General features: G+C 37.6%; 58 protein-coding genes, 1 tRNA gene and 1 other annotated feature (1 of these 60 running past the window's edge). Of the genes, 57 read left to right on the top strand and 2 right to left on the bottom strand.

Features of this window, described 5'->3' with window-relative positions; all coding sequences use genetic code 11:
• The 5 genes from Q7O55_RS02390 to Q7O55_RS02370 all read left to right on the top strand — a co-directional run.
• On the top strand, positions 1 to 106 hold the 3' end of the coding sequence (locus tag Q7O55_RS02390) for a CoA pyrophosphatase (protein ID WP_303928015.1). 536 nt of this gene lie to the left of the window's left edge; 106 of the gene's 642 nt are visible here — the last part of the coding sequence; its start codon lies off the left edge, out of view; the stop codon is at positions 104 to 106.
• A 77-nt stretch (positions 107 to 183) separates the two neighbouring features.
• Positions 184 to 2,553, top strand: coding sequence for a phosphoenolpyruvate synthase (gene ppsA, locus Q7O55_RS02385; RefSeq protein ID WP_303928013.1), 2,370 nt, complete (start codon positions 184 to 186; stop codon positions 2,551 to 2,553).
• A gap of 110 nt (positions 2,554 to 2,663) precedes the next feature.
• Positions 2,664 to 3,293: a helix-turn-helix transcriptional regulator gene (locus tag Q7O55_RS02380; protein WP_239649290.1), complete on the top strand. Its 630-nt coding sequence runs from the start codon at positions 2,664 to 2,666 to the stop codon at positions 3,291 to 3,293.
• Positions 3,294 to 3,303: 10 nt separating this feature from the next.
• Positions 3,304 to 4,125, top strand: a complete 822-nt coding sequence (locus Q7O55_RS02375; RefSeq protein WP_303928011.1) for a pyruvate, water dikinase regulatory protein — start codon at positions 3,304 to 3,306, stop codon at positions 4,123 to 4,125.
• A complete protein-coding gene (locus Q7O55_RS02370) occupies positions 4,122 to 5,111 on the top strand; it encodes a deoxyguanosinetriphosphate triphosphohydrolase (protein WP_303928009.1) in 990 nt (329 codons plus the stop codon). The genes Q7O55_RS02375 and Q7O55_RS02370 overlap by 4 nt, the downstream gene beginning before the upstream one ends.
• An 85-nt stretch (positions 5,112 to 5,196) precedes the next feature.
• On the opposite strand, the gene rpmB is transcribed toward Q7O55_RS02370, so the two are convergent.
• Positions 5,197 to 5,385: a 50S ribosomal protein L28 gene (rpmB, locus tag Q7O55_RS02365; protein ID WP_005386334.1), complete on the bottom strand. Its 189-nt coding sequence runs from the start codon at positions 5,383 to 5,385 to the stop codon at positions 5,197 to 5,199.
• Between the two features lie 223 nt (positions 5,386 to 5,608).
• Here rpmB and recG point away from each other — a divergent pair, with 223 nt between their 5' ends.
• The 32 genes from recG (at position 5,609) to Q7O55_RS02205 (ending at position 35,414) form a co-directional block, all read left to right on the top strand.
• A complete protein-coding gene (gene recG, locus Q7O55_RS02360) occupies positions 5,609 to 7,651 on the top strand; it encodes an ATP-dependent DNA helicase RecG (RefSeq protein ID WP_303928008.1) in 2,043 nt (680 codons plus the stop codon).
• Between the two features lie 133 nt (positions 7,652 to 7,784).
• Positions 7,785 to 7,970 carry a 4-oxalocrotonate tautomerase gene (locus Q7O55_RS02355; protein WP_004696087.1) on the top strand — a complete coding sequence of 62 codons (186 nt, stop codon included), beginning with the start codon at positions 7,785 to 7,787 and terminating at the stop codon, positions 7,968 to 7,970.
• A 76-nt stretch (positions 7,971 to 8,046) separates the two neighbouring features.
• On the top strand, positions 8,047 to 9,501 hold the full coding sequence (gene guaB, locus Q7O55_RS02350; RefSeq protein WP_303928006.1) for an IMP dehydrogenase: 1,455 nt from the start codon (positions 8,047 to 8,049) through the stop codon (positions 9,499 to 9,501).
• Between the two features lie 15 nt (positions 9,502 to 9,516).
• The gene (locus tag Q7O55_RS02345) at positions 9,517 to 10,239 is read left to right on the top strand and encodes a WecB/TagA/CpsF family glycosyltransferase (RefSeq protein WP_303928005.1); all 723 of its coding nucleotides are present in this window, start codon (positions 9,517 to 9,519) and stop codon (positions 10,237 to 10,239) included.
• 14 nt (positions 10,240 to 10,253) lie between these two features.
• On the top strand, positions 10,254 to 10,895 hold the full coding sequence (locus tag Q7O55_RS02340; RefSeq protein WP_302498075.1) for a phosphatidylserine decarboxylase family protein: 642 nt from the start codon (positions 10,254 to 10,256) through the stop codon (positions 10,893 to 10,895).
• Positions 10,888 to 11,559 (top strand): CDP-diacylglycerol--serine O-phosphatidyltransferase, encoded by a 672-nt coding sequence (pssA, locus tag Q7O55_RS02335; protein ID WP_303928001.1) that lies wholly within the window; start codon positions 10,888 to 10,890, stop codon positions 11,557 to 11,559. The genes Q7O55_RS02340 and pssA overlap by 8 nt, the downstream gene beginning before the upstream one ends.
• A 19-nt stretch (positions 11,560 to 11,578) precedes the next feature.
• A complete protein-coding gene (locus Q7O55_RS02330; RefSeq protein ID WP_303927999.1) occupies positions 11,579 to 12,841 on the top strand; it encodes a glycosyltransferase family 2 protein in 1,263 nt (420 codons plus the stop codon).
• A 17-nt stretch (positions 12,842 to 12,858) separates the two neighbouring features.
• Positions 12,859 to 13,620: a 5'/3'-nucleotidase SurE gene (gene surE, locus Q7O55_RS02325; RefSeq protein WP_287529075.1), complete on the top strand. Its 762-nt coding sequence runs from the start codon at positions 12,859 to 12,861 to the stop codon at positions 13,618 to 13,620.
• 54 nt (positions 13,621 to 13,674) lie between these two features.
• Positions 13,675 to 13,758 (top strand) — tRNA-Leu (locus Q7O55_RS02320).
• A gap of 94 nt (positions 13,759 to 13,852) precedes the next feature.
• Positions 13,853 to 14,644, top strand: a complete 792-nt coding sequence (locus Q7O55_RS02315) for a hypothetical protein (RefSeq protein ID WP_303927996.1) — start codon at positions 13,853 to 13,855, stop codon at positions 14,642 to 14,644.
• Positions 14,645 to 14,746: 102 nt separating this feature from the next.
• Positions 14,747 to 15,118 carry a holo-ACP synthase gene (gene acpS / locus Q7O55_RS02310; RefSeq protein WP_295815222.1) on the top strand — a complete coding sequence of 124 codons (372 nt, stop codon included), beginning with the start codon at positions 14,747 to 14,749 and terminating at the stop codon, positions 15,116 to 15,118.
• A 1-nt stretch (position 15,119) separates the two neighbouring features.
• The gene (locus Q7O55_RS02305) at positions 15,120 to 16,697 is read left to right on the top strand and encodes an NAD(P)H-hydrate dehydratase (protein ID WP_303927994.1); all 1,578 of its coding nucleotides are present in this window, start codon (positions 15,120 to 15,122) and stop codon (positions 16,695 to 16,697) included.
• On the top strand, positions 16,694 to 17,638 hold the full coding sequence (locus tag Q7O55_RS02300) for a ComEC/Rec2 family competence protein (protein ID WP_303927992.1): 945 nt from the start codon (positions 16,694 to 16,696) through the stop codon (positions 17,636 to 17,638). Before Q7O55_RS02305 ends, Q7O55_RS02300 begins: the two co-directional genes overlap by 4 nt.
• A 244-nt stretch (positions 17,639 to 17,882) precedes the next feature.
• Positions 17,883 to 18,980 carry an N-acetylmuramoyl-L-alanine amidase gene (locus Q7O55_RS02295; RefSeq protein WP_303927991.1) on the top strand — a complete coding sequence of 366 codons (1,098 nt, stop codon included), beginning with the start codon at positions 17,883 to 17,885 and terminating at the stop codon, positions 18,978 to 18,980.
• A 3-nt stretch (positions 18,981 to 18,983) separates the two neighbouring features.
• Positions 18,984 to 19,544: a GerMN domain-containing protein gene (locus Q7O55_RS02290; protein ID WP_303927989.1), complete on the top strand. Its 561-nt coding sequence runs from the start codon at positions 18,984 to 18,986 to the stop codon at positions 19,542 to 19,544.
• A gap of 112 nt (positions 19,545 to 19,656) precedes the next feature.
• Positions 19,657 to 20,637 carry a thiamine-phosphate kinase gene (thiL, locus tag Q7O55_RS02285; RefSeq protein ID WP_303927988.1) on the top strand — a complete coding sequence of 327 codons (981 nt, stop codon included), beginning with the start codon at positions 19,657 to 19,659 and terminating at the stop codon, positions 20,635 to 20,637.
• Positions 20,627 to 21,121 (top strand): tRNA (adenosine(37)-N6)-threonylcarbamoyltransferase complex ATPase subunit type 1 TsaE, encoded by a 495-nt coding sequence (tsaE, locus tag Q7O55_RS02280; protein ID WP_303927987.1) that lies wholly within the window; start codon positions 20,627 to 20,629, stop codon positions 21,119 to 21,121. The genes thiL and tsaE overlap by 11 nt, the downstream gene beginning before the upstream one ends.
• On the top strand, positions 21,105 to 21,863 hold the full coding sequence (gene tsaB / locus Q7O55_RS02275; protein WP_303927985.1) for a tRNA (adenosine(37)-N6)-threonylcarbamoyltransferase complex dimerization subunit type 1 TsaB: 759 nt from the start codon (positions 21,105 to 21,107) through the stop codon (positions 21,861 to 21,863). Before tsaE ends, tsaB begins: the two co-directional genes overlap by 17 nt.
• Positions 21,863 to 22,312 carry a ribosomal protein S18-alanine N-acetyltransferase gene (gene rimI / locus Q7O55_RS02270; protein ID WP_303927984.1) on the top strand — a complete coding sequence of 150 codons (450 nt, stop codon included), beginning with the start codon at positions 21,863 to 21,865 and terminating at the stop codon, positions 22,310 to 22,312. The genes tsaB and rimI overlap by 1 nt, the downstream gene beginning before the upstream one ends.
• Positions 22,309 to 23,340 (top strand): tRNA (adenosine(37)-N6)-threonylcarbamoyltransferase complex transferase subunit TsaD, encoded by a 1,032-nt coding sequence (gene tsaD / locus Q7O55_RS02265; RefSeq protein WP_303927983.1) that lies wholly within the window; start codon positions 22,309 to 22,311, stop codon positions 23,338 to 23,340. The genes rimI and tsaD overlap by 4 nt, the downstream gene beginning before the upstream one ends.
• A gap of 2 nt (positions 23,341 to 23,342) precedes the next feature.
• Positions 23,343 to 24,734: a sensor histidine kinase gene (locus Q7O55_RS02260; protein ID WP_303927981.1), complete on the top strand. Its 1,392-nt coding sequence runs from the start codon at positions 23,343 to 23,345 to the stop codon at positions 24,732 to 24,734.
• Positions 24,735 to 25,313 (top strand): ANTAR domain-containing response regulator, encoded by a 579-nt coding sequence (locus tag Q7O55_RS02255; protein ID WP_012864453.1) that lies wholly within the window; start codon positions 24,735 to 24,737, stop codon positions 25,311 to 25,313. It abuts the gene before it with no gap.
• Positions 25,314 to 25,444: 131 nt separating this feature from the next.
• Positions 25,445 to 25,726: a co-chaperone GroES gene (gene groES / locus Q7O55_RS02250; protein WP_004696047.1), complete on the top strand. Its 282-nt coding sequence runs from the start codon at positions 25,445 to 25,447 to the stop codon at positions 25,724 to 25,726.
• 112 nt (positions 25,727 to 25,838) lie between these two features.
• Entirely contained in the window at positions 25,839 to 27,464 is a 1,626-nt protein-coding gene (gene groL / locus Q7O55_RS02245; protein ID WP_303927978.1) for a chaperonin GroEL, read from the top strand.
• Between the two features lie 334 nt (positions 27,465 to 27,798).
• Positions 27,799 to 28,215 (top strand): DoxX family protein, encoded by a 417-nt coding sequence (locus tag Q7O55_RS02240; protein ID WP_303927976.1) that lies wholly within the window; start codon positions 27,799 to 27,801, stop codon positions 28,213 to 28,215.
• 63 nt (positions 28,216 to 28,278) lie between these two features.
• Complete coding sequence (locus Q7O55_RS02235) at positions 28,279 to 29,535, top strand: diaminopimelate decarboxylase (RefSeq protein WP_303927974.1); 1,257 nt, start codon at positions 28,279 to 28,281, stop codon at positions 29,533 to 29,535.
• A gap of 294 nt (positions 29,536 to 29,829) precedes the next feature.
• Positions 29,830 to 30,573 carry a Fe-S cluster assembly ATPase SufC gene (gene sufC / locus Q7O55_RS02230; protein WP_004696035.1) on the top strand — a complete coding sequence of 248 codons (744 nt, stop codon included), beginning with the start codon at positions 29,830 to 29,832 and terminating at the stop codon, positions 30,571 to 30,573.
• Between the two features lie 8 nt (positions 30,574 to 30,581).
• A complete protein-coding gene (sufB, locus tag Q7O55_RS02225) occupies positions 30,582 to 31,991 on the top strand; it encodes a Fe-S cluster assembly protein SufB (RefSeq protein WP_004696034.1) in 1,410 nt (469 codons plus the stop codon).
• Between the two features lie 9 nt (positions 31,992 to 32,000).
• Positions 32,001 to 33,047, top strand: coding sequence for a SufD family Fe-S cluster assembly protein (locus Q7O55_RS02220; protein WP_303927971.1), 1,047 nt, complete (start codon positions 32,001 to 32,003; stop codon positions 33,045 to 33,047).
• Between the two features lie 12 nt (positions 33,048 to 33,059).
• Positions 33,060 to 34,289: a SufS family cysteine desulfurase gene (locus Q7O55_RS02215; RefSeq protein ID WP_303927969.1), complete on the top strand. Its 1,230-nt coding sequence runs from the start codon at positions 33,060 to 33,062 to the stop codon at positions 34,287 to 34,289.
• A 14-nt stretch (positions 34,290 to 34,303) separates the two neighbouring features.
• Complete coding sequence (gene sufU, locus Q7O55_RS02210) at positions 34,304 to 34,729, top strand: Fe-S cluster assembly sulfur transfer protein SufU (RefSeq protein ID WP_004696027.1); 426 nt, start codon at positions 34,304 to 34,306, stop codon at positions 34,727 to 34,729.
• A gap of 1 nt (position 34,730) precedes the next feature.
• Positions 34,731 to 35,414, top strand: a complete 684-nt coding sequence (locus tag Q7O55_RS02205; RefSeq protein ID WP_303927968.1) for an HAD hydrolase-like protein — start codon at positions 34,731 to 34,733, stop codon at positions 35,412 to 35,414.
• Positions 35,415 to 35,489: 75 nt separating this feature from the next.
• Here Q7O55_RS02205 and Q7O55_RS02200 read toward each other — a convergent pair whose 3' ends face one another.
• The gene (locus tag Q7O55_RS02200) at positions 35,490 to 36,002 is read right to left on the bottom strand and encodes an S-adenosylmethionine decarboxylase family protein (RefSeq protein ID WP_303927967.1); all 513 of its coding nucleotides are present in this window, start codon (positions 36,000 to 36,002) and stop codon (positions 35,490 to 35,492) included.
• A 213-nt stretch (positions 36,003 to 36,215) separates the two neighbouring features.
• On the opposite strand from Q7O55_RS02200, the gene Q7O55_RS02195 reads away from it, so the two are divergent.
• The 20 genes from Q7O55_RS02195 to bioF all read left to right on the top strand — a co-directional run bounded on the left by Q7O55_RS02195 (position 36,216) and on the right by bioF (position 57,541).
• The gene (locus Q7O55_RS02195; RefSeq protein WP_303927966.1) at positions 36,216 to 36,695 is read left to right on the top strand and encodes a CtsR family transcriptional regulator; all 480 of its coding nucleotides are present in this window, start codon (positions 36,216 to 36,218) and stop codon (positions 36,693 to 36,695) included.
• 6 nt (positions 36,696 to 36,701) lie between these two features.
• Positions 36,702 to 37,241 (top strand): UvrB/UvrC motif-containing protein, encoded by a 540-nt coding sequence (locus tag Q7O55_RS02190; protein WP_303927965.1) that lies wholly within the window; start codon positions 36,702 to 36,704, stop codon positions 37,239 to 37,241.
• Positions 37,242 to 37,250: 9 nt separating this feature from the next.
• On the top strand, positions 37,251 to 38,312 hold the full coding sequence (locus tag Q7O55_RS02185; RefSeq protein WP_303927963.1) for a protein arginine kinase: 1,062 nt from the start codon (positions 37,251 to 37,253) through the stop codon (positions 38,310 to 38,312).
• Positions 38,313 to 38,546: 234 nt separating this feature from the next.
• Entirely contained in the window at positions 38,547 to 40,994 is a 2,448-nt protein-coding gene (locus tag Q7O55_RS02180; protein WP_303927962.1) for an ATP-dependent Clp protease ATP-binding subunit, read from the top strand.
• Positions 40,995 to 41,157: 163 nt separating this feature from the next.
• A complete protein-coding gene (gene radA, locus Q7O55_RS02175; protein WP_303927961.1) occupies positions 41,158 to 42,531 on the top strand; it encodes a DNA repair protein RadA in 1,374 nt (457 codons plus the stop codon).
• 15 nt (positions 42,532 to 42,546) lie between these two features.
• Positions 42,547 to 43,698, top strand: coding sequence for a PIN/TRAM domain-containing protein (locus tag Q7O55_RS02170; protein WP_303927960.1), 1,152 nt, complete (start codon positions 42,547 to 42,549; stop codon positions 43,696 to 43,698).
• Complete coding sequence (gene ispD, locus Q7O55_RS02165; RefSeq protein ID WP_303927959.1) at positions 43,682 to 44,857, top strand: 2-C-methyl-D-erythritol 4-phosphate cytidylyltransferase; 1,176 nt, start codon at positions 43,682 to 43,684, stop codon at positions 44,855 to 44,857. Before Q7O55_RS02170 ends, ispD begins: the two co-directional genes overlap by 17 nt.
• Before the next feature lie 2 nt (positions 44,858 to 44,859).
• Entirely contained in the window at positions 44,860 to 46,329 is a 1,470-nt protein-coding gene (gene gltX / locus Q7O55_RS02160; RefSeq protein WP_303927958.1) for a glutamate--tRNA ligase, read from the top strand.
• 118 nt (positions 46,330 to 46,447) lie between these two features.
• Entirely contained in the window at positions 46,448 to 47,419 is a 972-nt protein-coding gene (locus Q7O55_RS02155) for a bile acid:sodium symporter family protein (RefSeq protein ID WP_303927956.1), read from the top strand.
• Between the two features lie 245 nt (positions 47,420 to 47,664).
• Positions 47,665 to 47,871: a binding site (T-box leader), on the top strand.
• Between the two features lie 49 nt (positions 47,872 to 47,920).
• Positions 47,921 to 49,369, top strand: a complete 1,449-nt coding sequence (cysS, locus tag Q7O55_RS02150; protein WP_303927955.1) for a cysteine--tRNA ligase — start codon at positions 47,921 to 47,923, stop codon at positions 49,367 to 49,369.
• Entirely contained in the window at positions 49,359 to 49,835 is a 477-nt protein-coding gene (locus Q7O55_RS02145) for a Mini-ribonuclease 3 (protein ID WP_042466765.1), read from the top strand. Before cysS ends, Q7O55_RS02145 begins: the two co-directional genes overlap by 11 nt.
• Position 49,836: 1 nt before the next feature.
• The gene (rlmB, locus tag Q7O55_RS02140) at positions 49,837 to 50,568 is read left to right on the top strand and encodes a 23S rRNA (guanosine(2251)-2'-O)-methyltransferase RlmB (RefSeq protein WP_303927954.1); all 732 of its coding nucleotides are present in this window, start codon (positions 49,837 to 49,839) and stop codon (positions 50,566 to 50,568) included.
• A 2-nt stretch (positions 50,569 to 50,570) separates the two neighbouring features.
• A complete protein-coding gene (locus Q7O55_RS02135; RefSeq protein WP_303927953.1) occupies positions 50,571 to 51,104 on the top strand; it encodes an NYN domain-containing protein in 534 nt (177 codons plus the stop codon).
• Between the two features lie 73 nt (positions 51,105 to 51,177).
• On the top strand, positions 51,178 to 51,852 hold the full coding sequence (gene sigH, locus Q7O55_RS02130; RefSeq protein ID WP_303927951.1) for an RNA polymerase sporulation sigma factor SigH: 675 nt from the start codon (positions 51,178 to 51,180) through the stop codon (positions 51,850 to 51,852).
• A gap of 5 nt (positions 51,853 to 51,857) precedes the next feature.
• Complete coding sequence (secG, locus tag Q7O55_RS02125) at positions 51,858 to 52,094, top strand: preprotein translocase subunit SecG (RefSeq protein WP_298712683.1); 237 nt, start codon at positions 51,858 to 51,860, stop codon at positions 52,092 to 52,094.
• Between the two features lie 55 nt (positions 52,095 to 52,149).
• Positions 52,150 to 54,513: a ribonuclease R gene (gene rnr, locus Q7O55_RS02120; protein ID WP_303927947.1), complete on the top strand. Its 2,364-nt coding sequence runs from the start codon at positions 52,150 to 52,152 to the stop codon at positions 54,511 to 54,513.
• 8 nt (positions 54,514 to 54,521) lie between these two features.
• Positions 54,522 to 54,992 (top strand): SsrA-binding protein SmpB, encoded by a 471-nt coding sequence (smpB, locus tag Q7O55_RS02115; protein WP_303927946.1) that lies wholly within the window; start codon positions 54,522 to 54,524, stop codon positions 54,990 to 54,992.
• A gap of 156 nt (positions 54,993 to 55,148) precedes the next feature.
• Complete coding sequence (locus Q7O55_RS02110) at positions 55,149 to 55,649, top strand: hypothetical protein (protein WP_303927945.1); 501 nt, start codon at positions 55,149 to 55,151, stop codon at positions 55,647 to 55,649.
• A gap of 1 nt (position 55,650) precedes the next feature.
• Positions 55,651 to 56,379 (top strand): 6-carboxyhexanoate--CoA ligase, encoded by a 729-nt coding sequence (locus Q7O55_RS02105; protein ID WP_303927943.1) that lies wholly within the window; start codon positions 55,651 to 55,653, stop codon positions 56,377 to 56,379.
• Positions 56,380 to 56,383: 4 nt separating this feature from the next.
• Positions 56,384 to 57,541 carry an 8-amino-7-oxononanoate synthase gene (gene bioF, locus Q7O55_RS02100; protein WP_369691700.1) on the top strand — a complete coding sequence of 386 codons (1,158 nt, stop codon included), beginning with the start codon at positions 56,384 to 56,386 and terminating at the stop codon, positions 57,539 to 57,541.
• Positions 57,542 to 57,671: the final 130 nt, after the last annotated feature.

The raw sequence follows: 57,671 nt of genomic DNA, 5'->3' as shown, positions 1-57,671 counted from the left end.
TCCCTATAAACAATACACCATATGGGGACTTACGGGGCGAGTACTAAAGAACTTTTTAGATATATATAGGGATGTTTATTTGCATATTAATGCTCATATAAATTGACAGATTTTAAATTAAGGTATACTATTTATGTGTAAAAGGTTTAATGTGTTGCACTAATTAATCTAGGAGGTTCTCACATGAATCGCGAAACAGCATACGTACTTTGGTTTGATGAATTACAACGTGAAGATGTTAATTTAGTAGGTGGTAAGTCTTCTTCTTTAGGAGAATTGACATCCTCCACTAATGTACCTGTACCTTATGGCTTTGCAACAACTGCTCACGGTTATCGTGAGTTTATGAAAGCTACAGGTTTAGAAGATAAAATCCGCGCTAAACTTGATGCGTTAGATGATGTAGAAAATTCTGCATTATTGCGCGAAGTATGTGCTAAGATTCGCCACATGATTTGCGAAGAAGAAATGCCTAAAGATTTGGCAGATGCTATCCGTCATGCTTATGAAGAACTTGGTAAAAAAGTAAACGAAAAGGATCCTTTCGTAGCTGTTCGTTCTAGTGCAACAGCCGAAGATTTACCAGATGCAAGCTTTGCAGGCCAACAAGATACGTATTTAAATGTTCGCGGTGCTGATGTTATCATCGAAAAAGTAAAAGAATGTTACGCATCTACTTTCACAGACCGTGCAACATACTACCGTGTAAAACAAGGCTTCGATCATATGACAGTAGCATTGAGTGCTGCAGTTCAAATGATGGTATTTTCTAAAGCAGCTGGTGTAATGTTTACTGTTGATCTTGTAACGGGCAATGATAACAATATTCTTATTGAAGGCTCTTGGGGTCTTGGTGAATATGTTGTACAAGGTACGGTTACACCAGATAATTTCCGTGTGGATAAAGAAAAGATGGAAATTACGGACCGTATGATTAACGATAAACATGTCCGCCTTGTTCGTAAAGCCGATGGTGACTGCGTTGAAGAAGTGGTTCCAGCCGACGAAGCAAAAAAACAAGTTATTACAGATTCTCAAGTTTTGGAGCTTGCTGAATATGCAAAAGCAATTGAAAAACATTATGGCTGCTACATGGATATGGAATGGGGCGTAGATGAACGCAATGACAAGATTTGGATTTTGCAAGCTCGTCCAGAAACAGTTTGGTCTCGCAAAGAAAAATCAGAAACATCCAAAAAAACTAGCACATTAGATGCAGGTAATCGCGATATTATTGTAAAAGGTTTGCCGGCTTCCCCTGGTAATGCAGTTGGTAAAGCTCATGTTATCATCAATCCTGAGGATATCGATGAGTTCAAAGAAGGGGAAATTCTTGTAACTGCGATGACTGCGCCTGACTGGGTGCCAGCCATGAAAAAAGCAAAAGCTATCGTTACTGATGCTGGCGGTATGACTTGTCATGCGTCCATCGTTAGCCGTGAGCTTGGCATTCCTTGTATCGTAGGTACTAAGAGTCGCAGTCATGAAGCGACTACATCTATTAAAGATGGTCAAATGATTACCGTTGATGCTACAAATGGTATCGTATACGATGGTGTATTAGAAGATATCGTTAAAAAGCCTGAAGCTCAAGCTTCTACAGGTGTAGCAGCTGAATATGTACCTGTAACAGGCACTAAAATTTACATGAACCTAGGCGATCCTGACTTGGCTCAAAAATATGGCGTATTACCATGTGATGGCATCGGTCTCATGCGTGAAGAGTTTATTTGGACTACCTTCATCCATGAACATCCATTACACCTTATCGAAACAGGTCGCAGTGACTTTGCTGTAAATACATTGGCAGAAGGTATGCGTAAAGTCTGTCAAGCGTTAGCGCCTCGCCAAGTAGTAGTTCGTTTGAGCGACTTCAAATCTAGTGAATACCGTGACCTTAAAGGTGGTGATAAATATGAACCACATGAGTCCAGTGCATTACTTGGCTGGCGTGGTGCTTCCCGTTACTATGACCCTAAATATACACCTGCTTTCAAATTAGAATTAGAAGCAATCAAAAAAGTACGCAATGAATTTGGTTTCAAAAACTTGCAAGTTATGATTCCATTCTGCCGTACTGTGGAAGAAGCTGAATTGGTGACTAATTTAATGGCGCAAGAAGGTCTTGCACGTAGCAAAGACTTTAAAGTATGGCTCATGGCGGAGATTCCATCTAACATTATCTTGGCTGATCAATTTAATAAATACGTAGATGGTTATTCTATCGGTTCTAACGACTTGACTATGCTTGTACTTGGTTGTGACCGCGATAACGAAACAGTTCAACATATCTATGATGAACGTAATCTAGCAGTTCGCAGAGCAATTCGTCACCTCATTGAGGTGGCCCATAAAGATGGTAAAACTGTATCCATCTGTGGTCAAGCGCCAAGCGTATATCCTGAACTTTGCGAATTCCTTGTGAAGAGCGGTATCGACTCCATTTCTGTTAACCCAGATGCAGTAGTTAATACTAAGAAAATGGTGGCTCAATTTGAACAACGAATTATGCTTGATGCTATGACTGGTCGTGGTCGTCAAGAATCTGACTAACTAACTTGGTAACAATATAGTTATAGTGAAAGAGGAGGCCTGTGGGTCTCCTCTTTTTCTGAATGGTAACTTACGATATAATACAAACAGAGATGAAAGGGGGTTACCGTGTGAAACTGTCGAAACGACAAGAACAAATTGCTCAAATCGTTCGCGAAGAAGGTCCTGTAACAGGTAGTGCCATTGCTGAACATTTAGAGGTCACAAGATCTGCGCTGCGCTCAGATTTATCTGTATTGACCATGTTAGGTGTGTTAGATGCACGTCCAAACGTAGGCTATTACTATGTAGGACTTTCAAAGGAAACACAGACGGCTGAGCGATTAAAGTCATTTCTGGTAAGTGATGTATTATCTCAAGCAGTCGTGGTTAATGGGGATACGAGTTTGTATGATACAATTGTCACATTATTTACAGAGGATGTAGGTACCATATTAGTTTGTGATGGCTCATACCTAATGGGTGTGGTATCTCGAAAAGATTTATTACGCGCCTCTATGGGACAAACAGATTCGCATACCATGCCTATATCCATGATTATGACCCCTGTAAGCAAGGTTATAGCGGTGGAGCCTACCGATACTTTGGTAGAGGCTGCACAGAAAATGATAGATTATGAAGTAGATTGTTTACCTGTCGTCGTTCGTGAGGATGTAGGTAACAAGAAACGCTTAAAGGTTGTGGGCCGTGTATCAAAAACGACGGTAGCAAAAGTATTTTTAGAATGTAGCATACACTGAGGTTGATAGAATGGCAGAAAAAATTATTTATGCAATATCGGATTCCCTGGGGGAAACTGCTGAGGCTGTAGCGAGAGCTACGGCGAGTCAATATGATAAGGAGCAAATTGAAATTGTCCGTGTTCCCTATATTGATAGTGAAAACCAAATTGATGAGGTTATAGACGACGCAAAACGTGGGAATCATGTTATTTGCCATACCATTGTGTCTGCGTCTTTACGTAAGTATTTGCATGAGAAGGTGGCTGAATATAATATTCCGGCTGTGGATATCATGGGGCCTGTTCTCGATGCAGTTGGTACTATTGCAACTACTAAACCGCGCATGACGGCAGGTATGGTTCATAAGCTCGACCAAGAGTATTTTAAAAAGGTTGAAGCTATTGAGTTTGCCGTGAAATATGATGATGGTAAAAATCCATCTGGTTTTGAAAAGGCCGATATAGTTATTATTGGTGTATCTAGAACTAGTAAGACACCATTGTCCATGTTCTTGGCATACAAAAAGATTAAAGCCGCAAATTTGCCACTAGTGCCAGAGGTACCGTTGCCAGAGGAATTATTCAAAATTCCGGCAAAAAAAATCGTGGGCCTTATTATAGATCCATACAAATTAAATAATATTCGAAGTGAACGTTTACGCGCTATCGGTCTTGAAGACGAAGCAAATTATGCATCTATTGAGCGTATTCAATCTGAATTGGATTATGCAAAGGCTATCATGCGTCGTTTGCACTGCCAAATGTTAGATGTTTCTAATAAATCCATTGAAGAAACAGCTTCCCTTGTCATGCAATTGATTGATAAAAATCGCGCGTTGGAGGGTAAATGAATATACGTGAACAAATAGAGGAGAGGGAGGCTTTGCTTCTGTCTCCCTATGCAGCTAAAAGCCGCGATGCAATCCGTGATATAGAAGAAGAGCCTGATCCACTTAGAACTGCGTTCCAACGCGATCGGGACCGCATTATTCACAGTAAATGTTTTAGACGATTAAAGCATAAGACACAGGTATATATTGCGCCAGGTGACCATTATCGGACACGCATGACCCATACCCTTGAGGTAGGTCAAATTGGTCGTACTGTGGCTCGTGCTTTACGTTTGAATGAGGATCTTGTGGAAGCTATTGCCATGGGCCATGATGTGGGGCATACACCATTTGGTCATGTAGGCGAATATGCATTGCGAGATATGGTGGGGCACTTCAATCATAATGAGCAAAGTTTGCGCATGGTTGAGGTGTTAGAAAGACATGGTAATCACCAAGGGCTCAATTTAACCACGGCTGTTCGAGATGGCATCGTAGGTCACACAGGGGCTACAATTCCTGTGACCTTAGAAGGTCAGATTATTCGTATTGTAGACCGCATTGCGTATTTGTGTCATGATTTTGATGATGCCCAACGGGCAGGTATGTTGACGGCAGAGGAGTTACCTTTTGAAGTACGCGAGCATTTTGGTATGACTCCATCTAGTATGATTACTGCAATGGTTGAGGATATGGTACGCGAATCCTTGGATAAGCCAGCTATATCCATGTCTGCTGATGTGGAAATGACGATGAATCTATTCCGTCAATTTATGTTTAAACATGTTTATTTGGCACCAGCTTTAATTCCGGATCGCAAAAAGGCATCCCATGTTGTAAAAAATTTATTCACTCACTTCATGGAGTACCCAGATGATATGGAAGGTTGTGAAACTGGAAAAGAGTTTTATTCTACGTTTGATGTAGTAGATTATGTGGCAGGCTTAACAGATCAATATGCTATTAAGCTATTTAAACAATACTATATTCCAAATATTACATTATAAATAACAAAAAAAGCAGTTAGTTCAATTTGAACTAACTGCTTTTTTTGGGGCTCTAGAACCCCAAAGAGTACATGTACTTTTTATTTTACGCGCGTGTAATTTTATTAGAACGAAGGCAACGAGTGCATACGTTTACTTTTTTAGTAGCACCGTCTACAACCGCCCGTACTCTTTGAATGTTCGGTTTCCAAGTTTTTCTTGTGCGAATGTGAGAATGACTCACGTTCATACCGCTAGATGTGGATTTACCACATACTTCGCAAAGGTTTGCCATAGTTTCCACCTCCAAGCTTAATCTATAACATAACAAAAGTATATTATCATAAAGAATAGCTTAAAGCAAGTATTTTTGTCGTACATATTGCTCTTTTTATGAAATATACTACAATATAAGGTATACTATATATCATATTCTAAGATATGAAAGGGCTTTTGCACAAGGATATACAGAAATTGGATATATCTCATGTGTTTATCGTATATTTAAAGGAGTTTTTATGGATGAACGATTGACGACTATAAAGGGAATTGGTCCTGGTCGCGAGAAACAATTGCATAAGTTGGGAATTACCAATGTTACATCCTTATTGACTTACTTCCCTAGAACCTATGAAGATCGCCGTACGATGTATAGAATTGGTGATTTAAAATCAGGTATGACAGGCGGTGTGGTAGGTACTGTTATTGCCGTACAAGAAAAGCGACCTCGTCCTCGATTGTCTATTTTAGAGGTCGTCATTGCAGATGGCACAGGCCCATTGAAGATTGTTTTGTTTAATCAAGGGTATAGAAAGAACTTTTACAAAAAGGGGCAGCGTCTATATGTGTATGGTAAAGCTGAGTTTCAATATGGTTCAATGCAAATGAATACACCACAAATGGAAAATTTAGGAGAAGGTGGTGAACCAGATCGAGGTATCGTTCCTATTTACGCGCTTGCTGATGGAATATCTCAATTTGTGATACGATCATCTGTACGCAATTGGTTTGCAGCTAATCATGAGTTACCAGAGATTTTACCTGTGGAGGTTCGTGAAAGTCATTATTATATGAGTCGATATGATGCTTTTAAGATGATGCATTTCCCAGACTCCTCAGAGCACTACGAAGAGGCTCGTCATCAATTGGCCTATGAAGAGTTGTTCGTCATGCAAGCTGGCTTAGCTTTGTTGCGAAATAAAGAGCAATGCCACAGAGGTCCTAAAATGGGACCAAACGGGGAACTAATGGCTCAGTGTGTAGAGAATTTACCGTTCTCCTTAACAGGTGATCAACAACGAGCATTAGAAGATATTTGTATCGATATGGAAGACGAACGACCTATGCAAAGGTTGTTGCAAGGTGATGTAGGCTCTGGTAAAACCGTTGTGGCGACCTTGAGTTTGTTAAAAGCCATCGAAAATGGGTACCAGGGGGCAATTATGGCGCCTACGGAGATTTTAGCGACTCAACATTACGAAGGGATACGAACTGTATGTGCTAATTTAGGTATTACTATAGAACTATTAACTGGATCTTCCACGAAAAAGGAAAAAGAACGCATCTATGAAGGCTTAGCTGATGGAACAATTCATATGATTATTGGCACTCATGCTCTTATCCAAGAGGGGGTTAATTTCCATAATCTAGGCCTTGTTATCATCGATGAGCAACATCGTTTCGGTGTAGAACAACGGGCAAGATTGCAACAGAAGGGAACATATCCTCATGTACTTATCATGACGGCTACACCAATCCCTCGTACTATGACATTATCCGTATATGGTGATTTGGCAGTATCCTTAATAAAAGAAATGCCACCAGGGCGAAAACCTGTTAAAACATATGCTGTAGATAGTTCTTATAAAGATAGATTACGCACTTTCTTCGGCAAGGAAATGGCAGAGGGGCGTCAGGTCTACGTGGTGTGCCCCCTTGTAGAAGAATCCGAAAAATTAGACTTACAAGCCGCCGAGGAATTGTATCTAGAATTAAAAGAATACTTTTATAAGGCCTATGAAGTGGGTCTCGTTCACGGTCGTATGAAGCCGAGTGAAAAAGATGAAGTGATGAATGCCTTTCATAAGGGTAAAATTTCATTACTTGTTTCTACAACAGTTATCGAAGTTGGTGTTAATGTGCCAAATGCGACCATTATGTGCGTTGAAGGGGCAGAGCGATTTGGTCTGTCTCAGCTACATCAGTTGCGGGGCCGTGTAGGTCGTGGCGCTCATCAGTCCTATTGTATTCTTGTTAGTGATTCTAAAAATGATGTAAGTCAAGAGCGTTTAAAGCTGATGGAACAAATCCAGGATGGATTTGAGCTTGCAGAGCAAGATTTATTGCTTCGCGGTTCAGGTCAATTGTTTGGATTAGCTCAATCAGGACTACCTGATTTGCGTGTTGCTAATATCATCAAAGATATTGAGATTCTAGTAGAGGCTCGTAAAGATGTGCTGGAATTTGTAAGTCGGTTCGGAATAGAAAGATTACAAATTGTCATGAAAGTAGAATTAGAAAAAAGATTTGGTGAAAAATTTCTAAGAATATTGTATAATTAAGAGGTAGGATTAATAAGTATATAAGCATCGATAATATTAGATTTTATCTGGCTTTTTTCCTTGTCTATATGTTTTTCATACCGTATAATAGAACAAACAATTTATTTTATTTTTTTCATCTATGGAGGTTAATATGCCAATTATTCATGTAGAGCTTGTAGAAGGGCGCACAAAAGAACAAAAGAAACAATTAGGTGAAGCAATCACAAAAGCTGCGGTTGATATCGTAAATGTTCCTGCTGATGCAGTAAAAGTTATCTTCGTAGATATGAAAAAAGATGATTATATGGAAGGCGGCATTTTGCGGTCTGAACGCTAAGGCTACGACTGACCGCCTAGTCCATAGGGACTAGGCGGGTCGTAGTTTTGTTTTATTATACGGAAAGGAAAGAAATATGAGAGACGATAAATTCGGTATGCGTGGACTAACTTTTGATGATGTATTATTAATACCAGCAGCTTCTGATATACTGCCTAATCAAGTAGAGTTAAAAACTCAATTAACTCGTGACATTATATTAAATATTCCTATGATTAGTTCTGGGATGGATACGGTTACCGAATCACGGATGGCGATTGCTATGGCTCGTGAAGGAGGTCTTGGCGTTATCCACAAAAATATGTCTATTGAAGAGCAAGCTCATGAAGTTGACAAGGTAAAACGCTCTGAACATGGTGTTATCGTTGATCCTATTTTCTTAAGTCCTCAAAATTTACTATCTGATGCAGCAGAAATTATGGAAAAATATAAAATTTCTGGTGTACCTATCACAGAACATGGTAAACTAGTAGGGATCATTACAAATCGCGATATGCGTTTTGAAACTGATTTAAGCCGACAAATCGGGGAATGCATGACAAAAGATTCCCTTGTTACTGCACCGGAAGGTACATCTCTTGAAGCGGCTAAAGCTATCTTAAGTGAACATCGTATTGAAAAATTACCTCTTGTAGATGGCGATGGTAACTTAAAAGGCTTAATTACGATTAAAGATATTGAAAAAGCGACCAAGTATCCAAATGCAGCAAAGGATGGTAGTGGCCGATTATTAGTTGGTGCCGCAGTAGGTGTTTCTCAAGATTTGTATGATAGACTTGATGCTCTTGTATCTGCTAAAGCTGACGTAATTATTGTTGATACTGCCCATGGGCATTCTGCAGGTGTTCTTCGTACGTTGAAGGATATTAAACAAGCGTATCCTCACATTCCTGTAATTGCAGGTAATGTGGCAACTGCAGCAGGCACTGAGGCTCTTATCGAAGCTGGTGCCGATGCGGTTAAGGTTGGTATTGGACCTGGTTCTATTTGTACAACTCGTGTCATTGCTGGTATTGGGGTACCTCAAATTACGGCAGTCTATGAGTCTGCCCAAGTAGGTCGTCGCTATGGAGTTCCTATCATCGCTGATGGGGGGATCAAATATTCTGGTGATATTGCTAAAGCTATTGCGGCTGGTGCTAATGTAGTTATGATGGGCAATATTTTAGCCGGCACTGATGAAAGCCCTGGAGAAACAGTAATCTATCAAGGCCGTTCTTATAAAGTATACCGTGGCATGGGTAGTTTAGGGGCTATGAAACTTGGTAGTAAAGATCGATATTTCCAAACAGAAGCTAAGAAATTAGTTCCTGAAGGTATAGAAGGTCGAGTGCCATATAAAGGTATGTTGGCCGATACAATTTTCCAAATGGTTGGTGGTTTGCGTGCAAGTATGGGGTATTGCGGATGTCATAACATCCAAGAAATGATTGAAAACACTCAATTCATTCAAATTACAGCGGCTGGTTTGAAAGAAAGTCATCCGCATGATGTAAGCATTACCGTTGAAGCACCAAATTATAGTGGTTGATAATGGAGTATTACATTGAATAAACGTATTTCTGTTTTATCTGTGCCTATCGATTGTGTCACAATGGATGAGGCAGTCCAACGTATTTTACAATTAACTGAACAGCCGGGGCTACATTTAGTAGCAACGGCTAATGCAGAAATGGTTATGTTGGCTAATGAAAATCCTACATTGCACTACATATTGAATAATGCTAGTCTCGTCGTTCCCGATGGGGCTGGCATTTTATGGGCTGCAGAGCGTCAAGGAGAACATGTGCCTGAACGCGTAACAGGTGTAGACGTAACTAAGGAATTGTTCAAAGTTGCGGCGACTCATCAAATTCCTGTATACTGCTTGGGGGCGGCACCTGGTGTTGCTCAACGAGCGATTGATAATGTATCTGCTCAGGTAGGTGCGTTAAATATAGCAGGAATTCATGACGGATTCTTTGATAGTGCAGAGGAACAAGAAATCATTAAAGCTATAGCTGAATCTAAAGCAAAATTGGTATTTGTTGCTTTAGGTGTACCAAAGCAAGAACAATGGATTGCAGAAAAGTTGAGTCACCTTGATGGCGTTGTAGCTATCGGTATTGGTGGTTCTTTTGATGTCTTGGCAGGTAATATTCCTCGGGCCCCAGAATGGATGCAACGAAATCGACTTGAATGGTTGTATCGATTATATTTAGAACCTCAACGGATTGGCCGTATGTTGGCTATTCCAAAGTTTATGTGGACCGTTATTAGAAATAAATAGAGGAGTGTTGAATTGTGCCTACAGGACCAATAATTAAGGAAGGGTTTCCTCTGATAGGAGCTATGCTCATTATCACTGTGGTGTTAGGATATTTAGGACATTATGTAATTGCGATTATTTCATTTATTCTGGCATTATTTTTCGTCAATTTCTTTAGAAATCCTAAACGTGTAATCCCTCAAGATCCAGATTTGATTTTATCTCCGGCGGACGGTAAAATCATGGATATTTCTGATGTATACGAAGATATTTACTTACACAAAGAATGTAAAAAAGTAACTATTTTCTTATCTGTTTTTGATGTGCATGCTAATCGTGCACCTATTGCTGGTAAAATTACATATCGTCACTATACGATGGGTAGTTTCCTACCCGCTTTCAAAGATGATGTAGGTTTTGAAAATGAACGTCATACTATTTGTATTGAAAATGATCGTACTTCCGTATTAGTAACGCAAATTGCGGGTCTTTTAGCAAGACGTATCGTATCTTGGACAGACCTAGATAGTGTACTTGAACGCGGTCAGTTGTACGGAATGATTAAGTTCGGTTCCTGTACTGAGCTCTATATGGATAAGGATGTAGAGCTGTTCGTGGAAAAAGGTCAACATATTACAGGCGGTGACACTATTATCGGGAGGTTACGACATGAATAAATCTATTATCCCAAATTTATTTACTAGTGCAAATTTAGCATTTGGTGTTCTTGGTATTACGTTGTCTGCTACCAATAATACATTTTGTGCAGCTATATGTATATTATTGTCTCTAGTAGCAGATGGATTGGATGGTCGCGTTGCAAGAGCTTTAGACGTTGCAGGACCAATGGGCCGGGAACTTGATTCGCTGTCTGATGTAGTGGGATTTGGTGTAGCGCCTGCCTATATGCTTTATATGAAAGAATTATATGGCTTAGGATGGATTGCATATGTGCCACTATTAGCTTTTGCAGTGCTTGGTGCATTTCGTTTAGCGCGATTTAATATTAAAACTGACGAAGTTCATGGCTATTTTGAAGGTTTGCCAATTCCAGCCGCTGGGTGTTTAGCAGCGACATACGTGTTGTGTGGCGTATCGGTACCTCAATTTGTATTGGTAGTTTGTATGATTGGTATAGGTCTCCTTATGGTTAGTGAAGTTAAATATCCCGATTTTAAAGGTAAAAGTGAGATTTATATCAATAAACTTTCTATTGTACTTACAGCCATATTTGTTGTAGCTTGCCTCGTGTATGATTGGCATACCTGGGCCGTTATGATTTTTGCTGGCTATGTAATGTTTGGGCTTATTAACGGGGCTTTAAATATAGTGCGTAAATAGATGTGTGGAGGAGAATAGTATGAATTACCTACTGGATCTATTACTGATTCCTATGCAGGTAATAATCGTAATTTATACGGTTTATTATTTTATACTCGCTATCGTAGGTATGTGGCGATCGCGAGTACATAAAAATTATACCCCTAAAAATTCCTTTGCCATCGTTGTATGCGCTCATAATGAGGAAGCTGTTGTTGGTGAGTTAGTTAAAAACTTACGTGGCCTAGACTATCCAGATGATCTATATGATATTTTTGTAGTTGCCGATAACTGTACAGATAAGACTGCGGAAGTAGCAAGTGCTGCTGGCGCTAATGTACATGTACGTGAAAATAAACAAGAAATAGGCAAAGGTTATGCCATGGGGTGGATGTTTGATCGGGTAGAACAAATGGATCGGAAATATGATGCATTCCTAATTTTTGATGCCGATAATTTAGTACACCCTCAATTTATGTTAGAAATGAATGATCATCTTGAAAAAGGTGAGTCTGTAATTCAAGGTTACTTGAACTCTAAAAATCCAACTGACTCTTGGGTTGCAGGTACGTTCTCCATCGCCTTTTGGATGGTTAACCATATGTGGCATTTAGCAAAATATCGTCTTGGTTTATCTACGGCCTTAGGTGGTACAGGTATGTGTATTCGTACATCTATTATTCGCGAATACGGTTGGGATTGCAATAGCTTAACCGAAGATATGGAATTTTCCATGAAGCTATTAACTCATGGTATCCGTACTTGTTGGGGGCATGATGCTATCGTATACGATGAAAAGGTTACAACTATGATGGCTTCTTGCAGACAACGTTTACGGTGGGCTCAGGGGCAATTTGACTGTGCGGGTCGATATATTCCTAAATTATTTGCTATTGGTATCAAAACAGGGAATATTATGATTTTGGATGGTATCTTCCAAGTGAGTCAACCTTATTTCTTGTTGTTAACAACTATATATTTGGTACTGTCTTACATCAATGCGTATACTCCAATCTATACAAATATTTTGTATCAAATTATGCCTATGTCTGTGTGGACAATTATAGGTGTGGGGCAATACTTATTCCCGTTAATCGTATTATTGAAAATCAAGGTACCACCAAAGATTTGGTTCTATTATTTACTATATCCATTATTCGTATATTCTTGGATTCCAGTAAATATCCTAGGTTGGTTCCGCCGTCATAATAAGGTATGGTCTCATACAGTTCATACGAGAGCCGTGGGATTAGATGATGTTAAATTAACACGTATGGGCAATATGAATAAGAATGAAAAATAGAATCTATAGGAGTGACTATGCATATTTTAATGTGTAATGACGATGGTATTTTAGCAGATGGTTTACGTCATCTTGCATCGTATTTAAGTCAATATTATAGAATTACCGTTGTAGCACCTGCTAATGAGCAAAGTGCTAAATCCCATGCATTGACGACCGAGGTTCCATTGAAACTAGATGCTTACAATGGCGAGGATGAAAATCCTCGCCTTTATGCTCTAACGGGAACGCCGTCCGATTGCATGAAGTTCGGTCTTAGTTATTTATTGACTGATGATATGCCAGATCTTGTAATTTCTGGCATTAATCACGGGTTTAATTTAGGCTCTGATGTATTGTATTCCGGCACTGTTTCGGCAGCTATGGAAAGTTGTTTCTATGGTATTCCTGGTTTAGCATTATCTGTTGAGAGATATTCTGTTGAACGGGGAAATGAAATACATCCATTTATACATGAATTGATTGAGAAAATTTATGTGGCGGGTCAGTTTAGTGGTTTGCTAAATGTGAACTTTCCATTACGTGGTGCATGTGATTGGGACCATTTTAAAATGGTGAGCCAAGGTTTACAAACCTATAGTAATATTATCGAAGCTCGCATCAATTCAAGAGGACAGGATTATTATTGGTTAGCTGGTGAGCTAGACTATGGTGCTGAAAGTGTTCCTACCGATGTAGAATTTGCCCGTAAAGGCTATATTACAGGTGTCGCACTTACATGGAAACAACAATGTGATACAGATATGAAAACGGTTCAAAATATTTTAGATGAAATATAAAAAATATGTTGACATTGCTTAGGGATGTCTGTATAATAACAAATGTTCCGATACGCCGGAGTGGCGGAATGGCAGACGCACTTGACTCAAAATCAAGCGGGTAATACCGTGTGGGTTCAAGTCCCACCTCCGGCACCAACATTAGGCGGTAAGACTTTTGTCTTACCGCCTATTTTTATATTTATGAATTTATATACCGTAATATACATTATTAATTTCATGAGGTGACAGTATGGATCAAGGTGTAATTGATTATATTACAAATATCTTTGATATTCCTAAACTTACTCAACAGGTTAGCGCTGTACAGATGCCATTGCCATTATCTCGCTTGGCAGAAATACCATTAGATGGATCTGTAAATCAGTGTCAAGGATTTTGTTATAATTCTAAAAAAGACGTTTTTGTTTTAGCTTGTATTAATTCAGATAATACGAAGCAAATTATTTATGAAATTAACCCTAAAACCTTTACTGTTGTTGCGAAATATGAGTATAGTCATAAAAGTTTATTAGGTCATATGAATACCTTAACTTATAATTCTGTCAATAATCGTTACTATACAACAAATGCTGTTGTAGATGGATATAACATTACTCCTATTGAAGCGGATAGCATGATTGTTGAAGCGCCTATTAAACTAAAAGAGAAAGTTTTTAATTTTGCATATGATAAAGTACGCGATGAATATGTATCAATTGTGCCTTTAACAAACTCTGAACGGACAATTAATTATTACGACTCTAATTTTAATCGTATTCGTTCTTATAAAATTGATGCTAATCATACAAACTTAAATAATAACGGTGCTTATGCAACTAATGGAAATACTTTATTTACAACTTTGACAACCTTTGTATACGTCGATGAAGAGGGAGTTGTTAAAAATATTAGCCCTTATGCTTCTGGAATTGAAGTAGAAGACATGGATTGTCGAAATGGTCAAATGTATATGGCGGTTAATCGTAAAGGTAAAGTTGAAATTTATAGTTTGTCTAGCTTACCATTTTCGGTAAATGTCTAGATATTACTTATGTCTAGATATTACTTATGTCTAGATATTACTTATGTTTTTATCACCTTTATGAGTGTATAATAATAGTGTTAGGGTATTTTAGGAGCTATTATGAAATTAGGGAATGATATTATAGAGATTGATCGTATCCGTCAAGCTATAGAGAAATCAAGTTCATTTAAAGAGCGTATTTATACGATTCATGAGATTGAATATTGTAAAAGTCGGAATAAAGGGTGTTACGAATCCTTTGCAGGTATATATGCTGCAAAAGAGGCTTTTATTAAAGCTTTAGGCACAGGAATGAGACATGGATCATGGCAAGATATAGAAATTTATCATAACGAATGGGGAGGGCCTTTAATTCGTTTACAAGATACTTTCAAAGATATTTACGAAACATCAGGCTATACTGATATTCATGTGTCTATTAGTCATTGCAAGGATTATGCAATGAGTACAGTCATACTTGAAGGAGCATAAGATGAATATTTTAACAACTGAAGATGCTCGATTTATAGATCAAGAGGTTCCTAAGCAATTAGGAGTTTCTTTAGAAATCCTCATGGAAAATGCTGGGCGTGGTATCGTAGATGCCTTAAGGGGAGAATACGATTTGTTTTCCCTGAATAATGGTCGTTCCATAAATAGTTTTGTTTTATTCATATGTGGTACGGGTAATAATGGGGCAGATGGCCTTGTAGCGGCTCGTCATTTGATGGAGCAAGGTGTATTAGTACAAATTGTACTAGTAGGAGATACAAACAAGTGTAGTGATCTTTTTGCAGTGCAACTAGAGCGCTGTGAAGCTATGGGTTGTATCATCAATATGTATGATGAATTCAATGATTGGTCCAATGTAGCTATCGCTGTGGAAGGTATCCTGGGAACAGGTTTAACTGGAAGATTAAGAGACTTGACCATCGATATATTGCATGATATTGATACTATGCGTAGTCAGTATAATTTTGATTTGTGGGCTATTGATGTACCTGCGGGTTTGGATGCTACTACTGGTCAAGTAGCGGAAGGCACACTGACCTATGATTATACTGTTACTTTTGGGGCAATCAAACAAGGTTTGTTATTATATCCAGGAAAGGTTATAGGAGGAACCTCAGTGGTTGCTCCATTGGGTGCTCCTTGGCAGCAGGTACTGGGTGAACGTGTTAGAACAATAACCATTGATTTTGATTTAGCCGAAAAAATTATCAACTATCGTACCCCAATGGCGCATAAAGGCGTTAATGGAAATACTTTAATTATTGGTGGTTCAAATGATATGATAGGAGCCCCTATTTTGTCTGCTGAAGCGGCAGTTCATAGTGGTGCTGGTAAGGTAACATTAGCTGTGCCCCAAATGATTAAGCAGGTTGTACAAAGCCGTGTCATACCTGAGGTGATGGTTACTTCTACAGAGGATAATAAAGAACTTTTTGATTGTCGCCAAGTTGTTGCTATGGGACCCGGGTTAGGTCGTACCCTTGAAAATTGTGATTTAGTAGATCATATTTTAGATGCTTACGAAGGAGCATTAGTACTAGATGCTGATGCTTTGTATGCATTGGGACATGTTGGTTGTATTGATAAAGATATTTTGCGAGATGGTGATATTGAGTCTGCATATGCAGTAGAAAGAGAACTTCCATATTGTGTCATGACACCTCATTTAGGTGAATTTAGTAGACTTATTGATTTACCTATTAAATGGATTGAGCGTCATTACATCACATTGGCTAGAGAATTTGCTAAGGCTCATCAAGTTGTTCTCGTACTAAAAGGGATTCCTTCAATTGTGGCATTATCTGATGGAACAGTGTATGTAAATACTATCGGTAATGCGGGCATGGGGACTGGCGGTATGGGAGATGTGCTGACCGGTGTAATTGCTGGTTTTATAAGTCAGGGTTATTCACTACAAGATAGTGCTGTTCTAGGTGTATATGTACATAGTCGTAGTGCAGATATTCTGAATGAAACAAAGAGTTGGGGTTATACTCCGAGTGATGTCAGTGCTTCTTTAGGCTGTGTTATTAGTGAATTATTGGGAGATTATAAATGACAAATATAATACAACGCTTTATAGCTTTCTTGCTAGTATTATGTATTCCTATCTTCGCCATTGCAGGATGCACAAATAATGATGTAGCAAACGCAGCAAATCAAGTAACTACTAATGCTAATGGGGCTTACTCTATCGATACTAAAACGACTGTCCCTGAAGGTAAGCTAGATGTATATATGCTAGATATTGGTCAGGGGGATGCTATATTACTTAAGGTAGGCGACGAGTATAGCATGATCGATACTGGTGACATAGAACATCGTGAAAATATTGTAGCTCAACTTAAAACTATGGGTGTAACAAAGTTAAAAAATATTATTATCACGCATCCTCATGCTGATCATATGGGTGGTTTTTATGCTATTGCAAAGGCTATGCCTATTGAACATGTATATGATGATGGTATTGCTGTTGATAATAATATGTACAAAACCTATGAAAAATGGATTGAGAAAAATAAAATTCAACGAACTACTTTGAGAAGTGGAGATGTAGTTGATTTTGGACGTGGTGCTGTCTTTGTAGTATATGCTCCTTGGGTTGAACCTTTGACTGATAAAAAAGGAGAGACAGATCTTAATAATAATTCTATTGTAGGTAAATTAATCTTCGGTAAATTTTCTATGCTCTTTACGGGTGATGCTGAATTACAAGAAGAGAAAAAACTTATAAAAGAGCAGAATTCTAGATTGTTTTCTCGTATTCTTAAGGTAGGTCATCACGGTTCTCGTACAAGTAGCTCTGAAGATTTTTTGAAATCTATTAAGCCTGAAAGTGCATTAATTTCAAATGGCATGTATAATAAGTATGGTCATCCTCACGATGTGACATTACGTCGTTTACAGGAAAATAATATTGCTATTTACCGTACAGATACGATGGGGCGTATTCATATTAGTACGGATGGGAATGAATGGCAAATTACAACTGAACGTTAGTTTTGATTACTTATACAAAAAATAATTTTATGAAACTGTTTTTTGTGTATTCTGAATAAGGTCTTTATATAGTAATATGTGTAATCGGCATACTAATCTTCATGTTTGTATGAAATAATCTATTTATAATCTAACATTAGTTTATGGATAGATTGGAACGATGAGATTTTGATAGATAAAAATATCATCGACTCATCTCTATGGTTTGGACACTATGTATGTCAGTTAGATTGGAGTGAATGTATTGCGTAAACTATTTTTTATGTGCCTTGCAGTCTTGATGGCGATACCTTTATTATTGACGCAAGCAAAGGCAGCTAATTTAGAAGATGCTCGATGGGTGACTAGAACAGATGCACCTGTACCGTATGTTCGTATTGTTATGGACTTATCGGCACCTATAAAGGCGTCTGCATCAATTAGCAAAGATGGGAAAACTACGACTGTTACTTTAAAAAATACAAAGCTAAAGACGGCTAAAGAGAACATTTCTATGGACTCGGCTATTGCTAGCTCTGCTAAACTTTCACAAGATGGCAGAGATGTTAAAGTAACAATCAAGACACCTTCATCTATTGATACTAGTGATGTAAAGGTTTTTTCCTTGAAAAAAGATACGGTTAATAAGAAACCGTATCGTATCGTTGTTGATGTTCAGAAAAAAGGTGTTGCAGCTAAGCCTGCTTACTATGGTAAAAAGCCATCTCAATCTGCGCATCCAGCAAAAAATGTACCTACAGGATCTGGTAAATACTCTACTAGTGGCGGTTTATCTGGTAAAACAATTACTATTGACCCAGGACATGGTGGTAGTGATTCTGGTGCTATTGGACCTCACGGTGTACAAGAGAAAAACATTACACTACCGATTTCTATGTATTTGAAAAAATCTTTAGAAAATCGTGGTGCTAAAGTGCTTATGACTCGTACTACTGATGTAGACGTATATGGCCCTAATGCAAGTGGTGTTGATGAATTGGGGGCTCGTGTTAACGTGGCTAACCGTAGCAATTCTGATGCGCTTGTAAGCGTTCATATCAACGCATTTAATAATCCTAGCGTTGGTGGTATTGCAACATATTACTATAGCAAAACCGGTAACGATGCTCGATTAGCACAAAAGGTACAATCTCAAATTGCTAACACACCTGGTTTCAATGGTGATCGTGGCATTCAAGAAGGTAACTTATACGTGTTGAGACATTCTAATATGCCTGCAATTCTTGTAGAGCTTGGTTTTATTTCTAACCCTAATGAGGAACGTGTGCTACAATCTCCTCAAACTCAAGAAGACTTTGCTAACCGCATTGCAAATGGTATTGCTAATTACTTTGGAGGTTAATCGATGAAATTACGTAAACAAGTTCTATCGATTCTCTGTGTAGGTATGCTGGCATTGGTAGTGGGTTGTACACATGAACAAGCTCCTACAACAGGTAAAAGTGAATCTACGCAAGAGACGAAAGTCAATAAGGATGCAGAAACAAGTAAAGTATCTCAAGAAAAGGTTAAGATGGCCTTCTTTGTTCCTACAGAGGATGGTTCTGGGGTAAAACAAACTACCGTTGAGATAGAGGCGAATAAAGTTACGCCTAAAGCAGCTCTTTTAGCGATGTTAAATGCCGATAGAGCACAAAAATATCCAGTGTTCTCTAAGGATATTGAAATTACATCTGTTACTGTAAAAGATGGCATTGCTTCTGTTGAAGTAGATGATGCATTCATAAAGGGTAATGGAGGAGATTTAACTGTTAAGTTACAAATGGCTGCCATTGTAAATACATTGACATCCTTTGATAATATTAATGGTGTTCTATTCGTCAATAATGGTAAAAAGGTTCCAACTGTAGGCTCCTTTGATACTAAAGAGCCTGTTAAGAGAATGACGAATCTAATTAAAAAATAATTCCTTTAGGAACATTTATAGCAGATAGTTGATATATCAACTATCTGCTATTTTTGTTGTCTTTTATATATGTTACAATACAATAAGTAATAATAGGAAACTAGGTGATCAGATGCAATTAAAAGATGTTGGGGAATTTAATTTCATTCGTCAAATTCAAAATAACACGATTTACAACCCTAATACCGTAGTGTACGGTATTGGTGATGATTGCGCTATTTATAAAACTGAACAAAATACAGAGCAATTGATAAGCACTGACACAATGGTAGAAGGTATTCATTTTAGCTTTCACTATATGACGCCCTATGATGTAGGGTATCGTCTTATGACGGCTAATTTGAGTGATGTTGCGGCTATGGGTGGCATTCCTAGACAAATTGTATTATCTCTTGCTGTATCAGACCATATTGATACAGCAATTCTTGATGAAATTTATAGGGGAATTAAAGATCAATGTATGCGGTATCAACTCAATATATTGGGTGGAGATACGGTACGTACGGAAGGCCCCATGGTTTGGACCGTAACAATTATCGGAGAGATTCCTAAAGGTACTGCGGTTATGCGAAGTGGTGCGAAAGTAGGAGACGTTGTTGGTCTTACAAACTATGTAGGCTATGCAGCTACAGGTTTAGGTGCGTTATCATATAATTTAGTAGGCTATGATATGACCAAAGTGGGGCATCAACGTCCTGAACCACAGATTGAATTGGGGCAAAAATTGCGACTGCTTGGTATCCATAGTATGAATGACATTAGCGATGGACTAGGTAGTGAATTGAATGAAATTGCTGCAGCTAGTAATGTATCCATTGTAATCGAAGAACAAGCAATTCCTCTACATGAGGAGACTTACGCATTAGCTAAGCATTTACAAACTAATCCAGTAGATTATGCTTTATATGGTGGTGAAGACTTTCAGTTAGTCTTTACAGCACCAAAATCATTATTTTCGGAATTAGAAAAGTTAGCAGGCATTACTTTGATTGGAGAAGTTTTATCTGGCCCTCCTCGGGTTCAAATGGTAACATCCGATAAAACGATTAAGGTCATAGAAGCGAAAGGATATAATCATTTTCATGAAGGATAAGGTTCAGGTCCAATTAGAGACTCATACAGTAAAAGATACACAACAATTTGGCCAACTATTAGGCGAATGGGTTAAACATAATGGGGATTCTCTTTGTATAGCCTTAATTGGTGACTTGGGGACAGGGAAAACACATTTGTCGCAAGGTATTGCAAAGGGCTTTGGAGTTACTGAAGAAATTACAAGTCCCACCTTTGCTATCATGAATACCTATGATGTGAATAGAACTCATTTATATCATTTTGACGTATATCGCTTGGAAGATGTTAGTGAACTGGAAAATATTGGCTTCTATGAATATACAGAAGAATGCGTATCCATTGTAGAATGGGCCGATAAATTTCCTCATGAATTGCCTGATGAAACGCTATGGATTTATTTAACGCGCATTGACGATACAAGCCGCTCCATTACATTAGCTAGTGATTACCTTACAGCGGATGATTTAGTAGAAATAGGAGGCCCATATGTGGTTAGGAATTGAGACGAGCTCACTCGTGTCGAGTGTGGCTTTAATGGATGAAAGTTGCCTAATTGGGGAATTGACCATTCAAGCTGGATTAACTCATTCTGAGCAGTTGGTACCTCATATTGATATGCTTTTACGAGCCTCTCAAGTTGAAAAAAGTGAATTAAAAGGTATTATGGTCAGTATTGGGCCTGGTTCTTTTACGGGTTTACGGATCGGTATGGGGACAGCTAAAGCTATGGCTTATGCCTTACAAATTCCTTTATATGGCGTAATGACCATGGACAGTTTAGCTCGTAATGTAGCTTATACGGACCGCACGATTTGTACTGTTATCGATGCTCAGAAAAAACATGTCTATGCAGGTATCTACAAATATGATGGTAATGAATTAGTTTGCAAAGAGGAACCTTTTGTCATTGCTGCTAGTGATTTATTAGATCGACTTCGAGCATCTGAAGAACATGTAGTATTCCTTGGGGATGGCGTTAAGCGAATAGAAAAGCTACTAGATGAAAGTGATACAAATTTAACGATTTTAGATATATCGAAACGTATTCCAAAAGCTAGTTCTCTATTACTGGCTGGCCGTAGATTGGTAGTCTCTGAGGAGAGTTCTGACCCTATGGATATGGTTCCTTATTATATTCGTCGCTCAGAAGCAGAAGTGTTATGGGAAGAACGCCATAAAAATAATCCTGAAATGTTGAATCAAAATCCTACAGTTATAGTTACTGAGGCAGCAGGAGTCGAATAATGGAGATTCGTTTGGCTACAATAGATGATGCTCAAGCTATCTATGCTATTGAACAACAGTCTTTTTCTGTTCCTTGGAGTTTAGAATCTGTTCTAGTTGAGTTAGAAGGGGTATCAAATAAATTATATATGGTAATTTGTGAGGGGAACCAAATTGTTGGATACGCAGGTGTTTGGCTCGTATACGATGAAGGTCAAATTACGAATATCGCCATTATTCCTTCCGCACGAGGTAAGGGATACGGATCAAAACTTACAAAACAATTAATAGATGAATGTCTTATGAGAGGTATGAAAGAAATTTTCTTAGAGGTGCGCATATCTAATCTTGCAGCATTGGCTATGTATAGAAATTTAGGATTTTCTGTAAAAGGAATTCGTAAAGATTATTATTCAGAGCCTACGGAAGATGCTTATATTATGTCTCTCGTTTCAGAGGAAATAGAATGAGTATATACACATTAGCCTTGGAAAGTAGCTGTGACGAAACCTCTGCTTCTGTCCTTAAGGACGGGCGCACTGTTTTGTCTAATGTTATTTCAAGCCAAGTGCCAATACATAGAAAATTTGGTGGCGTTGTACCTGAAATTGCATCACGTCATCATATAGAACAAGTGATACCCGTAATAGACCAAGCATTACGTGATGCAAATGTGACTTTACAAGATATCGATCATATTGGTGTTACGTATGGTCCCGGTCTTGTAGGGGCCTTATTAGTTGGTGTAGCTGCTGCAAAAGGGTTATCCTTTGCTACCGGGATACCCTTGGTGCCAGTGCACCATATGGAAGGTCATATTTTTGCAAACTTTTTAGCTAATCCAGAACTGGAGCCTCCATTTTTAAGTCTCGTTGTCTCTGGTGGTCATACCATGTTAGTACATGTAAAAGGATATGAAGAATTTAATATTCTTGGTCAAACACGAGACGATGCGGCAGGGGAAGCCTTTGATAAGATTGCACGGGTTATGGGATTCCCTTATCCAGGTGGACCTCATATCGATGCTCTTGCTGCAGAAGGAAATCCAGAGGCTATTGAGTTTCCAAAAGCGTTAAGTGAACTTGGTAATTTTGAATTTAGTTTTAGTGGCTTGAAATCTGCTGTTTTGAACTATTTAAATAGCAAGCAACAAAAGAATGAGCCTATCAATCAAGCTGATGTGGCCGCATCGTTTCAAAAGGCTATTGTTGATGTGTTGGTAGAAAAGACGAAAGATGCAGCACATACATTAGGTGAAAGTCGTATTACTATTGCTGGTGGTGTATCAGCCAATAAAGGATTACAAAAGGCTTTAGAAGCTATGTGTGTAGAAGAAGGTTTTACTTATTACAAACCACATAAAATATTGTCTACTGACAATGCGGCCATGATTGGATGTCGAGCTTATTATATGGCGCAGGCCGGAAAATTTGGCGATTTAACATTGAATGCAAAGCCCAGTGTTGACATTGGATACGTATCTTGGAAAGAGGATTAATCGTGGATATTGGTCAAGATATTTTAAATAGGACACCATTAGGACCATTACAAACCTCATTACTTGAGCATATTAGTAAACTCATATCCTTTGGCGAGTCTTTAACCCGTCAAAGGATACAGATTTTTACGCCCCGACTAGAGATAGAGCAAAGAGAGCGAACACAACAATGTGCAGATATGCTATGTATAGAACGCAGTGATCATGGGATTATTACACGTCAATTAAAAGGCAGTCATACGTGGCATGCTATGATGAAAGATGGCCAACCACTTATCGGGTTAGATGATAAGCAACGTCAACATATCTTTCCTATTGTGGACAATGGAGGTCGTATTATTGGGGGCATATCTTTTACAGTGTCTCCGTCTATTAAGGTAGAACAATACGAGCAAGAATACGTTCTGTCTGATACGATGCAACGTCTTATGCTGACAGCTACTGATGAACAAATATTGTCTTACGAACCAATGTCATATTTTGATGGTTTAATTATTTTTGACGACACTTATAAAATACTGTACGCTAACGATGCAGCTATGAAGTTAGTAGATGTATTAGGTTTTGATCGTCGCTTGGTAGGTTCATCAATTTTTAGCAGTACCTTAAAGATGTCCGCTATACAGCAGGTATTATCAGATAGAAATATACTTACCAATGAAGAAATCTATCAAGATATGGTAATTCGTCAGCATATGATTCCTATTGCTATGGGGCGCAATGAAACGAGGTGCTTTTTAGTTCTTCATGATTGTACTCGTGAAAGCAAACAGCAACAAGAATTATTAGTTAAAAATTCCATTATCAAAGAGGTTCATCACCGTGTAAAAAATAACTTACAAACAGTAGCAGGTTTATTGCGCATGGAGGCGAGACGCTCTAGCTTGCCAGAGGTAAAACAAGCACTCCAAGAGGGAATTAATCGCATCGAGAGCATGGCTCTAGTTCATGATATAGTATCTCATTACGATGAGGATTATATCGGTATACGATCGATTTACGATGAATTATGTCGATTGTTGCGTATGAGTATGGTGCGACAAGACCAAGAGGTTACTTTTACTTACAGTGGCGAAGACATATTAATCTCCTCTCATATGGCAAGTTATGTATCTCTTATTATTAATGAGTTGATTACGAATAGCTTAGAACATGGGGTAGACGGGGATCGTGGAAATGTTCACCTAGCAGTTACTGATGCAGGTAATACAATTAAGCTGGATTTTACAGATAACGGAAAAGGCTTGCCTAGTGATTTCTCTGTTTCGTCTAATAAAAGGTTAGGTCTAACTATTATTAATAATTTAGTTACTCATGAATTAAAAGGAAGTTTATCTATAGAAAATACTGGAACAGGTGTATTGGTGACGATATATATGAAAAAGGAGGCATAAATGCGCGTTTTAATCGTGGATGATGAATCTCTAATACGTATGGATTTACGAGATATTATTGAGTCTTGTGGTCATGAAGTCGTTGCAGAAGGTACAAATGGTGTTGAAGCTTTAGAACTTTGTAAAAAACATAAGCCAGATATTATATTGATGGATGTTAAAATGCCAGAATTAGATGGTATTGAGGCGGCACGTCAAATTGGCTTTCACCATGAAGCACCTGTAGTATTATTAACAAGTTATAGCCAGCAAGATTTAATCGATAAGGCTCGAGATTCTGGTGTATATGGCTATTTAATTAAACCAGTACGGGAGGAACAGTTAGTTCCTTCCTTAGAGATGGCTTTAGGTCGCTATAAAAGTGATGCTCAGTTGCGCGAAAAGATGGCTGAGCTAGAACAGTCATTAGAAGATCGTAAAATCATTCAAAAGGGAACTGGTATATTAATGGAACTATATTCTATATCTGAAGCGGAAGCGTATAATCGCATTCGCACCTTAAGTATGAATAAACAAATATCTATTATAGAAACATGTAATCTCATTATTAAACAGTCTAATAAGTCAAATAATATCTAAAAAGTCAAAAAATCAAAATTAGTACTTGCAATTATTTTAACTTCGGTTATAATAATACTTGTAATTAGCACTCAATGAGCTAGAGTGCTAATAAATTATGGAGATTAATTAGTAAAAAGGAGTGACGTTATATGTTAAAACCATTAGCTGACCGCGTTCTTATCCGTCTAGAAGCAAAAGAAGAAAAAACTAAAAGTGGTATCTTCCTTCCTGATACAGCAAAAGAAAAACCTCAAGAAGGTGTAGTTGTAGCTGTAGGTGCTGGTAAAGTATATGACAATGGTCAACGTGTAGCTCCAGAAGTTAAAGTTGGCGACACTGTTATGTTCGCAAAATATGCTGGTAGCGAATTAGAAATTGATGGTGCTACTCATTTGATTATTAGCGAACGCGATATTTTAGCAGTATTATAATCGCTAATTTATAGTCTACATGACTATAAAAACTGATGATACATTCTATATTGCCTAAGGGTATATATATTTCGTTACATTGGATAGTGTTACTATTTAGGAGGTAATACATATGGCAAAAGAAATCTTGTTTAATGAAGAAGCTCGTCGCGCTTTAGGTCGTGGCGTCGATCAATTAGCAAATGCTGTAAAAGTTACATTAGGTCCAAAAGGTCGTAATGTTGTGTTGGATAAAAAATTCGGTTCCCCAACAATTACAAATGATGGTGTAACTATTGCTCGCGATATCGAACTTCCAGATCCATTTGAAAACATGGGTGCTCAGTTGGTAAAAGAAGTTGCTACTAAAACTAATGATGTAGCAGGTGATGGTACTACTACTGCCACAGTATTGGCACAAGCTATGATTCAAGAAGGTATGCGCAATGTAGCAGCTGGTGCTAACCCAATGATTTTGAAAAAAGGTATTGAAACAGCAGTAAAAACTTTAGTTGAAGAAATCAAAAAACGCTCTATTAAAGTTTCTGGTAAAGCTGAAATTGCTCAAGTTGCAAGTGTATCCGCTGCTGACGAAGAAATCGGTGGTTTGATTGCTGAAGCTATGGAAAAGGTTGGTAATGACGGTGTTATTACTGTTGAAGAATCCAAAGGTTTGCAAACTGCATTAAATGTAGTAGAAGGTATGCAATTTGATCGTGGTTACATTTCCCCTTACATGGTAACTGACCCTGATCGTATGGAAGCTGTTATGGATAACCCATATATCTTGATTACTGATCGTAAAATCAGTGCTATCGCAGATATGTTGCCAACACTTGAAAAAGTAGTAAAAGTAGGCAAAGAACTTCTTATTATCGCTGAAGATGTAGAAGGGGAAGCGTTGGCTACATTAGTAGTAAACCGTTTGCGTGGTACATTCAAAGCTGTAGCTGTTAAAGCTCCTGGCTTTGGTGATCGTCGTAAAGCTATGCTTGAAGATATCGCTATCTTAACAGGCGGTACTGTTATTACTGAAGATATGGGCCGTAAGCTTGATTCTGTAGAACTTGAAGATCTTGGTACAGCTCGTCAAGTTCGCATCACTAAAGATGAAACTACAATCATTGATGGCGCAGGTGATAAAGATGTAATTGCTAAACGCATTAACCAAATCCGTGCACAAGTTGAAGAAACATCTTCTGATTTCGACCGTGAAAAATTACAAGAACGTCTAGCTAAATTGTCCGGTGGTGTTGCAGTTATCGAAGTAGGTGCTGCTACAGAAGTTGAAATGAAAGATAAGAAACTTCGCATTGAAGACGCATTGAACGCAACCCGTGCAGCTGTCGAAGAAGGTATCGTAGCTGGTGGTGGTACTACATTCATCGATATCATCCCTGCATTGAATACATTGAAAGCTACTGGTGATGTTCAAACTGGTATTAACCTTGTAAAACGTGCTGTAGAAGAACCACTTCGTCAAATCGCATACAACGCTGGTCTTGAAGGTTCTGTAGTAGTAGAAAAAGTTAAAAATACTGAATCTGGCGTGGGCTTCAATGCCTTGACTGAAGAATACATCGATATGGTTAAAGCTGGTATTGTTGATCCTGCGAAAGTTACTCGTTCTGCTCTTCAAAATGCCGCATCTATCGCATCTCTTGTATTAACTACTGAAACAATCGTAGCTGATAAGGTAGATGAAAATGCAACAGTTCCTGCAATGCCTCCAATGGGTGGCATGGGCGGTATGATGTAATCAACTGCTTAGAATTAAATATATAAGCAATATAATAATCCTAATGAATTGTGAATTACATTTTTTCATATTCATTAGGATTATTTTTTACTAATTTATTAATTTGTTGTAATGTTTTAATATTTTAAATAAGATATTATTATACTCAAGCTGATCAGATTTAAAGTGACCAAATTAGGTTGATTACATCGATAAAATTGATTTTGTATACAATGTATGATATAATTCTATAGAATTTAATAGTGAGTCTTATTGACATAGTTATTCTCTAATAGTATAATTAATGTATCGAATTTATTCGATTTAATATATTTGAATTGAAAGAAGGATTACTATGTTGAACTTTATTTTTAAAAGTAAACCTAATTATGTAAATTTTGGCTTATTAATTTATCGCCTTGCATTGGGCATTTCCATGTTTTATCATGGTTATTTAAAATGGCTTAGCGGAGCTGAAGGACTCTACAAAGTAGGAACTATGTTGGCACCTTTAGGTCTATCCGGTGGTTATGAGATGCTGGGCACTATGGCAGCACTTGCAGAAATGATTGGTGGTATTCTCATTGCAGTAGGATTATTTACACGTATTGGTGCTATTCTAGTTGTAGGTACTTTAGCAACTGCGACTATTGTGAGTTTGAATGGTAGTTTCTTTAGCTGGGATTATCCATCTCAATTGGGCTTTGGTGCACTTATGCTATTCTTTGCTGGTGCTGGTCGCTTTAGTTTAGATAAAGCTTTATTTAAATAATTAGGAAATTAGGATAAAAGACTCATCGGCTGATGAGTCTTTTATTTATGTAGAAAGGTTATCATGAACAAGAAAACAGTTCCATTCACTTTAGAACAATTAGAAAATATTATTGCTCAGTATCCAACTCCATTCCATATTTATGATGAAGAAGGAATTATTGAGAATATGAAATCTTTCATCAATGCATTTTCTTGGAATAAGGGATTCAAGCAATATTTTGCAGTTAAAGCAACTCCAAATCCTTATATCATGCGTTTATTACAAAAACTGGGGGTTGGTGCAGACTGTTCTTCCTTAGCAGAACTCATTTTATGTGAAAAGGTGGGGATTACGGGCCATGATATTATGTTCACATCTAATGATACACCATATGTGGAGTATAAAAAAGCACTTGAAATGGGTGCAATCATCAATCTTGATGATATTACACATATCGACTATTTAGAGAATAATCACGGTTCTTTACCAGATACATTTTGCGTGCGTTATAATCCGGGTTCTTTAAAAGAAGGGGGGAATACAATTATTGGCCTTCCTGAAGAAGCTAAATATGGTATGACCCGCAAACAAATATTTGAAGCGTACAAACAATTACAAGCTAAAGGTGTAAAACACTTTGGTATTCATACAATGGTTGTTTCTAACGAACTTGATATTGATGGTTTAGTTGGTACAGCAGAGCTTTGCTTCAATCTTGCTGTAGATATTAAAAAAGAACTTGGTATAACTGTTGAATTTATTGATTTAGGTGGAGGTGTAGGTGTAGCTTATAAACCAGAACAAACACCAGTAGACTTCCGCGCATTAAGCAAGGGTGTAGAAGAAGCGTATAATCGGATTTTAGTAGCTAATGGATTTATTGATGTAGCATTGGCTTATGAATGTGGGCGTATGGTAACAGGTCCATTTGGTTACCTTGTTTCTACTGCTATTCATAAAAAAGATATTTATCGTCATTACATCGGTTTAGATGCTTGTATGGCAAACCTTATGCGTCCGGCATTGTATGGCTCTTACCATCATATTACTGTAATGGGTAAAGAAAATGCTCCCAAGGATCATGTATATGATGTAACAGGCTCCTTATGTGAAAATAATGATAAATTTGCTATTCAACGAGAGCTACCAAAAATTGATATTGGAGATCGTGTCATTATTCACGATGCTGGTGCACATGGACATTCTATGGGTTTCAATTATAATGGTAAATTACGTTCTGCAGAGTTATTATTACATAAAGATGGCTCTGTTACACAAATTCGTCGTGCTGAAACATATGATGATTTATTCGGAACTCTTGATTTTTCAAACCTATAATTTAATATTGAGAATCGAATAGGATGAGAATTAATATTAATAAAAACCTATCAATATATGTAATACTTGATATTCTTTTAATTCCTGTATATTTTAGTAGGAATATCTTGCTATCATTTAGATAAGAATGTATAATGAGTGTAGATTGTTATGCACATACTTGCTAAGTTGGCGAGAATTACGGCGGTATTCACGTTAGTGCGTACCGCCTTTTTATATGTGTCAGTATATACGTTTTATATATAACGAGTGTATGTTTCTTACGGTTACATACAAATAAAAGGAGTGAACATTTTGGCTGAATTACTTCAGATAAAAGATTTAAAGGTATCTGTTGAAGAGAAACAAATCTTGAAAGGCATTGATCTAACAATTAATAAAGGTGAAATTCACGTTGTAATGGGGACAAATGGTGCTGGTAAATCTACACTTGCTAATGCAATCATGGGTAACTCTACATATACAGTAGATAGTGGTTCTATTATTTTTGATGGTAAGGATATTACGGAAGATGCAGTAAACGATCGTGCAAAAGCGGGTATTTTTATGTCCTTCCAAAATCCAATTTCTATTCCTGGTATTACTGTAGAAAATTTCATTCGTACAGCTAAATCCACAATTACTGGTGAAAATGTACGTGCATTATCTTTCAAAAAAGAATTGAAAGAAAAAATGGATGAATTGTCCTTTGATTTATCCTATGCGCAACGTTATGTAAACGAAGGTTTCTCTGGTGGTGAACGCAAGAAGAATGAAATTCTTCAAATGTCCATTTTGAATCCTAAATTAGCTATTCTTGATGAAACTGATTCTGGCCTTGACGTAGATGCGGTTCGTATCGTATCTGAAGGGGTACAACGTTTCCATAACGAAGAAAATGCTGTATTGATCATTACTCATCATAACCAAATCTTGCAAAAATTAAAACCAGACTATGTTCATGTGTTGATTAATGGCAAGATTGTTAAAACTGGTGATGCTTCTCTTGTACGTGAAATCGAAGAAAAAGGTTACGACGCATACAAAGCATTAGCATAGGAGGCATAATGGAAGAAAGAAAGAAAACCCAAGTCGCGGATATGGACCGTGGCGTTTATGATATAAAGAATGAATTTGAATATTCTTATATCTCTGACGCCGGTTTAACAGAAGATATTATCCGCGAAATTTGGTCTAATAAAAATGAACCAGAATGGATGCTCGATTTCCGTTTAAAATCTTTGGAAATCTATAATCGTATGGGCATTCCAAATTGGATTCCTGATATCTCGGGCTTGGATATGGCAAATATTCATACGTATGTTAAGCCTAAAGTAGATATGAAAGAAAACTGGGATGAAGTTCCAGAAGAAATTAAAAGTACTTTTGACCGCTTAGGTATTCCAGAAGCGGAAAAAACATCTCTAGCTGGTGTTGGTGCTCAATATGATTCTGAGGTTGTTTACCACAGTATTCAAGAAGATCTTGTTAAGCAAGGTGTTATCTATACTGATATCGAAACAGCATTACATGAGCATGAAGAAATCGTAAAAAAATACTGGATGACATTAATTCCGCCTACAGACCATAAATGGGCTGCCCTTCATGGTGCCGTTTGGTCTGGTGGTTCCTTCGTATACGTTCCTGCAGGTGTGCAAGTAGAGATTCCATTGCAATCTTACTTCCGTTTGAATGCACCAGGTGCTGGTCAGTTTGAACATACGATGATTATCGTAGAAGAAGGGGCTAAATTGCACTTTATCGAAGGTTGTTCTGCTCCTAAGTATGATGTGTCTAACCTTCATGCGGGGGCTGTTGAACTGTTCGTTAAAGATAATGCTACATTGCGTTATTCTACAATTGAAAATTGGTCTAAAAATATGTACAACCTTAACACAAAACGTTGTGTAGTGGGTAAAAATGGCACAATTGAATGGGTATCTGGTTCCTTTGGTTCCAAAGTTTCTTGTTTGTATCCAATGAGTATTCTCAATGGTGAAGGTGCACATGCTGAATTTACAGGTGTAACATTCGCTGGTGAGGGACAATTCCTCGATACAGGTTGTAAAGTGGTACATAATGCACCATATACAACAAGTAATGTAAACTCTAAATCTATTTCTAAATCCGGTGGCGCTGCAATTTATCGTGGCCTTTTGAAGATTGGCCCTAAAGCTGAACATTCCAAAGCAACCGTTTCTTGTGAATCCTTGATGCTTGATGCTGAGTCTCAATCTGATACAATCCCGGCTATTATCGTAGAAAATGATAATGTGGATTTAGGTCATGAAGCTAAAATCGGTCGTATTTCTGACGAGGCAATTTTCTATCTCATGACTCGTGGTATCAGCGAAGAAGAAGCTCGTGCGATGCTCGTTCGTGGCTTCGTAGAGCCAATATCTAAAGAATTGCCACTTGAATATGCAGTAGAAATGAATAATCTAATCAATCTTGAATTAGAAGGTTCTATCGGTTAAGGAGGAATTATGAGCGAATTACTATTTAATGAACTCCCTAGACCGACATTCAGATGGTTGCGCGTTAATCATACTGTAAGCTCTCTAGCTGGAGAAGATACAGCGGTACAATCCATCGCTGTGGAAGCGAATAAAGATATACTTTCACCATTACCTGTTGGTACAGCATTACTAGATGATAATTATGAAGGTGCTAATAAAGAAGCTGTTCAAGTATTAGTTGAAAAAGCGGGAGGCTATGCTATCAATGTGCCTCCTAAGGCGAAAGAAGTTGTAGGCATCCGCATTGATGCTAATGCTCGTGTGGCAAATCGTTTTCAATTTATCGTTGGTGAAGATGCTGAACTAGAAGTACAATTCTATGTAACTGGTTCTGGCGATGCATTGACAAATGTTAGCTATTTAAACGAGTATGATGTTAAAGAAGCTGGTAAGGTTGTGGTAAAAAAGGTAAATCTTTTGCCTGAACATGTACAACATATCGAGCATAGATACACTAAATTAGAAGATAAAGCAGATGTAGAATACATCAATATTGAAATTGGTGGTAGTGAAAACATCTTGAATTACTATCATGATTTAGTAGGCCAAGAATCTCGTATGGTTCATGACATTGCTTATCTTGGTAATAAAGAGCAAAAATTTGATATTTCTATGATTATGAGTCATGGTGGTAAAAAATCATTTAGTGATATTCATACCTTAGGTGCTCTAAGCGGTAATTCAAAAAAATCCTTCCGTGGCACTCTTGATTTCCTTCGTGGTGCGACTGCTTCTGAAGGGGCGGAAGAAGATACTTGCTTATTGTTAGATCCAACTGTAAAATCTATTTCTTTACCACTTTTATTGTGTAAAGAAGATAATGTAGTTGGTAATCATGCAGCAAGTGCAGGCCAAATTGATCATAATAAATTGTTCTATATCATGAGCCGTGGCTTTAGTGAGGTAGAAGCAAAACATATCATTGTTGAATCTATGATTCGACCTATTATTGATCGCATTGGTGATGAAACGATTGAAGAAGCGGCTTTAGTAGCTGTACGTAATAAAATATAAAGAGGCGTTTTTATGAGACCAATTGCAGAAGCATACAAAGACTTTCCTATATTACATAAAGAGCATAATGGGCACCGTGTTATCTATTTAGATAGTGGTGCTACTGCACAAATTCCACAGTCCGTAATTGACCGTATTGTGGAACATATGACACAACGTAATGGTAACCCACATCGTGGTTCTCATATTTTAGCCATTGAAGCATCTGAAGACTATGAAAATGCACGAGATCGCGTAGTTGAATTTATCAATGCTCGCGAACGCGAAGAGGTTATATTTACACGTAATAGTACGGAGTCAATGAACTTGATTGCACACAGCTATGGCCTTCATAATGTGAAAAAAGGTGACAAGATTGTCATTACTGTTGCTGAACATCATGCAAATCTTGTAACATGGCAATACGTAGCAGAGCAGACGGGGGCAACCTTAGAATACATGTATCTTGATGAACATGGGCACTTAAAAGCTGGTGAAATCAATAAAATTGATGAAAAGACTAAAATTGTTGCTTTCGCTCATGTTAGTAACGTGCTTGGTATGGAATTCCCTGTAAAAGAATTAACTGAGAAGGCTCACTCTGTAGGTGCTATTGTTGTTCTAGACGGTGCTCAATCTACACCTCATAAAAAAATTGACGTACAAGCATTAGATTGCGATTTCTTCGTATTTTCTGGTCATAAAATGTGTGCATCTCAAGGAATTGGTGTACTATACGGTAAACGTGAATTATTAGAAGTTATGCCTCCATTTCTATTGGGTGGAGATATGATTGAGTATGTAAAAGAACAAACTGCTACATTCAATGAGCTTCCATATAAGTTTGAGGCAGGTACTCCAAATGCTGATGGTGCTGTTTCCTTGCATGCAGCTATTGATTATTTGGAATCTTTTGGAATGGATGCTATAGAAGCCTATGAAGAGGAGTTAGTAGCTTATATTCTTCCTAAGATTGTTGAATTGCCACATGTCCATGTTATTGGTTCTCAAAATCCTAAGGAAAAACATGGCGTTATTGCGTTCACTGTAGATGATGTACATCCTCATGACGTAGCTACGATTTTGGATTCTAAGGGAATCTGCGTTCGTTCCGGTCACCATTGTGCACAACCATTAGGTGCGTTCTACAATGTATCTGCATCTACTCGTTTAAGTATGTACTTATACACTCGCAAGGAAGATTTAGACGCATTCCTTGAAGTATTAAAGACTGTTCGTTCAGTAATGGGGTTTAAAGATTAGGAGAGTTACCACTAATGGAAATGGATCAATTATATACGGAACTTATTTTGGAACATAACCAAGATAAACGTAATAAGCATGAATTATCTGAATTTACAAATTCTGAACATGGACATAACCCTAGTTGTGGTGATGATCTAACATTACAACTCAATGTAGTAGATGGTATCATTAAAGATGCTGCATATACAGGTTCTGGCTGTGCTATTAGCCAAGCATCTGCATCTATGATGATTGATATCATTAAGGGAAAATCCGTTGAGGAAGCGCTTCGTTTGGTTGAAATTTTCTTAGGTATGATTAAAAAAGAGATTACCGATGAAAATGAGTTAGAAGAATTAGAAGATGCTATGGCTCTACAAAATATTTCTAACATGCCAGCACGTGTAAAATGTGCAGTTCTTGCATGGCATACATTGAAAGAGGCTTTAAAGAAATAATATGAAGAAAACGATATTATTTGATTTAGATGGAACTTTAACTGACTCTCAAGAAGGTATTTTGAAAAGCATTAAATTTGCATTGGAATATTTCGGTTATAAGGTACCTGATGAAGAAACATTACAATTATTCTTAGGGCCACCATTGGTAGATGCTTTCCAAGAACATTGTGGCTTGACCTTTGATCAAGCGGAAGAAACATATTTTAAATTCCGTGAACGTTATGGTACCATCGGTAAATTTGAAAATAAAGTATATCCGAATATTGTAGACTTATTGACTAAATGTAAAACGGAACAATATACTATAGCTGTAGCTACTGCAAAACCAGAACATTATGCTAAAGATATTTTAGATCACTTTGAGTTGACACCTTATTTTGATGTTATCGTTGGTGCTAATTACGAAGCCGGATTGTTACACAAGAAAGAAATTCTTGAAAAAGCCCTCATGCTTTGTGGTAATCCATTAACTGATGAAAATGGCCGTCGATTGACATTCATGGTTGGAGATCGTAAGTACGATGTAGAAGCGGCTAATGAACTTGGCTGTATCTCCATCGGTGTTACCTATGGCTATGGCTCGGAATCTGAGTTAAAAGAAGCAGATTCCGAATATATCTGTGATGATGTTGATGAAATTGCTGATGTTCTCAATCTTGAAGAAATGATGATTCGTAGATAAGCTATATAAGTAGAATTACATATCAATCCAAATAAAAAGCTAGAGGAAATCCTCTAGCTTTTTTGTATCTTACTTTTATGTTATTTTTTTTAAGCCGCTTTTTTTAGCTAATGTTTTAATAACTTTCGCACTTTGTTTTTTCAACTTGCCGCCAGTTTGTTTTAGTTGGATACGTGTACGAGAAACACGACCAAGTGTAGTAATCTTAGTTTTTCGACGTGGTTTCATATCACGTTCGTTACCAAAGTCGCCACGTTGCACACTTGTTGCCTTTACTTTTTCAGCTCTAAAAGATTTACGTAAGGCTTTCATAATTAACGTAAGCGGTAATATTTGCTCGAAGGAATACAAATCAACTGCTACATAACCAAGTGCAGGATATGTGTGCAATGTAAAGTGAAAACCTGGTGCGACAGAAAGGAGGGCGATTTCCTCATCCATAACCTGACAACTGATTTCATCAACATCAAGTTCAGCTAAGTCAAATGCAGTTGCTACACTTTCCTGTACAGCTGTAGCGGATGAAATTGCGTCTTCATCGCAGGAATATAAATCAATTAACAGTTCTTGTCCTAATGCTTCTGCCATAACAACACCTTCCTTCGGAAAATAATATCTCATTTATTATACATAGATTTAAGCATTAAGTCCAATTATATGAGAATATATTAAAAGTCAAATGTTATTTTTATGAAATTTGACTTTTATATTGACTAAGGTCAAAAAGTCAAATATAATAGAGCTATGCTAAAGAACAAATAGTCAAAACTATAGTAAATAAACTTTAAAGGGGTGTTATTTATGAGTATGATAGCTGATAAAATAGAAAAATTTATATTAGACCGTATGCGTGAAGAGCAAGAAAAGCTAATTTTAAAGCGTAATGAATTGGCTGATGAATTAGATTGTGCTCCATCCCAAATTAGTTACGTATTAAGTACACGCTTTTCTAATGAGCGCGGTTTTGATGTTGAGTCAAGACGAGGTTTGGGTGGGTATATTCGAATCAAAAAAATTAACCCAGAAAGTTCAGATTCTTTACCTGCTGTTACAACTTATCGGATTTATGAAGGTTCAAACACGGTAGAACGATTAATTGATATGCGGGATGTAGATCAATCATTATTTCAACTATTACAATCCGAAAAGATTACCCGTCGTGAAGCTCAATTGATGCATAATTCTTTTGCTACATTAATTGAAAATGTTAACGTAGAAGAACGTAATGATGCTGTTCGCCAATTATATGCATCAATGGTGGACACATTACGGAAGGAGTGATGATCTATGTTATGTGATCATTGCCATAAGAATGAAGCTACTATCCATATGACTAATATCATAAATAATCAAAAGACTGAACAACATCTTTGCGGTGCTTGTGCAACCGAGTTACAACAAGCCGGAAAATTATCCCCTTATAGTTCTTTTATGAATGATATGTGGGATAATAACTTTTTTACTAATGATTTTTTTAAGAATATGGTGTATCCAGATAACTTATTAAAAGCTCATCAATCTAAAAGATGCCCTCAGTGTGGTATTACTTATGATGAATTCAATCGGGTAGGTAAGTTTGGCTGTGGTCAATGTTATGAGACTTTTAATAGTGAAATAAATCCATTATTAGAACGAATACAAGGTAGTTCTGAATATGAAGGAACTATATCTAGTCGTGGTACTAATGTATTCAAAGCAAAGTATGAAATAAAGCAACTACGCCGTCAATTAGATACAGCTATTCAAGCTGAAAACTTTGAAGAAGCCGCAATTTTGAGAGATAAAATTAAAAATCTAGAAGTTATCATCGATGGTGATAAAGAATAGGAGGTTCTTATGTTAGATACTATACTGGACTTACCTCTAAGTCAGTGGCTGTGTCAGGATATAGAGGCAACAGACCACATTGTAATTTCAAGCCGTATACGTTTGGCGAGAAATTTTGATGATATATTGTTTACGAATCGTGAAGATACAGTTTCCTTGGAAAAAGTAAAGACAATCTCTCGAGGCTTATTGCCAATATTAAAAAAGGCTGATGGACATCAATATACAAATATCAGCCTTGAGCAATTAAGTCAACGTGAACGTGCTGTCTTAGTTGAAAAGCATTTAATGAGTCCTGCTTTAGAGGAACACTTACCGTATCGTAATTTGATCGTATCTGATGATGCTTCTATCGTAATTATGGTAAATGAAGAAGATCATTTACGTATTCAATCTATGGCTTCAGGACTTAAATTGCAACAAGCTTATAATCATGCAGTTCAAATTGATAAAGCCATCGAAGAAAAATACCCTTATGCCTTTGATGAGCGATTTGGTTATTTAACTGCTTGTCCCACTAATGTGGGTACAGGTTTACGAGCATCTGTTATGTTACATTTACCCGCATTGACCTTATCTGGTCGTATTACGAGATTCATTCGTAACATAATACAACTAGGTTACTCTGTACGAGGGTTGTATGGTGAAGGTTCTGAGGCTTTGGGTTGTATTTATCAGATTTCTAATCAACGAACGATGGGGATTAGTGAAGAAGCAACTATTGAGCAATTAAATAAAATCGTAGAAGGAATTATTGCAGAAGAACGAAAGTCTCGGCAGTTTTTATTACATAATGATAAAGAAGGTTTGGAAGATATACTATGGCGATCTTATGGAGTTTTACAATATGCACGACGTGTAAACGGTAAAGAGGCACTTAGTAAGCTTAGTGATATTCAATTAGGTGTAGATTTAGAAATATTACCATTCTGGGGTAAAGATACTTTTAATGAGCTTGTTGCTATAACTAGACCAAACTTCCTCTGTAAATACTTAGGAAATGAAAATTTGACAGATGCTGCTCGAGACAGTTATCGTGCAAAAGTGATACGTCAAAAACTTTCAAATTAATATAAGTACATAAATAATTAATGCATGATTATTTATTTTGTATAGATTGATTTATATAATTTTTTAGTTTAACTATTAAGAAATTTGTAAGAAATAGTAAATATATATACTAGATAGCATAATAGATTAATAGGTTTAATATCAGTTTTTGATAGTCCAATGGTTATTTCACCATTGTTTACATATATTTGAAGAGAAACAATTATAATTTACATAGATAGATGAGGTGATATTATGATGCAACGGTTTACAGACGATGCACAGCGTGTTCTTTCGTTAGCTCAAGAGGCTGCTTTGGAGTTAGGGCATGACTATGTCGGTACTGAACACGTACTCATCGGCCTTACAAAGGTTAAAAATGGGGTAGCAGCTAAAGCTTTAGAAGAGCTTGGTCTTGTTACAGAAGATATTTTTGAAGCTGTAGAACAACATGTAGGTCGTGGTAATAAAAAGGCAACATCAATATATATGACACCTCGCGTTAAACATGTACTTGAGCTTGCCATTCAAGTAGCAAATCACATGAATCACAACTACGTTGGTACTGAGCATATTCTATTGGGCCTACTTAGCGATGGTAGCGGTGTTGCTGTTGCTATTCTACGAGCTATGAATATACGTAGTAATGACGTAGTAGAAGCAATTCGTAGTATTCTTGGCTCGAATAAAGTTAGCAATAATGGTGGTCAAGAGGGAATAAATAGCAATAATGATTTAGGTGAGCTGTCAGATTTTGCAACTGACCTTAATGAGTCTGCTAAACAAGGTAAGATTGATCCTGTTATTGGCCGCGATACCGAGATTCAACGAGTCATTCAAATTCTCAGCCGTAGAACTAAAAATAATCCTGTTCTTATCGGTGAACCAGGTGTAGGTAAAACAGCTATTGCCGAAGGCTTGGCACAGCGTATTGTGACTGGTAATGTACCTGAGATTTTACGTAATAAACGCATTATTTCTATTAGTATTGGTTCTATGTTAGCAGGTGCCAAGTACCGTGGTGAATTTGAAGAACGGTTGAAAAAAGCCATTGATGAAGTACAACAACATGATGATATGATTATCTTTATAGATGAAATTCATACATTGGTTGGGGCAGGTGCTACTGAAGGCGCTATGGATGCAGCTAATATCTTAAAGCCTGCTTTGGCACGTGGCGAGTTCCAAGTTATCGGTGCCACAACACTTGATGAATATAAGAAACATATAGAAAAAGATGCTGCTTTAGAGCGTCGTTTTCAACCCGTTCAAGTAGGAGAGCCTAACGAAGAGGATGCTCTTGAAATTTTAAAGGGATTAAGAGATCGGTATGAAGCTTTCCATAAGGCTAAGATTACAGATGAGGCATTAACAGCAGCTGTGTCTTTATCTAGCCGATATATTACAGATCGATTCTTACCTGATAAGGCTATCGATGTAGTCGATGAAGCTGCATCTAAGGTTCGTATGAAAGTATTTTCTGCAGCACCTGATGTTAAAGCATTAGAGGATCGCCTCAATACAGTTAAGAAAGAAAAAGAAGCGGCTGTTACGTCTCAAGATTTCGAAAAGGCTGCAAAGCTTCGCGATGAAGAACAATCACTTTTAAAAGAAATTGGTGATAAAAAATCTATCGCTAAAGAAAAAAGTGATCAAAAGTTAATAGTAACAGAGGAAGACATAGCTGCTGTAGTAGCGCAATGGACAGGCATTCCAGTGGCTAAAATTGCAGAAGAAGAGTCTGCAACCTTACTACATTTGGAAGAAGAACTTCATAAACGCGTAGTAGGTCAAGATGAGGCTGTTACTGCTGTAGCTAAAGCTGTACGCCGTGCAAGGGCTGGATTAAAAGACCCAAAACGGCCTATTGGTTCATTCTTGTTCCTTGGGCCAACTGGTGTAGGGAAAACTGAGCTAGCAAGAGCGCTTGCATCCTCTTTGTTCGGCGATGAATCTGCTATGATTCGACTTGATATGTCTGAATATATGGAAAAACATACTGTGTCTCGCTTAGTCGGTGCCCCTCCAGGTTATGTAGGCTATGAAGAAGGTGGCCAATTAACAGATGCGGTACGTCGCAAACCATATAGCGTTATCCTCCTCGATGAAGTGGAAAAGGCACATGCAGATTTCTTTAATATTTTGTTACAAGTTCTTGATGATGGTCGTCTTACTGATAGTCAAGGAAGAACTGTAGATTTCAGAAATACAGTTATTATTATGACAAGTAACTTAGGTGCTAAAGCTTTACATAAAAACTCTCCAGAACTTGGTTTCTTAGCGGCTAAAAAATCTGATTTCAATGTAGATGAAAATAAAGAAATTGAGTTTAAAGAGGCTAAGAAGTCAGTAATGGATGCGGTGAAACGTCATTTTAGACCTGAGTTTTTAAACCGCATCGATGAAATGATTGTATTCCATCCATTAACAGAAGAGGACTTAAAAGAAATTGTAACCATTTTAATGAGTGATGTCACAAAACGCCTTGGAGAACGTGATTTACAATTAGAAATAACTCCTGAGGCTATGAAATTTCTCGTTAAGGAGGGCTCTGATTTTACAATGGGGGCTCGACCATTAAAACGTGCTATTCAACGTTTAATTGAGGACCCAGTGTCCGATCTTATTTTGAAAGGAGATGCAAAAGAAGGTAAAATTATTAAAGCAGATGCAAAGGATAACGATCTTGTTGTATCAATATGATAAAAATACAAATTATACAGTTGATGACTACCTTTCATATAAAAAATATAAGTTAAATGGTATACTATAGAATGATGATAGTTAACCATGTAGTAAAATTATGCATAAAAGGTCATGAATGGTTATCATTCATGACCTTTCTTTTTAAATGTATTGAGGTGTTATGGCAAAAGCAAAATCTGTATTCTTTTGTCAAAATTGTGGGGCTGAATCCTCTAAGTGGATGGGCCGTTGTCCACAATGTGGAGAATGGAATACATTAGTTGAAGAAATAATTAAAGAAACTAAACATAGCCGCACACCTTCTCGAGGTGTTGGAAATCAAACGGCGAAGCCTACTGCCTTGCCAGATATCGAAATTTCTTCTATTGTACGCGTATCTACAACCTTTGGTGAAATTGACCGTGTATTAGGTGGGGGCATAGTGCCTGGTGCTCTAATGCTTTTAGGTGGTGATCCTGGTATTGGTAAATCTACTCTGTTACTACAGGTTTCTCAGAAGGTAGCCGATACAGTAGGAGCAGTTCTTTATGCATCTGGTGAAGAGTCTCAGTTACAACTTAAACTTCGAGCAGAACGACTACATATTAATAGTGAACGGTTACAAGTTATTGCAGATACAGATCTAGATCATATATTAGAGCAAGCTGATACAATGACTCCTTCTTTACTAGTCATTGATTCTATACAAACTATGTATACGGGAGATATAGATGCTGCGCCAGGCAGTGTTAGTCAAGTTCGTGAATGCACATCTCGCCTACTTCGCTTCTGTAAAGAACGAAATATTCCAACCGTTATCATTGGACATGTAACGAAAGAGGGGAATATAGCTGGCCCACGTATGTTAGAACATATGGTAGACGTAGTGTTTTACTTTGAAGGGGAGCGTTCTTATCAATTCCGTATATTACGGTCTATTAAAAACCGTTTTGGATCTACATCAGAAACAGGCATTTTTGCCATGGTAGAGGAAGGGTTACAGGAATTGTCCAATCCGTCTGCTTCTCTTTTAGCCGAGCGTTCCGATGAAGAAAGCGGCAGTGCCGTCATGATTTACCTTGAAGGGGTTCGTCCTATCTTAGTAGAGGTACAAAGCTTGGTAGTTACTACGGCCTTTGGTATGCCACGACGCACGGCGATAGGTTACGATCTCAATCGATTAATTGTATTATTGGCTGTTTTAGAAAAACGCTGTGGCTTTACATTAGGTAATAAAGACGTGTATGTAAATGTTATAGGTGGTCTCAAGGTAAATGAACCTGCTTGTGATTTATCTATGGCGGTTGCCATTGTGTCAAACCTGAAAAATCGAATCGTTCCAACAGATATGGTAATTTTAGGTGAAGTAGGCTTAACTGGTAATGTTCGCAGTATTCCTCGCATTGAACAGCGTATAAATGAAGCCAAGAAATTAGGTTTTAAAAAGTTTATTATTCCTGAAGGCAACTATAAACAAATTAAGGATAATGATAGTTCTATCAAAATTAAAGGTGTCAAATCTATACAAGAGGCGATGCAACTCGTATTTTCTTAATTAGGAGGTGATTTCATGATTTATCGGATTTTACGCTATGTAATAGCCATTTTAGTAGGTACAGCAGCCTACGTGGGAATGGACAGCTTAGCACCTATTATTGACCCATATTTGGTTTCCCAATTTGAATCTTTTGGGGACATGTCATTAACAATTGCACGTATTGCAGTATTAATCGTAGGTACTCTATTAGGCCTTGTTATTGGTTATCTGATTTCATCATTTATTCTGAAACAAGGTTTAGTAATTTCTAAAAGATTAGAGCGTATTCTTACTCATATTCCAAATCAAGAATTGATTGCAGGCACCATCGGTTTATTATTCGGCCTTATTATTGCAAATCTAATTGGTGTTGCATTCAATCAAGTACCTATTATAGGACCTTATATTCCTATAATTCTGAGTGCTATTTTTGGATATAGTGGACTTAAAATCATGGCTCGTAAAGGCCCCGAAATGTACAATAACTACGTACAACAATGGGGAGGAGATAGCACTAAAAAAACAAGTCGTTTTAAAATGTTTTCAACTCATAAATTAGATAAATCCTCTAGTGCGCCAAAATTACTAGATACTTCAGTTATTATTGACGGTCGTATCAAAGAACTATGCGCTACGGGCTTTGTTGAAGGTCCCCTGATGGTGCCACTATTTGTATTAAATGAATTACAGGTAATTTCTGACTCTGCGGATGCTACGAAACGAAACCGTGGACGACGTGGCCTTGATATTTTGAAGGATATGCAAGATACCAATAAGGTAGCTATAGAAATTGTTGAAGATGATTATGATGATCTTGTAGAAGTTGATTCAAAACTTATGCGACTTGCTTTAGATAAGCAATGGAAATTGATGACTAACGATTTTAATTTGAACAAGGTGGCTCGTGTACAAGGCATTGAAGTTCTTAACCTCAATGAATTGGCGAATGTGTTAAAGCCAGCTCTTATTGCAGGAGAGTGGCTTCGCGTACAAATCATGAAAGAAGGTAAGGAAGTACACCAAGGCGTAGCGTATCTTGATGATGGTACGATGATTGTCGTAGAGGATGGTAAGCCTTATGTTGGTCAAAATGTAGAGGTTATGGTTACATCCATATTACAAACGAGTGCAGGACGGATGATTTTTGCTCGTGTAGATGGAGGACAAAATGGACAAGGCAATTAGTTGTATCGTTCTCGCTGCAGGTGCTGGTCGCCGTATGGCATACAAGGAGAATAAAATATTTATCCCTCTAGGGCAATATTCTATTATTCAACGTACATTACAAAATGTGGCAAAGCTAAATGATTTAAAGGAGATAATTCTCGTTGTAGCTGAAGGTGAAGAAGGATATATGGCCGAACATATTAAACCTTTAGAGTTTACGGTCCCTGTTCGCATTGTCCTAGGTGGTGCAGAGCGTCAAGATTCTGTGGCATATGGGCTCAAAGCTGTATCAGAAGATAGTAATATTGTACTGGTTCATGATGGAGCGCGACCATTAGCTTCTACAGAACTGTTTAATAATGTTGTTGACGCGGCTAATACCTATGGAGCGGCTACTGTAGGTGTTCCAGCTACGGATACCATTAAACGAGTTGATACGGACCATAATGTTCTAGAAACATTACAGCGCAGTGAACTATACCAAATTCAAACGCCACAAGGCTTTCAAAAAGAACTATTTAAAGAGGCCCATCAAAAGGCTCATGATGAAAAATATTTAGGCACTGATGATGTGTCCCTCGTCGAGTATTTAGGGCAGCCTGTATATATAGTAGATGGAGATTATTGTAATATTAAAGTGACAACACCAAATGATATTGCAGTAGCTAAACGATATTTAGGAATTGAGGATAAACGTATGCGTGTTGGATTTGGTTATGATATTCATCAATTAAAAGCAGGTCGTCCTTGTATCTTAGGTGGTGTTCATATAGAATCTGACCTTGGACCTGATGGTCACTCCGATGCGGATGTTCTTATTCATGCCTTGATGGATGCCATGTTGGGTGCTGCAGGTTTACGGGATATTGGATACTATTTTCCACCTGAAGATGACCAGTATAAAGGGATTTCTAGCATGCTTTTACTAGAAAAAGTAAATTTCTTATTGAAAGAACGTGGGTTACAAGCCTATAATATTGATATTATGGTTATTTCTGAGACACCTAAATTAAAACCTCACATTGATATGATGAAGGCGAATTTACAGTCTATTTTAGAGATACCATTAGATCGCATTAGTATTAAAGCGACAACGAATGAAATGCTCGGGGCTATTGGGCGCCGCGAAGGCATTGCTGCACAAGCTGTCGTTTCTGTATATGAAGGAGAGATTTAATCATGAGTTCCATGAAAGTTCGTTTTGCTCCAAGCCCTACGGGTCCATTCCATATTGGTGGTGCTCGTTCTGCTTTGTTTAACTGGCTATTAGCACGTAAGGAAAAAGGCACATTTGTATTGCGCATTGAAGATACGGATTTAACTCGTTCCACACGTGAAAGTGAAGAGAATATTAAAGCTTCCTTACAATGGCTTGGCATGAACTGGGATGAAGGCATTGATGTAGGCGGTAATAATGGTCCTTACCGTCAAACAGAACGTCTTGATTTATATAAAAAAGTAACACAACGCTTATTGGATGAAGGTAAAGCTTATGAGTGTTATTGTACTCCTGAAGAGTTAGATGCGGTGCGTCAAGATCAAATGGAGCGTGGAAAAACACCGAAATACAACGGTCATTGTGAACACTTAGATGAAGAGACAAAGGCTAAATACATTGCTGAAGGTCGTAAACCTACAATTCGTTTGCGTGTACCGTTGAATAAAACATATGCTTTTGATGATATGGTACGTGGGCATGTATCCTTTGAATCTAATGGTGTTGGTGATTTTGTAATTGTAAAATCTGATGGCATTCCTGTATATAATTTTGCTGTAGTAATGGACGATCATATGATGGGGATTACTCACGTTATTCGTGCAGAAGAACATCTATCCAATACACCTCGACAAATGGCCATATATGAAGCTCTTGGCTGGGAAGTCCCTAAGTTTGGTCATATTTCTTTAATTCTTGGTAAAGACTACAAGAAAATGTCTAAACGTCATGGTGCTACCTCTGTTGAACAATACAAACAATTAGGTTATTTGCCAGAAGCACTTGTAAACTTCTTGGCACTTCTTGGTTGGGCTCCTGAAGGTGAAGAAGAATTCTTCACACAAGATGAATTGATTCAGGCTTTCTCTATGGATCGGGTAGCGAAAAATCCTGCTGTATTTGATATTGATAAGTTAAACCATATAAATTTCCACTACATGAAGAATTTGAGTAATGAAGAGTTATTCCACCTTTGTTTACCACATTTAAAAGAGGTTGGTTTAGCTCCAGATAGCTTGAATCAAGTTGATATCGATTGGTTGACATTGTTATGCTCTACATTCCGTGATCATATTAGCTATGGTGCTCAAATTAAAGATCATGTAGGTTTGTTTATGGGCGAAACAGTATTCCTTGAAGAGGGGCATGAAGAGGAGTTGCGTGCTGTATTGAAAGAAGAAACAGCCCCAACAGTTCTCGGCGCTTTCCGGAATGCATTGGCTGAACTTGATGAAATTACACCTGAAGTTGTAAAAGCAACAATCAAGGCGGTAATGAAAGAAACCTCTTTAAAAGGTAAATTCGTATTTATGCCAATTCGTGTAGCTTTAACAGGTCAAATGCATGGTCCAGATTTGAATAATATTGTCACATTACTTGGTAAAGAAAAGTGCTTACATCGTTTAGATAATGTAGGTGCATTAACAAAATAAATTTGATCAATTAATCAAAGGAGTTCACGTAACAGGTGTTATGTGAACTCTTTTTGTATATGTTGTTAATATTCTATAGAAATGCTATAATAATCGGCGTATTAAATTTTGATTTATTATGAAAGCGAGTGTTTTTATGAGTGTTATTCGTTCTATTAATCACTTATTCAATAGTTATCTATCCTGGATAGTACTATTGATGGCTGTTTTAGCATATATGCTACCTGCAGTATTTTCTTGGATGACTCCTTACATTGCTTACATGCTGCAGTTTGTTATGTTTGCGATGGGGTTAACATTAACAGCTCAAGTCTTTATTGATGTATTTAAGCAACCAATGAAGGTTATTCTTGTATCCGTAATCCAATTCTTATGGATGCCATTAGCAGGTTTTTTAGTAGCCGTAGCATTTAATTTTCCACCAGAAGTTGGGGTTGGTTTTATCTTGTTAGGTGCATGTCCTGGTGGTACTGCTTCTAATGTAATGACCTTTCTTGCCAATGGTAATGTTCCTTTATCCGTATCGGCAACGACTGTATCTACATTATTGGCACCTATTTTAACGCCTTTATTTGTCGTATTATATGCAGGTGCAACATCTTCTATTGAAATTCAATTTATGCCAATGTTTATATCTATTGTAAAAATTGTGTTGGTACCAATTATTTTAGGAATTGTATTGAATTACTTTATTGGCGCAAAAATTGAACCTGTAAAATCTGTATGCCCAACAATTGCAGCTATCGCGGTATTGCTTATCTTGGCAGCTGTAACTGCAGTTAACCAGAAGCAAATTGCCGAAACTGGTTTCATTATCTTTGTAGCATGTTTAGTACAAAATTTGAGTGGTTATGTTGTGACATACTTGGTATGTAAAGCCCTCAGTATTGATGTGTCTTCTCGTCGTGCTATGCAAATCGAAGTGGCTATGCAAAATTCTGCATTATCAGTATCTTTAGCACTTAAACATTTTACGCCACAAGCTGCGGTAGCAGGTGCAGTATTCTCCATTATTCATAACTTTACGGGCTCCATCTTTGCGGGGATTTGCCGTAAACATGATGATCAAGAAAAGCTGGAAAACGCATAATATTAATTGATATTAACTAATAAAATTGCCATTAATTGTTTTCTATAAAAGTTATTGTTATTTATAATAATAGTGGTCAGATATTTTAATTATATTGATCCTCATCATTTCTAATTAAGTTGGCTGAAATACACATGTATGATAGGCTAATAGCTAAATTTAAAAGATGAGGATTTTTCTTATAATTATTGACATTCTATAGCATTATTGGTAGAATAATTTTATATATAAATATAGATTATATAATAATAGCTGAGACTGAAAGAAGTACTCTACAACTAACTTTTTAGCGAGAACCGATGGTGGGAGGGTTCATGGATAGGTAGACGAAATGCATTCACGAGCTGACACTCCGATTATAGGTAGGTTTGTCCGGTGACGCGCCGTTATGCGATGAGTGGGTACCACTGTTGGTGCCTAACAGAGTGGAACCGCGGACCATCGTCTCTGTATGAGATGAGAGGTCTTTTTTATTTTACAAAAATGGAGGCATCGGTAACGATGAGAGAAATTACTGTTTATAATACTATGACGCGCCAAAAAGAGGTATTCAATCCTGTAACACCAGGCGATGCTAAAATGTATGTGTGTGGTGTTACACCATATAATCATCCTCATATTGGCAATGCACGTCCTTTCGTAACTTGGGACGTAATTCGTCGCTATATGAAACATGTAGGCTATAAAGTAACATATGTACAAAACTTTACTGATGTGGATGATAAAATCATCAACACATCTAATGGTGAAGGTGTATCTTGGGACACCATTGCAAACCGTTATATTGATAGCTATTTTGAAGTAATGGATGCGCTTGGTGTACAACGTGCAGACATTTATCCACGTGTATCTACACATATTGATGATATCATTGCTATGATTCAAACATTGATTGACAAGGGCTATGCCTATGAACTTGATGGCGATGTATATTATAGTGTAGAGAAATTTGAACATTATGGTGAGTTATCTGGTCGTACATTAGACGATATGGAAGCAGGCGCACGTATCGAAGTAGATGGTCGTAAGAAGAATCCTATGGACTTTGCTTTGTGGAAAGCAGCAAAACCTGGTGAACCATATTGGGAAAGCCCATGGGGGAATGGTCGTCCAGGTTGGCACATTGAATGTTCTGCTATGAGCCAAAAATATTTAGGTACAGAATTTGACTTCCATGGCGGTGGTAGCGATTTGATTTTCCCACATCACGAAAATGAAATTGCTCAATCAGAAGGTTGCTCTGGTCAACATCCAGCAGTGCGCTACTGGTTGCACAATGGTTTTATCACTATTAATTCTGAAAAAATGTCTAAGTCCTTGAATAATTTCTTTTTGGTAAAAGATATTTTAGAACAATATAGTCCTGATGCATTGCGTTACTTCTTATTGAGCACGCATTACCGTAGCCCATTAGATTTCTCTGATGAGCGTTTAGAAGAAGCTAATAAATCTTTGGAACGGTTAAGCACGGCTATTGAAAATCTTCTTTATCTTGAAAAATGTGAACCAGGTGCATGTGATGAAGCTCAACGTTTATTAGAAAAAGCGAAAGAATACGAAGAAGAATTTGAGGCTGCCATGAGCGATGACTTCAACACGGCTTTAGCAACATCTAGCATGTTTGGTCTCGCAAAGGAAATAAATATTTATTATCAAGCAGTAACAAGTAGAGAAGGCGTTGTTTGCCAAGAGGCAATTGCTGAAGTAAAACGCATTTTCAAATTTATGACAGATGTTATTGGCGTTCTCGAAAAAGCTTGGGAAGGCAACACGGGCGCCAATGCTGCTGAATACGAAGAATTAATGCAAGTTATTCTTTCTGTACGTCAAGCTTGTCGCGAACAAAAACAATGGGCATTAGCTGATTGTATCCGCGATCGATTAGCTGAGATTGGTATTACCATTGAGGACTCTCCTCAAGGTGCACGGTGGAAAAAACGTGAAGTTTAAACAATTTCAATTCTTAAAGAATGAAGCGATAAAGAAACTAACGGCTCTTGAAGAAGAGCCGCTTCGTTTGCGCAAACGAACAATAGAGGAGTGCTTAAGTGCTGATGCAGTTATGCTAGCATATATCGGTGATGCAGTATACTCCATGTATGTGCGTGAACGCGTGGTACAAATGAATATTACAAAAGTACAGATTTTACATACTATCGTTACTGAATTTATTTGCGCTAAATCACAGGCGAAAGTATTGCTAGAAATAGAAAATACTTTCACAGAAGATGAACAAGCTATTGCACGCCGTGCTAGAAATAGTAATGTAAACGTGCCTAAAAGTAGTACTGTTCAAGAATATCGCAGTAGTACGGCCTTTGAAGCAGTACTAGGATTTCTTTATGAAACGCGCCAAGAAGAGCGCTTACAGCATATCATGGGGCAAGCCTTTTCTATAACTCTACGAGGTATGTAGTATGGATAATTATATTGTAGGTCGCAATGCGGTTAAAGAAGCCCTTAAAAGTGGTCGTTCTATTCAACGTATTTTGGTCAGCGAAGATAAGGTAAAAACAGGGCTAGCTGATATTGTAGGTCTTGCTAAATCTCAAGGGATTGAAGTTAGACCAACACCAGTTAAGCAGATGAATAAGTACGATTTAGAGGTACCACATCAAGGGGTTATAGCTCTTGTATCGGCCGTTCAATTTAAAGAATTGGGAGAGGTATTACAAGAAACAACACATGAGGTTCCTTTACTTATCTTAACGGATGGTGTTGAAGACCCACATAATATGGGAGCGATCATTCGTACTGCTGAATGTGCGGGAGCTGCGGCTGTACTCATTCCTAAACGACATAATGCGCCTATTAATGCTACTGTTGCAAAGACATCTGCAGGTGCTATTGAACAAATTCCACTTGTACAAATTGGTAATGTAGCGCAAACCATTAAACAACTTCAAAAACAAGGGTTTTGGGTAATGGGGGCTCATATGGAAGGCGATCGTACCTTGTATGAAGCTGATATGACAATTCCTACGGTTATCGTCATTGGTAATGAAGGTAAGGGGATTAGTCGCGTTGTAAAAGAAGCTTGTGATTTCCTTGTAACAATTCCTATGTATGGGAATTTGAATTCTTTGAATGCATCTGTTGCAGCTGCAGTTCTTATGTATGAGGCGGTACGTCAACGCCAAGCGAAATAACTATGCTGAAAGATATCTTAATTGTAGACGGATACAATGTAATTTTTGCATGGACTCATTTGAAAAAATTGGCTCATGAGTCCTTAGAACATGCGAGAATGGAACTTCGAGATAGATTGTTAAATTATGGTAAATTCAAGGGCTATGAAGTAATCCTTGTGTTTGACTGTAAATATACAAAATCCGGAGGCTCCATTGAATCCATCACAAGTGGATTCATTGAAGTATATACTGAGGATGGAGAAACGGCGGATTCATTTATTGAACGAGAGGTATTTTTACGTAAAGGCGAATATACTAATGTATATGTTGTAACCTCTGATGGGGCAGAACAGAATCAAATTCTAGGCTCTGGAGGGTTGCGTATTTCTGCTCGTGAGTTGCAAAATATGATTCGTATTGCTAAGGAAGAAGAACGACTTCAATATGCTCATGAACATAGACGTGATCAATTTTCAGTGCGTCGTAATGAAGTGGGAGGTTTATTATCTCCTGAAGTGGCTGAAAAGCTTGAGAAATTGCGCCGTGGTCATTGATAGTTGAAAATCATATATAGTTCCAGTATAATAAATATATTGGTTTTTCTCATTCAATTGTAAGGAGGCGCTTATGAAAATGATTCATACACGCAAGTCCGATTACAATTTCAAGGAAATGACCGATGAGCAAGTTGTGGTCATAGCTCAAGAAGAGCAAAATGAGTTTGCAATCGATTATATTGTTAATAAATATAAGAACTTTGTTCGAGCTAAGGCTCGCTCCTATTTCTTGGTAGGTGCCGATAGAGAGGACATCATCCAAGAAGGTATGATTGGACTCTATAAGGCGACGCGTGATTTTAAACACGATAAGTTAGCGTCCTTTAGAGCCTTTGCGGAACTTTGTATAACTAGACAAATTATTACAGCCATTAAATCGGCTACAAGACAAAAACATGCGCCTTTGAACTCCTATATATCCTTAAATAAACCGGTATATACTGAGGACTCTGAGCGTACATTGATCGAAATGCTATCTTCAACAAAGGTTACAAATCCTGAAGACCTTATCATCAGTCAAGAGGAACTAGATGATATTGAGCGTAATATTGGTCATCTTTTAAGTGATCTCGAGTGGGAGGTCTTGGAAGGATATCTAGATGGACGTTCTTATCAAGAAATGGCTGAGGTCACAGATCGCAGTGTTAAATCTATTGATAATGCGCTGCAAAGGGTAAAACGTAAATTAGAGAAATATTTAGAACATCGTGTATTGGGTTCGCAACGAGCCTCACAGGAAGGATGATAGTCGTGACAAATTTTTTAATGATCCTAGAAGTAATCGTATCAATTTTATTAATCGTAGTTGTAGTTGCACAGAATAGTAAAAGCTCTGGTATGGGCGGTGCAGTTTCTGGTGCGGCAGACTCTTCTTTTGGTGGTAAGGCCCGTGGTTTAGACGGTTTCTTGTCCAGATGTACGATTATATTGGGGATTATCTTTGCTGTGTTGAGCTTAGTTTTAGGGGCAATGATTAATCAATTCTAATGATGAAAGCCTGCATTGCAGGCTTTTTCTTTTTACATCCTAAGGGGGTGCAGATTTGAAGAAAAAGGTATTGGACTTTTATAAATCTATACAACCACATGCATATCATATTGAAGATGCTGCAATGGATAATCGTATTCAAGGCGGTAAAGATCTTGAAATGTTTATTCGATCTGCGAAAATGCTTGCCCGTGAAGGCGTATTAACTTCGACTCGTCCAGATGTTTATCAGTATGCAGATCAACAGCATGAAGAATATGAAGGTATCTATAAAGGTTATCGTAAGTCATATGGCTTTGTTATTATGCTGGATGATGAAGATATTTATGTAGCCGAACAAAATAAAGGTACAGCCATGCATAATGATAAGGTACGTGTTCGCATTGTACCATCAGATTATACTAAGCATAAACGTGAAGGCATCATCGTTGATGTTATTGAGCGTGCCAACGAAACTATTGTGGGTACTTACGATAGACAACAACATTTTGGCTTTGTTGTACCTGATGATGAACGCATTGGTACTGATGTTTTTGTGGACTTAAAAAATACTTTAGATGCTCGTAGTGGCGCTAAAGTTTTAGTAAAAATTACAAAATGGCCTGAAGGCGACAAAAAGCCTGAAGGGATTATTACAGAAATTCTAGGTTATAAGGGGGATGTAGGCCTAGATATTAACTGTATTATGGCTAACCATAAGATTCCTTTTGCCTTCCCTGAAGAGGTTATTAAGGCTAGTAAGAAGATAGATACTGTTATCCATGAGGATCCAAAACGTTGGGACCTTAGAGACTTACAAATGGTAACTATCGACGGAGAAGATGCAAAAGATCTTGATGACGCTGTAAGTGGTCGCAAATTACCAAATGGTAATTACGAACTAGGTGTACATATTGCGGACGTTAGTCATTACGTCACTTCTGGTCAGTCTATTGATAATGAAGCGTATAAGCGTGGTACTTCTGTTTATTTGGTGGACCGAGTGGTACCAATGTTGCCAGAGGTATTATCGAATGGCATTTGTAGCTTAAATGCACATGAGGACCGCTATGCTATGACGTGCATGATGGAGATTGATGATTCGGGTACAGTTGTTAATTATCGTATTCGTCCGTCTATTATCCACGTAGGACGTCGCTGCAGCTATAAGGAAGTTTATAAAGCGCTTGAAGAAAATATTATTCCTGACGATTTAGTAGATTTTATACCTATGCTTCGCGATTTAGCAGAGATTTCAAAGATTTTAAATCGGATGCGTCGTCGTAGAGGGGCATTAGACTTTGATTTTCCTGAGTATAAGATATTACTTGATCTCGACGGTACACCGTTGCGTATTGTAAAACGCGACCGAACTATGGCAGAGCGTCTTATCGAAGAATGTATGCTCATTGCTAATGAAACGGTAGCAACACATTTGAAAGATACTGAACGTACATCGGTATATCGTATTCATGAAAATCCAAGTGAAGAAAAATTGGATTTATTCCAAAAGGTATTAAATTATTTAGGTCAAAATCTCGTCCTCAGTGCTGATGGTGTAACACCTCGAGATTTTCAAAAAATCCTTAATGTAGTGAAGGGACAAGATATTGAGCAAGTAGCGCAAATTATGATCTTACGTTCTATGCAGCAAGCAAAATATAGCATTGAAAATGTCGGCCATTTTGGGTTAGCATCTACATGCTATACGCATTTCACATCTCCCATTAGACGGTATCCGGATTTGATGGTGCATCGTCTTTTAAAAGCGGATATGCACTGGAAAGGTGGATACTCTAAACGAGATGTAGATGAAGCCTTCTTGGTAGGTGCTGTGGAACATTCTTCCATACAAGAACAAGTAGCAACCGAAGCGGAACGTGAAACTACAGATCTTAAGAAGACTCAATACATGGTTCCTTTTGTAGGCGAAGTTTTTGAAGGTACTATTGCGAGCATAACATCCTTTGGCATGTTTGTAGAATTAGAGAATGGTATTGACGGTCTCGTGCATATTAGCATGATGAACGATGATTACTATTTCTTTGACGAAGAACACTTTGTCCTCGTTGGTAAGCGTACAGGTAAAACCTATCACTTAGGTGAAAAGGTTACTGTTACACTTGTAAAAGCCGATGTAGAAAAGAAACAAATCGACTTTGTCCTTGGTGAAGTAGATAACCTGATGGCTATCCAAGAAAAATTGAACAGTGGTTCCGATTATGCTACTAGTCGTGATGGTTTTGGCAGTTCTAAGGATTGTAAATCATCCCGTAAAAGCGGTAGAAAATCGTCTAAACGAGATGATTCAAAAACTGGACGTTCTAGATATGATGCTTTCAGCAAAAAATCTAAAAAAGGCAAATCGAGTCGTAAGAAGTCGAATAAAGCTACAAAACGTAGTCAATCCAAAAAATCTAAAAGTAAACGTAAACGATAGAGGGAAATATGGCAAAGAAAACTAGCCCATCGCTTATTGCTGATAATCGTAAAGCACGTCATGATTTTCATATTCATGAAACCTATGAAGCTGGCATTGCTTTAACAGGGACAGAAATAAAATCTATCCGCCAAGGTAAGCTTAATCTTAAAGATAGCTTTTGTCGTATAGATAAAGGGGAAATCTTGTTGTATGGCGTTCATATTAGCCCATATGAACAAGGAAATCGCTTTAACCATGAACCAGAGCGGACACGTAAGTTGTTGATGCATAAATCTGAAATCAATAAGTTATATGCCCAAGTTAAGGAGAAGGGGTTTTCTTTAGTACCACTTAACTTTCATTTCAGTCACGGTTATGTCAAGGTTACTGTAGGTCTAGTAACTGGTAAGAAATTATATGATAAGCGCCAAGATATGGCAGAACGTGATGCTAAGCGCGATATTGCTAAGCGAATTAAAGAACAGCAAAAATATTAAGAATCAAAAGGAATCAAGTCTATATGGCTTGGTTCTTTTTTGCATTATTTGTTAACTAAGAATATATTTTTAGTTGATAAAAATATAATGAGAATTTATAATGTAAACAATAAGAAATGTTTGTAGTTGACATTTTCTAAGTAGAGGAGATACATTATGAATCAGAATATTCGGTACATTACAGAAATCGCTATCTTAACGGCTATGATTACAGTATTAGGGGCAATTAAAATACCTAATATTATTCCTGGTATAGAGTTTCAACTGTCTGCGCCGTTAGCGGTCGCTATATGTGCTGTATTTGGGTTCAAAAAGTATATTATTAGTGGATGTTTATCTAGCTTGATTGGATTAGCATTAGGGACACAATCTATTCTTAATGTTATGATTGCCATGCAATTCCGTCTCATCGTAGGTCTTATTCTTTGGATGTGTCAAAACCATATGATTGGTATCATGATTTCTGGTCCAATTGCATCTGCTTTAGCGCGATTATCTTTGTCTTTATATGTTGGTAAGGCTGCATTACCTATGATAGCTCTCGCAGTTCCAGGTATGATCTTTACAGTAATTATGGCACCAGTATTTGTGAAAGTATTCTATAAAATTCACAACCAAGTACCTCAAAGTAATGTAGTTAAAGGTAAGGTATCATAATATGGATGAATTATATAGTGTGCGTATGCGCGCAGCTCAAGGTGGTCCCCATGAAAACGGGGGCCACCATATTTCTGGCGCAGAACGCATGGTGACCTTAAATCAAGTTGGATTTATAGCCCAGTCTTTAGCTGAACGAGCTTTGCATCACAGTAAAGGGACTGCTGATTTTATTAATATTACAGTGGACTTAATTCCGTCGGAAACAATTACCTATATAGATTGTTTAAAAGTAAAAGAACATACGGCAAATACAGTTACTGAAGCACATCAATTAGCTGTAAAACTTTTACAGGGGACTGATATTAGTGAGTCAGCTATTAGAAATTCTATTTTTTTATTAAAAAGTCTAGTTTCATCTATGCGGGGAGCTATGTTAGTTGATGCAATTTCTGGTGAGCGCCTCGATGCAGGTAATCGTGGTGTTCGCGTAAGTCATATGGATTCCTTTGATTCTGATAAACTAGGAGATAATGAACATATGAGAGAGGCCTTAGTATTGGCGTCTAAGGTGCAATCTGCAGAAGGGATTGTAGGCGAATTATGTTGGTCTGATGATCCAGATTACACAATAGGCTACGTCGCTTGTAATGGTGTTTACCATCGCATCCCTAATATGAAGGGAATTGGCTCTAATTTAGGGGGACGTGTATTTTTTGTTAAGCCGAATATTGATTTGGAAGGTGTAATTGAGTACTTGGAAAAAGCACCTGTACTTGTTCAGTGGTGATCGTATGTATAAATTCTTCCAAGAACAATTAGATAGTAAAATAAATAACCATAATTTGCGTACTCTAATGGAATACTGCCCTATAGATGCAGTACGAGTTAAAAAAGATGATAAAGAATATTTGATGATGGCGTCAAATAATTATTTAGGTCTTACCTTTGATCAACGTGTAAAAAATGAAGCCGTTAAAGGGGCTCAACAATATGGTACTGGTTCAGGCGGTTCCCGTCTTGTATCTGGTACATTTCCCTTGTTTACAAAACTTGAAAAGGAACTAGCAAAATTTAAGAATACAGAAAAGGCTCTCGTGTTTAATACTGGATACATGGCAAATGTAGGTACTATTTCTGCTATAGCAGATAAAAATACGATTATCTTTAGCGATGAATTAAATCATGCTAGTATTATTGATGGCTGTAGATTGAGTAAGGCTACTATAAAAGCCTATAGTCACTGTGATGTAGAGGAATTAAAGTTTTTACTTAAACAAGTAGATCGTAATGCACGTAAGCTCATTGTCACAGACGGCGTTTTTAGCATGGACGGTGACATAGCCCCATTAGATAAGCTCTACGAGCTCAGCCGTAAGTATCATGCTTTACTTATGGTAGACGATGCTCATGCAACGGGAACTATTGGCAACGGACATGGCACGGCTGCTTATTATGGTCTTGAAAAAGACGTGGATATTCAGCTAGGTACATTGAGCAAATCTCTAGGAGCTGTTGGCGGTTATGTGGCTGCTAATAGTACTATCATCGATTATCTAGTGAATATGAGTCGCAGTTTTATATTCTCTACGGCATTGTCTCCAGCCGATATAGGTGCCGCTTTGGCCGCATTACAAATCATAGAGTCTGATTCATCCGTATTAAGGCGACTACAAGACAATGTGAACTATATGACAGATTGCTTAAATTCTATGGGAATATATGCCACGAATGAAACTCCAATTTTTCCAATACTTATCGGTAGCAATGAGGATACTCTAGCAGTATCAAATCATTTATACAACGCTGGAATTATAGGTACAGCGATACGTCCACCTACAGTTCCTGTTGATGAAAGTCGAATTCGTCTAACCGTTACAGCTGCACATAATAGAGAACAAATTGATTATGTGTGCCGGACATTGGATAAAGCTATAAAAGCATTATCTTAGATTTATAATCTCAATTTGATTGTTCAATTTATGTTAGGACATAAATTGATTTAAAATCATAATAAGATTTGATGGATTGCAATAAGTAATGCGACAAAATTAAATCAATTTTCTGATCTCATGTTTAAAC

The organism is Veillonella parvula, from assembly GCF_945949885.1.
GTDB lineage: Bacteria > Bacillota > Negativicutes > Veillonellales > Veillonellaceae > Veillonella > Veillonella parvula_B.
The sequence above is the reverse complement of the archived record's forward strand: the minus strand, read 5'-3'. Positions and strand labels throughout refer to the sequence as shown.

Bases quoted from the DNA above. Each gene is read 5' to 3' on its own strand.
- ppsA (WP_303928013.1), top strand. From the start codon at position 184: ATGAATCGCGAAACAGCATACGTACTTTGGTTTGATGAATTACAACGT.
- Q7O55_RS02375 (WP_303928011.1), top strand. From the start codon at position 3,304: ATGGCAGAAAAAATTATTTATGCAATATCGGATTCCCTGGGGGAAACT.
- Q7O55_RS02370 (WP_303928009.1), top strand. From the start codon at position 4,122: ATGAATATACGTGAACAAATAGAGGAGAGGGAGGCTTTGCTTCTGTCT.
- rpmB (WP_005386334.1), bottom strand. From the start codon at position 5,385: ATGGCAAACCTTTGCGAAGTATGTGGTAAATCCACATCTAGCGGTATG.
- recG (WP_303928008.1), top strand. From the start codon at position 5,609: ATGGATGAACGATTGACGACTATAAAGGGAATTGGTCCTGGTCGCGAG.
- Q7O55_RS02355 (WP_004696087.1), top strand. From the start codon at position 7,785: ATGCCAATTATTCATGTAGAGCTTGTAGAAGGGCGCACAAAAGAACAA.
- guaB (WP_303928006.1), top strand. From the start codon at position 8,047: ATGAGAGACGATAAATTCGGTATGCGTGGACTAACTTTTGATGATGTA.
- pssA (WP_303928001.1), top strand. From the start codon at position 10,888: ATGAATAAATCTATTATCCCAAATTTATTTACTAGTGCAAATTTAGCA.
- Q7O55_RS02330 (WP_303927999.1), top strand. From the start codon at position 11,579: ATGAATTACCTACTGGATCTATTACTGATTCCTATGCAGGTAATAATC.
- surE (WP_287529075.1), top strand. From the start codon at position 12,859: ATGCATATTTTAATGTGTAATGACGATGGTATTTTAGCAGATGGTTTA.
- Q7O55_RS02315 (WP_303927996.1), top strand. From the start codon at position 13,853: ATGGATCAAGGTGTAATTGATTATATTACAAATATCTTTGATATTCCT.
- acpS (WP_295815222.1), top strand. From the start codon at position 14,747: ATGAAATTAGGGAATGATATTATAGAGATTGATCGTATCCGTCAAGCT.
- Q7O55_RS02305 (WP_303927994.1), top strand. From the start codon at position 15,120: ATGAATATTTTAACAACTGAAGATGCTCGATTTATAGATCAAGAGGTT.
- Q7O55_RS02300 (WP_303927992.1), top strand. From the start codon at position 16,694: ATGACAAATATAATACAACGCTTTATAGCTTTCTTGCTAGTATTATGT.
- Q7O55_RS02290 (WP_303927989.1), top strand. From the start codon at position 18,984: ATGAAATTACGTAAACAAGTTCTATCGATTCTCTGTGTAGGTATGCTG.
- thiL (WP_303927988.1), top strand. From the start codon at position 19,657: ATGCAATTAAAAGATGTTGGGGAATTTAATTTCATTCGTCAAATTCAA.
- tsaE (WP_303927987.1), top strand. From the start codon at position 20,627: ATGAAGGATAAGGTTCAGGTCCAATTAGAGACTCATACAGTAAAAGAT.
- tsaB (WP_303927985.1), top strand. From the start codon at position 21,105: ATGTGGTTAGGAATTGAGACGAGCTCACTCGTGTCGAGTGTGGCTTTA.
- rimI (WP_303927984.1), top strand. From the start codon at position 21,863: ATGGAGATTCGTTTGGCTACAATAGATGATGCTCAAGCTATCTATGCT.
- tsaD (WP_303927983.1), top strand. From the start codon at position 22,309: ATGAGTATATACACATTAGCCTTGGAAAGTAGCTGTGACGAAACCTCT.
- Q7O55_RS02255 (WP_012864453.1), top strand. From the start codon at position 24,735: ATGCGCGTTTTAATCGTGGATGATGAATCTCTAATACGTATGGATTTA.
- groES (WP_004696047.1), top strand. From the start codon at position 25,445: ATGTTAAAACCATTAGCTGACCGCGTTCTTATCCGTCTAGAAGCAAAA.
- groL (WP_303927978.1), top strand. From the start codon at position 25,839: ATGGCAAAAGAAATCTTGTTTAATGAAGAAGCTCGTCGCGCTTTAGGT.
- Q7O55_RS02240 (WP_303927976.1), top strand. From the start codon at position 27,799: ATGTTGAACTTTATTTTTAAAAGTAAACCTAATTATGTAAATTTTGGC.
- Q7O55_RS02235 (WP_303927974.1), top strand. From the start codon at position 28,279: ATGAACAAGAAAACAGTTCCATTCACTTTAGAACAATTAGAAAATATT.
- sufB (WP_004696034.1), top strand. From the start codon at position 30,582: ATGGAAGAAAGAAAGAAAACCCAAGTCGCGGATATGGACCGTGGCGTT.
- Q7O55_RS02220 (WP_303927971.1), top strand. From the start codon at position 32,001: ATGAGCGAATTACTATTTAATGAACTCCCTAGACCGACATTCAGATGG.
- Q7O55_RS02215 (WP_303927969.1), top strand. From the start codon at position 33,060: ATGAGACCAATTGCAGAAGCATACAAAGACTTTCCTATATTACATAAA.
- sufU (WP_004696027.1), top strand. From the start codon at position 34,304: ATGGAAATGGATCAATTATATACGGAACTTATTTTGGAACATAACCAA.
- Q7O55_RS02205 (WP_303927968.1), top strand. From the start codon at position 34,731: ATGAAGAAAACGATATTATTTGATTTAGATGGAACTTTAACTGACTCT.
- Q7O55_RS02200 (WP_303927967.1), bottom strand. From the start codon at position 36,002: ATGGCAGAAGCATTAGGACAAGAACTGTTAATTGATTTATATTCCTGC.
- Q7O55_RS02195 (WP_303927966.1), top strand. From the start codon at position 36,216: ATGAGTATGATAGCTGATAAAATAGAAAAATTTATATTAGACCGTATG.
- Q7O55_RS02190 (WP_303927965.1), top strand. From the start codon at position 36,702: ATGTTATGTGATCATTGCCATAAGAATGAAGCTACTATCCATATGACT.
- Q7O55_RS02185 (WP_303927963.1), top strand. From the start codon at position 37,251: ATGTTAGATACTATACTGGACTTACCTCTAAGTCAGTGGCTGTGTCAG.
- Q7O55_RS02180 (WP_303927962.1), top strand. From the start codon at position 38,547: ATGATGCAACGGTTTACAGACGATGCACAGCGTGTTCTTTCGTTAGCT.
- radA (WP_303927961.1), top strand. From the start codon at position 41,158: ATGGCAAAAGCAAAATCTGTATTCTTTTGTCAAAATTGTGGGGCTGAA.
- Q7O55_RS02170 (WP_303927960.1), top strand. From the start codon at position 42,547: ATGATTTATCGGATTTTACGCTATGTAATAGCCATTTTAGTAGGTACA.
- ispD (WP_303927959.1), top strand. From the start codon at position 43,682: ATGGACAAGGCAATTAGTTGTATCGTTCTCGCTGCAGGTGCTGGTCGC.
- gltX (WP_303927958.1), top strand. From the start codon at position 44,860: ATGAGTTCCATGAAAGTTCGTTTTGCTCCAAGCCCTACGGGTCCATTC.
- Q7O55_RS02155 (WP_303927956.1), top strand. From the start codon at position 46,448: ATGAAAGCGAGTGTTTTTATGAGTGTTATTCGTTCTATTAATCACTTA.
- cysS (WP_303927955.1), top strand. From the start codon at position 47,921: ATGAGAGAAATTACTGTTTATAATACTATGACGCGCCAAAAAGAGGTA.
- rlmB (WP_303927954.1), top strand. From the start codon at position 49,837: ATGGATAATTATATTGTAGGTCGCAATGCGGTTAAAGAAGCCCTTAAA.
- Q7O55_RS02135 (WP_303927953.1), top strand. From the start codon at position 50,571: ATGCTGAAAGATATCTTAATTGTAGACGGATACAATGTAATTTTTGCA.
- sigH (WP_303927951.1), top strand. From the start codon at position 51,178: ATGAAAATGATTCATACACGCAAGTCCGATTACAATTTCAAGGAAATG.
- smpB (WP_303927946.1), top strand. From the start codon at position 54,522: ATGGCAAAGAAAACTAGCCCATCGCTTATTGCTGATAATCGTAAAGCA.
- Q7O55_RS02110 (WP_303927945.1), top strand. From the start codon at position 55,149: ATGAATCAGAATATTCGGTACATTACAGAAATCGCTATCTTAACGGCT.
- Q7O55_RS02105 (WP_303927943.1), top strand. From the start codon at position 55,651: ATGGATGAATTATATAGTGTGCGTATGCGCGCAGCTCAAGGTGGTCCC.
- bioF (WP_369691700.1), top strand. From the start codon at position 56,384: ATGTATAAATTCTTCCAAGAACAATTAGATAGTAAAATAAATAACCAT.